The sequence below is a fragment of the Streptomyces sp. NPDC006463 genome (assembly GCF_042870715.1).
GTDB lineage: Bacteria > Actinomycetota > Actinomycetes > Streptomycetales > Streptomycetaceae > Streptomyces.
Map to the genome: position 1 here is coordinate 109656 of NZ_JBIAHP010000003.1, position 57005 is coordinate 166660.

The 57005-nt window shown below is 72.3% G+C and carries 45 protein-coding genes and 2 pseudogenes (2 of these 47 cut by a window edge); 22 read left to right on the top strand and 25 right to left on the bottom strand.

The features are described 5' to 3' along the window. From ACFYOB_RS07545 to ACFYOB_RS07555, 3 genes and pseudogenes are all read left to right on the top strand, one after another. Window positions 1-17, top strand: a pseudogene (locus ACFYOB_RS07545) (hypothetical protein); its annotated part reaches 190 nt to the left of the window's first position; the annotation flags it as partial. Continuing rightward, window positions 11-205, top strand: coding sequence for a hypothetical protein (locus tag ACFYOB_RS07550; RefSeq protein ID WP_388555892.1), 195 nt, complete (start codon window positions 11-13; stop codon window positions 203-205). The pseudogene ACFYOB_RS07545 and the gene ACFYOB_RS07550, both read left to right, overlap by 7 nt. Window positions 206-348: 143 nt before the next feature. Further along, window positions 349-1917 (top strand): hypothetical protein, encoded by a 1569-nt coding sequence (locus ACFYOB_RS07555; RefSeq protein ID WP_388555894.1) that lies wholly within the window; start codon window positions 349-351, stop codon window positions 1915-1917. Window positions 1918-1984: 67 nt separating this feature from the next. On the opposite strand, the gene ACFYOB_RS07560 is transcribed toward ACFYOB_RS07555, so the two are convergent. The 4 genes from ACFYOB_RS07560 to ACFYOB_RS07575 form a co-directional block, all read right to left on the bottom strand. Next, window positions 1985-2602, bottom strand: a complete 618-nt coding sequence (locus ACFYOB_RS07560) for a cytochrome b/b6 domain-containing protein (protein WP_388555897.1) — start codon at window positions 2600-2602, stop codon at window positions 1985-1987. Beyond that, entirely contained in the window at window positions 2586-3239 is a 654-nt protein-coding gene (locus ACFYOB_RS07565) for a molybdopterin-dependent oxidoreductase (RefSeq protein ID WP_388556757.1), read from the bottom strand. The genes ACFYOB_RS07560 and ACFYOB_RS07565 overlap by 17 nt, the downstream gene beginning before the upstream one ends. Window positions 3240-3404: 165 nt before the next feature. After that, window positions 3405-7109 carry a helix-turn-helix domain-containing protein gene (locus ACFYOB_RS07570; protein ID WP_388555899.1) on the bottom strand — a complete coding sequence of 1235 codons (3705 nt, stop codon included), beginning with the start codon at window positions 7107-7109 and terminating at the stop codon, window positions 3405-3407. 166 nt (window positions 7110-7275) lie between these two features. Beyond that, window positions 7276-7641, bottom strand: coding sequence for a hypothetical protein (locus tag ACFYOB_RS07575; protein ID WP_388555901.1), 366 nt, complete (start codon window positions 7639-7641; stop codon window positions 7276-7278). A 317-nt stretch (window positions 7642-7958) separates the two neighbouring features. Between ACFYOB_RS07575 and ACFYOB_RS07580 the strand changes: the two genes are divergently transcribed. Continuing rightward, window positions 7959-9020 carry a nitrous oxide reductase family maturation protein NosD gene (locus ACFYOB_RS07580; RefSeq protein ID WP_388555903.1) on the top strand — a complete coding sequence of 354 codons (1062 nt, stop codon included), beginning with the start codon at window positions 7959-7961 and terminating at the stop codon, window positions 9018-9020. Window positions 9021-9054: 34 nt separating this feature from the next. Beyond that, a complete protein-coding gene (locus ACFYOB_RS07585) occupies window positions 9055-10125 on the top strand; it encodes a methyltransferase (protein ID WP_388555905.1) in 1071 nt (356 codons plus the stop codon). Between the two features lie 86 nt (window positions 10126-10211). Here the strand turns inward: ACFYOB_RS07585 and ACFYOB_RS07590 are convergent, their stop codons facing one another. Both ACFYOB_RS07590 and ACFYOB_RS07595 read right to left on the bottom strand, forming a co-directional pair. Beyond that, the gene (locus ACFYOB_RS07590) at window positions 10212-10469 is read right to left on the bottom strand and encodes an acyl carrier protein (RefSeq protein WP_388555908.1); all 258 of its coding nucleotides are present in this window, start codon (window positions 10467-10469) and stop codon (window positions 10212-10214) included. A 14-nt stretch (window positions 10470-10483) separates the two neighbouring features. Then, entirely contained in the window at window positions 10484-11605 is a 1122-nt protein-coding gene (locus ACFYOB_RS07595) for a SchA/CurD-like domain-containing protein (RefSeq protein ID WP_388555910.1), read from the bottom strand. Between the two features lie 148 nt (window positions 11606-11753). Here ACFYOB_RS07595 and ACFYOB_RS07600 point away from each other — a divergent pair, with 148 nt between their 5' ends. Beyond that, entirely contained in the window at window positions 11754-13394 is a 1641-nt protein-coding gene (locus ACFYOB_RS07600) for an FAD-dependent oxidoreductase (RefSeq protein ID WP_388555913.1), read from the top strand. Between the two features lie 66 nt (window positions 13395-13460). Here the strand turns inward: ACFYOB_RS07600 and ACFYOB_RS07605 are convergent, their stop codons facing one another. Next, window positions 13461-14051, bottom strand: a complete 591-nt coding sequence (locus ACFYOB_RS07605) for a type 1 glutamine amidotransferase domain-containing protein (RefSeq protein ID WP_388555916.1) — start codon at window positions 14049-14051, stop codon at window positions 13461-13463. Between the two features lie 376 nt (window positions 14052-14427). Between ACFYOB_RS07605 and ACFYOB_RS07610 the strand changes: the two genes are divergently transcribed. Together ACFYOB_RS07610 and ACFYOB_RS07615 are read left to right on the top strand one after the other, a co-directional pair. Further along, window positions 14428-15540 carry a glutamate--cysteine ligase gene (locus tag ACFYOB_RS07610; RefSeq protein WP_388555919.1) on the top strand — a complete coding sequence of 371 codons (1113 nt, stop codon included), beginning with the start codon at window positions 14428-14430 and terminating at the stop codon, window positions 15538-15540. A gap of 65 nt (window positions 15541-15605) precedes the next feature. Beyond that, window positions 15606-18014: a SpoIIE family protein phosphatase gene (locus ACFYOB_RS07615; RefSeq protein ID WP_388555922.1), complete on the top strand. Its 2409-nt coding sequence runs from the start codon at window positions 15606-15608 to the stop codon at window positions 18012-18014. On the opposite strand, the gene ACFYOB_RS07620 is transcribed toward ACFYOB_RS07615, so the two are convergent. Beyond that, the gene (locus ACFYOB_RS07620) at window positions 18011-18625 is read right to left on the bottom strand and encodes a TetR/AcrR family transcriptional regulator (protein ID WP_388555925.1); all 615 of its coding nucleotides are present in this window, start codon (window positions 18623-18625) and stop codon (window positions 18011-18013) included. The genes ACFYOB_RS07615 and ACFYOB_RS07620 overlap by 4 nt on opposite strands. Window positions 18626-18649: 24 nt before the next feature. Then, window positions 18650-20638, bottom strand: a complete 1989-nt coding sequence (locus ACFYOB_RS07625) for a discoidin domain-containing protein (RefSeq protein ID WP_388556760.1) — start codon at window positions 20636-20638, stop codon at window positions 18650-18652. A 242-nt stretch (window positions 20639-20880) separates the two neighbouring features. Between ACFYOB_RS07625 and ACFYOB_RS07630 the strand changes: the two genes are divergently transcribed. After that, window positions 20881-21120: a hypothetical protein gene (locus ACFYOB_RS07630; protein WP_388555928.1), complete on the top strand. Its 240-nt coding sequence runs from the start codon at window positions 20881-20883 to the stop codon at window positions 21118-21120. A gap of 99 nt (window positions 21121-21219) precedes the next feature. Then, window positions 21220-22620, top strand: coding sequence for an NADP-dependent succinic semialdehyde dehydrogenase (locus tag ACFYOB_RS07635; protein WP_388555930.1), 1401 nt, complete (start codon window positions 21220-21222; stop codon window positions 22618-22620). A gap of 11 nt (window positions 22621-22631) precedes the next feature. Here the strand turns inward: ACFYOB_RS07635 and ACFYOB_RS07640 are convergent, their stop codons facing one another. The 4 genes from ACFYOB_RS07640 to ACFYOB_RS07655 form a co-directional block, all read right to left on the bottom strand. After that, a complete protein-coding gene (locus ACFYOB_RS07640) occupies window positions 22632-23135 on the bottom strand; it encodes a hypothetical protein (protein WP_388555933.1) in 504 nt (167 codons plus the stop codon). A 1-nt stretch (window position 23136) separates the two neighbouring features. Then, complete coding sequence (locus tag ACFYOB_RS07645; protein WP_388555935.1) at window positions 23137-23676, bottom strand: hypothetical protein; 540 nt, start codon at window positions 23674-23676, stop codon at window positions 23137-23139. A gap of 351 nt (window positions 23677-24027) precedes the next feature. After that, window positions 24028-25284, bottom strand: coding sequence for a Gfo/Idh/MocA family protein (locus ACFYOB_RS07650; protein WP_388555937.1), 1257 nt, complete (start codon window positions 25282-25284; stop codon window positions 24028-24030). A 69-nt stretch (window positions 25285-25353) separates the two neighbouring features. Beyond that, window positions 25354-26283 (bottom strand): LysR family transcriptional regulator, encoded by a 930-nt coding sequence (locus ACFYOB_RS07655; protein WP_388555940.1) that lies wholly within the window; start codon window positions 26281-26283, stop codon window positions 25354-25356. 72 nt (window positions 26284-26355) lie between these two features. Here ACFYOB_RS07655 and ACFYOB_RS07660 point away from each other — a divergent pair, with 72 nt between their 5' ends. Further along, a complete protein-coding gene (locus tag ACFYOB_RS07660; protein ID WP_388555942.1) occupies window positions 26356-27816 on the top strand; it encodes an aminotransferase class I/II-fold pyridoxal phosphate-dependent enzyme in 1461 nt (486 codons plus the stop codon). Here ACFYOB_RS07660 and ACFYOB_RS07665 read toward each other — a convergent pair. Then, entirely contained in the window at window positions 27791-28471 is a 681-nt protein-coding gene (locus ACFYOB_RS07665) for a M15 family metallopeptidase (protein WP_388555944.1), read from the bottom strand. The two genes, ACFYOB_RS07660 and ACFYOB_RS07665, sit on opposite strands and share 26 nt — an antisense overlap. Before the next feature lie 48 nt (window positions 28472-28519). Continuing rightward, window positions 28520-32536, bottom strand: a complete 4017-nt coding sequence (locus tag ACFYOB_RS07670) for a tetratricopeptide repeat protein (RefSeq protein WP_388555946.1) — start codon at window positions 32534-32536, stop codon at window positions 28520-28522. 166 nt (window positions 32537-32702) lie between these two features. Here ACFYOB_RS07670 and ACFYOB_RS07675 point away from each other — a divergent pair, with 166 nt between their 5' ends. The 4 genes from ACFYOB_RS07675 (at window position 32703) to ACFYOB_RS07690 (ending at window position 38700) form a co-directional block, all read left to right on the top strand. Next, window positions 32703-33647 carry a nucleoside hydrolase gene (locus tag ACFYOB_RS07675; RefSeq protein WP_388555948.1) on the top strand — a complete coding sequence of 315 codons (945 nt, stop codon included), beginning with the start codon at window positions 32703-32705 and terminating at the stop codon, window positions 33645-33647. Window positions 33648-33862: 215 nt separating this feature from the next. Then, the gene (locus ACFYOB_RS07680) at window positions 33863-34990 is read left to right on the top strand and encodes a sensor histidine kinase (RefSeq protein WP_388555950.1); all 1128 of its coding nucleotides are present in this window, start codon (window positions 33863-33865) and stop codon (window positions 34988-34990) included. Continuing rightward, window positions 34978-35652 carry a response regulator gene (locus ACFYOB_RS07685; protein WP_388555953.1) on the top strand — a complete coding sequence of 225 codons (675 nt, stop codon included), beginning with the start codon at window positions 34978-34980 and terminating at the stop codon, window positions 35650-35652. The genes ACFYOB_RS07680 and ACFYOB_RS07685 overlap by 13 nt, the downstream gene beginning before the upstream one ends. 111 nt (window positions 35653-35763) lie before the next feature. Further along, the gene (locus tag ACFYOB_RS07690; protein WP_388555956.1) at window positions 35764-38700 is read left to right on the top strand and encodes an AAA family ATPase; all 2937 of its coding nucleotides are present in this window, start codon (window positions 35764-35766) and stop codon (window positions 38698-38700) included. Here the strand turns inward: ACFYOB_RS07690 and ACFYOB_RS07695 are convergent. The 3 genes from ACFYOB_RS07695 to ACFYOB_RS07705 all read right to left on the bottom strand — a co-directional run bounded on the left by ACFYOB_RS07695 (window position 38697) and on the right by ACFYOB_RS07705 (window position 43240). Further along, window positions 38697-40226, bottom strand: coding sequence for an ATP-binding cassette domain-containing protein (locus ACFYOB_RS07695; protein WP_388555958.1), 1530 nt, complete (start codon window positions 40224-40226; stop codon window positions 38697-38699). The genes ACFYOB_RS07690 and ACFYOB_RS07695 overlap by 4 nt on opposite strands. Then, window positions 40223-42913, bottom strand: coding sequence for a class III lanthionine synthetase LanKC (gene lanKC / locus ACFYOB_RS07700; RefSeq protein WP_388555960.1), 2691 nt, complete (start codon window positions 42911-42913; stop codon window positions 40223-40225). The genes ACFYOB_RS07695 and lanKC overlap by 4 nt, the downstream gene beginning before the upstream one ends. Before the next feature lie 216 nt (window positions 42914-43129). Then, complete coding sequence (locus ACFYOB_RS07705; RefSeq protein WP_266539927.1) at window positions 43130-43240, bottom strand: class III lanthipeptide; 111 nt, start codon at window positions 43238-43240, stop codon at window positions 43130-43132. 287 nt (window positions 43241-43527) lie between these two features. On the opposite strand from ACFYOB_RS07705, the gene ACFYOB_RS07710 reads away from it, so the two are divergent. After that, entirely contained in the window at window positions 43528-44394 is an 867-nt protein-coding gene (locus ACFYOB_RS07710) for a YhjD/YihY/BrkB family envelope integrity protein (protein WP_388555964.1), read from the top strand. Between the two features lie 20 nt (window positions 44395-44414). On the opposite strand, the gene ACFYOB_RS07715 is transcribed toward ACFYOB_RS07710, so the two are convergent. Further along, complete coding sequence (locus ACFYOB_RS07715; protein ID WP_388555967.1) at window positions 44415-45689, bottom strand: pyroglutamyl peptidase; 1275 nt, start codon at window positions 45687-45689, stop codon at window positions 44415-44417. A 150-nt stretch (window positions 45690-45839) separates the two neighbouring features. On the opposite strand from ACFYOB_RS07715, the gene ACFYOB_RS07720 reads away from it, so the two are divergent. Genes ACFYOB_RS07720 through ACFYOB_RS07730 form a run of 3 tightly spaced genes read left to right on the top strand, consistent with a single transcriptional unit; the run spans window position 45840 to window position 49341 of the window. After that, window positions 45840-47018: a caspase family protein gene (locus ACFYOB_RS07720; protein WP_388555970.1), complete on the top strand. Its 1179-nt coding sequence runs from the start codon at window positions 45840-45842 to the stop codon at window positions 47016-47018. Next, the gene (locus ACFYOB_RS07725) at window positions 47015-48301 is read left to right on the top strand and encodes a hypothetical protein (RefSeq protein ID WP_388555973.1); all 1287 of its coding nucleotides are present in this window, start codon (window positions 47015-47017) and stop codon (window positions 48299-48301) included. Before ACFYOB_RS07720 ends, ACFYOB_RS07725 begins: the two co-directional genes overlap by 4 nt. Next, on the top strand, window positions 48298-49341 hold the full coding sequence (locus tag ACFYOB_RS07730; protein WP_388555975.1) for a ComEC/Rec2 family competence protein: 1044 nt from the start codon (window positions 48298-48300) through the stop codon (window positions 49339-49341). The genes ACFYOB_RS07725 and ACFYOB_RS07730 overlap by 4 nt, the downstream gene beginning before the upstream one ends. A gap of 6 nt (window positions 49342-49347) precedes the next feature. On the opposite strand, the gene ACFYOB_RS07735 is transcribed toward ACFYOB_RS07730, so the two are convergent. Beyond that, a complete protein-coding gene (locus ACFYOB_RS07735) occupies window positions 49348-49938 on the bottom strand; it encodes an isochorismatase family protein (RefSeq protein ID WP_388555978.1) in 591 nt (196 codons plus the stop codon). Between the two features lie 143 nt (window positions 49939-50081). Here ACFYOB_RS07735 and ACFYOB_RS07740 point away from each other — a divergent pair, with 143 nt between their 5' ends. Both ACFYOB_RS07740 and recQ read left to right on the top strand, forming a co-directional pair. Beyond that, window positions 50082-51071, top strand: a complete 990-nt coding sequence (locus ACFYOB_RS07740) for a GlxA family transcriptional regulator (RefSeq protein ID WP_388555980.1) — start codon at window positions 50082-50084, stop codon at window positions 51069-51071. A gap of 242 nt (window positions 51072-51313) precedes the next feature. Further along, window positions 51314-53344 carry a DNA helicase RecQ gene (gene recQ, locus ACFYOB_RS07745; protein ID WP_388555983.1) on the top strand — a complete coding sequence of 677 codons (2031 nt, stop codon included), beginning with the start codon at window positions 51314-51316 and terminating at the stop codon, window positions 53342-53344. A gap of 39 nt (window positions 53345-53383) precedes the next feature. On the opposite strand, the gene ACFYOB_RS07750 is transcribed toward recQ, so the two are convergent. Further along, window positions 53384-54178 carry a DUF72 domain-containing protein gene (locus ACFYOB_RS07750; protein WP_388555986.1) on the bottom strand — a complete coding sequence of 265 codons (795 nt, stop codon included), beginning with the start codon at window positions 54176-54178 and terminating at the stop codon, window positions 53384-53386. On the opposite strand from ACFYOB_RS07750, the gene ACFYOB_RS07755 reads away from it, so the two are divergent. Continuing rightward, window positions 54177-54710, top strand: coding sequence for a DUF6087 family protein (locus ACFYOB_RS07755; RefSeq protein WP_388556763.1), 534 nt, complete (start codon window positions 54177-54179; stop codon window positions 54708-54710). The two genes, ACFYOB_RS07750 and ACFYOB_RS07755, sit on opposite strands and share 2 nt — an antisense overlap. Before the next feature lie 168 nt (window positions 54711-54878). Here the strand turns inward: ACFYOB_RS07755 and ACFYOB_RS07760 are convergent. The 4 genes and pseudogenes from ACFYOB_RS07760 to ACFYOB_RS07775 form a co-directional block, all read right to left on the bottom strand. Then, window positions 54879-55442, bottom strand: a pseudogene (locus ACFYOB_RS07760) (hypothetical protein); the annotation flags it as partial. After that, window positions 55439-55798 carry a hypothetical protein gene (locus ACFYOB_RS07765; protein WP_388556765.1) on the bottom strand — a complete coding sequence of 120 codons (360 nt, stop codon included), beginning with the start codon at window positions 55796-55798 and terminating at the stop codon, window positions 55439-55441. The gene ACFYOB_RS07765 and the pseudogene ACFYOB_RS07760, both read right to left, overlap by 4 nt. Window positions 55799-56127: 329 nt before the next feature. Further along, window positions 56128-56328 (bottom strand): hypothetical protein, encoded by a 201-nt coding sequence (locus ACFYOB_RS07770; RefSeq protein ID WP_388555989.1) that lies wholly within the window; start codon window positions 56326-56328, stop codon window positions 56128-56130. A 301-nt stretch (window positions 56329-56629) separates the two neighbouring features. Further along, window positions 56630-57005, bottom strand: the 3' portion of a protein-coding gene (locus ACFYOB_RS07775; RefSeq protein WP_388555992.1) for a potassium-transporting ATPase subunit C. It continues 341 nt past the right edge of the window; 376 of the gene's 717 nt are visible here — the last part of the coding sequence; its start codon lies off the right edge, out of view — the gene reads right to left on this strand; it ends in the stop codon at window positions 56630-56632.

Here is a 57005-nt window from a genome sequence, read left to right on the forward strand (position 1 = left end):
GGAGGTTTCGATGGTGATTTCCCTCTCCGTGGTCGTCCTGCTCCTCATCCTCGCCTGGATCTTCGTGCGCAGCGGCGGGCTCAAGTTCTCGCACGCCGTCGTGTGCGTACTGCTCGGCTTCTACCTCGCGAGCAGCAGCATGGCCGCGACCATCCACGACGGTCTGACGGCCACCGCGAACGCGGTTTCCAGTCTCAACCCCTAGTGGATCGTTGATCGACTGTTGCGCCCTCGTGAATCATCCGGCTCTTCCATGGACTCCTCGGGCAGTGCGATCTAGCGTCTGGCGGCGGTGCGATGTCAGACGTGGTGTCAATAGAACTGCAGAGAAGACGGAGGAGGTCCCGGATGTTCCGAAGAGCGCTGAACTGCGCCGTGGTCCCGGTCGTCGCCGCGCTGACGGTGATGTACGGCGTCTCGGCGGCCCAGGCCGACGAGATACCCAAGGCCCCCGGCCACCGCCTGGTCAGCCACTACGACGGCAGCCCCGCGGCAGCGGCACCGCTGCCCGGCGAGGCGCCGCCGCAGCACCCCTTCCTCGCGCCCAACGGCCGCAGCGGCATGCACTCCGACGCGGCCGGCAGCGCCACGTCCCCCTGGAGCGGGCCGCTCGGCAAGAACCCACAGGTGACCAGCGAGAAGATCGCCGCTCTCGGCGGGGAATGCGCCACCGCCACCTTCGACGCGGGCGGCCGGCTCGTCACGGTGTGCGGCACCTTCTCGGGCTTCAAGGTCAAGCTCCTGGAGCCCCGTACGCTCGCCACGCTCGCGGAGTACCAGCTCCCGCAGCGTTCTTCCACTGTCGAGGCGATCACCTCGCTCGATTTCGCGAAGATCTTCAAGGACACCTCGGGCGGCGCCTACTTCTACCTGGACGACCAGGACCGGGCGGTGCTGGCCGACTCCCGACAGCACATCCTGCGCCTCGCCCACGTCCAGAACGCGGACGGCAGCTGGAAGTTCACCGTCGACGACGACTGGGACCTCACCGGCCAGGTCCCGCACGACTGCGTCAGCTGGACCAACCTGTGGCCCAGCGGCACCTGTGACCCCGTCACCTCCGTCATGCCCGACTGGAACGGCCGCATCTGGTGGGTCACCCGCCAGGGGCGGGTCGGCACCGTGGACCCGGCGACCTCGCGGATCCGCTCCGTCCGGCTCGACGGCGAGGAGATCCAGAACTCCTTCTCGGTCGCCGAGGACGGCGTCTCCATCGTCACCGACCACGCGCTCTACAGCTTCCGCGCCGCCGCCGACGGCACCCCCGAGGCACAGTGGCGCCAGACGTACGACCGCGGTACCGGGACCAAGCCGGGCTCCGTGAACCAGGGTTCGGGCACCACCCCGGACCTCTTCGGCAACGGCTACGTCGCGATCACGGACAACGCCGACGACCGGATGAACGTCCTGGTCTACAAGCGGGGCGTGGACGTGCCCGCGGACCGGCGGCTGGTCTGCAAGGTGCCGGTGTTCGGTCCCGGCGCCTCGACCACCGACAACTCCCTGATCACCTGGGGCAACAGCATCGTCGTCGAGAACAACTACGGCTACGAGAACCCCACCACCCTGCTGCTGGGCAAGTCCGTCGTCGGCGGCGTGGCTCGCATCGACGTCCGCGCCGACGGCAGCGGCTGCGACACGGTGTGGGAGAGCGCGATCCGCTCGCCCTCCGTCGTTCCGAAGCTCTCCACCGGGAACGGGCTGCTCTACTTCTACGAGAAGGAGCCCAGCTTCTGGGGCATCGACGCCTGGTACCTCACCGCGGTGGACTTCCGTACCGGTGAGCGCCGCTGGCGGCAGCTGACGGGCACCGGCGCGCTGTACGACAACAACTGGGCCCCGATCACCCTCGGGCCCGACGGCACCGCGTACGTCGGCGTCTTCAACGGCATCGTCGCGGTCCGCGACGGCGGCTGATCCCGCCGGCCGATCGTCTCGGCCCGGGCCCTCAGGGGAGCCGAGCCCCCGTCGTCACCGCGGGGGCTCACTCCTCGGGCCGCCACAGCGGGTGCTCGCGCGCGGCCCACGACCGCCCGACCGAGCCCGTGCGCATGCCGCGCCGAGCCTCCGGGTCGGCCAGGGCCTTGCCGATGTGCCCGGCGAGCACGATGCCGAGGGCCAGCGCCAGCCAGTCGTGGACGAAGGTGGCGGCGGTCCGCCAGACCAGCGGGGCGAGGCCGGTGAACCACATCAGGAGCCCGGTGCCGAGCATCACCAGGACCGCCCCGGCCAGCCAGCCCGCGTACACCTTCTGCCCGGCGTTGAACTTCCCGGCGGGCCGTGGCCCCGTGCGGTCCCGGCGCAGCGCGGCCCGCAGCCACTGGCGGTCGTGCGGCCCGAAGCGGTTCAGCCGCCGCAGGTCGGCGCGGAACGCGGGGGAGGCGAGGCCCAGCAGGAAGGGCAGCGGGAGCAGCAGCCCGGACCACTCGTGCACGGTGACGACCAGGTGGCGGCGGCCCACGAGTTCGGCGAGCGGCGGCAGGTAGAGGCAGGCGGCGCCCGCCACGCACACCAGGGCGAGCGCGGCCGTGGACCGGTGGACCAGGCGCTCGGCGCGGCTGAAACGGCTCACGCGCGCGGCCCGTTCAGACGGTGGGGGCATCGTCACGTCCGTTCGAGCGGCCGACCCACGCGTCGACGTCGTAGCCCAGCAGCTCCCAGTAGCCCGGCTCGACCTTCTCGGTGAGGGTGATCCCGGAGAGCCACTTGGCCGACTTGTAGAAGTACATCGGGGCGACGTACAGCCGCACCGGTCCGCCGTGGCTGTGGCCCAGCGGCCGGTCCTGCATCCGCAGGGCGACCAGGACGTCGTCACGGCGGGCCTGCGGGAGGGTGAGGCTCTCGGTGTAGGTGCCGTCGAAGCAGTCGAAGCGGATGGCGCCGGCCTCGGGCCGCACCCCGGCGGCGTCGAGCAGCCGCGACAGCGGTACCCCCTCGAAGGGGGTGCCCGGGACCCGCCAGCCGGTCACACACTGCACGTCCCGGACCACCCGGGTCTGCGGGAGCGCCCGCAGCGCGTCGAGGGTGTACTCCGCCGGGCGGTCGACGAGCCCGCCGACGGTGAGGCGGTAGTTCTCCGGGCCCCGCTCGGGAACGGACGAGGCGACCGAGTAGTAGCGGAACCCGCCGCCGTTCGGCAGCAGTCCGCTGATCCCGGTGGGGTCCTTGTCGGCGACGGCCTCGAAGCCGTGCTGGAGGTAGGGGGCGGTGACCAGCCCGGCCGCGCCGAGGCCGAGCATCCCCAGGACCAGCCGGCGCCCGACCGGGGTGCCCCGGCCGTCGGGGTCTGCGTGCTCTTCTGTGCTCACCCGCCGATTCGACCAGCGCCGGGCCCCGGAAGCCAGGGGTCGCGCAGGCACGTCAGACTTTCGTCACACCTGGCGGCCGGCGCCGCCGCCGGGACCTCAGCCGTGGCGGCAGCAGCGGTCGATCTCCGCGAGCCGGGCCCCGACGTCCAGGCTCCACAACCGCACGGTCCCGTCGGTGCTGCTGCTGGCCACCGTCCGCCCGTCGGGCGAGAAGGAGACCCCCCACACCGCGCTGGCATGGCCGGCCAGCGCGGCCACGAGGCGGCGCCCGGCCACGTCCCACAGCCGCACCGTACGGTCGTTGCCGCTGCTGGCCAGGGTCCGGCCGTCGGGGGAGAAGGCGACGCCCCGCGCGGAGCCGGTGTGCCCGGTGAGCGCCGCCTCGAAGCTCCGGCGGCGGGCGTCCCACAGGCGGACCGTCCCGTCGTTGCCGCTGCTGGCGAGGGTCCGCCCGTCCGGACTGAAGGCCAGACCCCGTACCGCACCCGTATGGCCGGTGAGCACGGCCGGCCGGGGGACTTCACCCGCAGCGTGCGCCGAGAGGTCCCACAGCCGTACGGTCAGATCGTCACCGGCGCTCGCCAGGGTGCGCCCGTCGGGGCTGAACACCACGTCGTTGACGAAGTCCGTGTGACCGGTGAGCACCGCGAGCGGGCGGCGTGCCGGGACGTCCCACAGCCGCACCGTGCCGTCCGCGCCGCCGGCGGCGAGCGTGCGCCCGTCGGGGGCGAAGGCCACCGCGAACACGGTCCCGCTCCGGCCGGAGAGGGTTGCCGCCGACGCGCGGGCCGCCACGTCCCACAGCCGGATGGTGCCGTCGGAGCCCGCCGAGGCCAGCGTCCGTCCGTCGGGGGCGAAGGCCACCGAGAACACCGTCTCGGTGTGCCCCGCGAACGCGGCCACCACCCGTCGCTCCGCCACGTCCCACACGCGCACCGTGTGGTCCGCTTCAGCGGTGGCCAGCAGTCTGCCGTCGGGGCTGTACACGGCGTGCCAGACCTCCGTGAACGGACGCGACGCCAGCACCGGGCCGCGCAGGTCCCACAGCACCACCGACTGGTCGAACCCGGCGGTGGCCAGCACGGCGCCCGCGGAGTCCACCGCCACACCGAGCACGTAGTCGGTGTGCCCGGCGAGCGTCGCCGTCAGCCGGCCGCCGCGCACGTCCCACAGCCGGGTCGTCCCGTCGCCGCCCGCGCTGACGACCGTCGTCCCGTCCGGCGTGTAGGCCACGCCGTTGACGTCGTCGCTGTGCCCGGTCAGCGTCGCGGTGATCCGGCGTCCCGCCACGTCCCACAGCCGTACGGTCCGGTCGACGCCCCCGGTGGCGACGGACTGCCCGTCCGGAGCGAACGCCGCCCCCAGCACCTCGTCCGTGTGCCCGGCGAAGACGGCCAGCGGGCGGGCCTCCACCGGGTCCCACAGCCGTACGGTCCGGTCCGAGCCGGCCGAGACCAGCGTCCGGCCGTCCGGCGCGTACGCCAGGGCGTTGACCCTGCCGGTATGGCCGTCGAGGGCGGCCACGGCCCGGTGCTCCCCGGCGGCCTCCCACAGCTGGACGGTCCCGTCGGGGGACCCGATGGCCAGCGTCCGCCCGTCGGGGGCGAAGGCCACCGCCCGGGCGCCGGTGGTGCTCGCCGGGAGGACCGCCGCCGTACGGCCGCCCGCGATGTCCCAGAGCCGCGCGGGGCCGTCCGTCGAGGCGGCGGCGAGTGTCCGGCCGTCGGGGCTGAAGGCGACGGCGCGTACCCGGCCGGCCATGGTGAAGGCCGCGGTCGTACGGCGGTCGGCCATCCGCCGCAGCGTCACCGTCCCGTCCGAACCGGCCGTCGCCAGCGTGCCGTTCCCCGGGGCGAAGGCCACGGCGTTCACGGGCCCGCCGTGCCCGCCCAGCCGGGCGATGAACGGCTGAGCCTGGGTGCTCAGCAGGGCTCCGCGCGCCTCGGTGGTCGCCGCCGTCCGGTACGCCTCCCCGGCGAGCCGCATCGACGCCTCCGGCTGGCCCGCGGCCAGCGACGCGGACTGCAGGGCGAGCGCCCTGGACCGGGCGACGCGCTCCTGGCCGAGCGCACCCGCGCGCTGCTCGTACGCCAGCCCGCCGGCGCCCACGGCGAGGACCAGCAGGACCACGAGCGTGGCCAGCATCCGCTGCCGCAGCCGCACCTGACGCCGGGCCTGCCGCTCGCGGCCGTCCTCCGCGGCCCGGCTCGCCCGCAGGAAGGCCTCCTCCAGCGGCCCGAGCCCGCTGCGGCCGTCGAGCTCGTCGGCCCACGCGCGGGCGGTGTCCAGCCGGGTCCCGCGGTAGAGGGCCGACGGATCGCGGTCCTCGCGCTCCCATTCGGCGGCCGCCTGGGCCAGCTGCTGGTGGATCAGCAGGCCCGCCCGGTCGGCCTGGATCCAGCCGCGCAGCCGCGGCCAGGCGTGCAGCAGGGCCTCGTGGGTGATCTCGACGGTGTCGCTGTCCATGGTGATCAGCCGGGCCCGGACGAAGGTGTCGAGCGCCGCCGCGGCCCGGCCGGCGTCGTCCAGCTGTTCCATCAGGGCGGTGCGGTTCAGTCGGCGGCGGGTCGCGCCCGTGCCGTCGGCGACGTGGACCAGGCGCACCAGGACGCGGCGGATCGTCCGCTGCTCGTCCGGGTACAGACGTGCGAAGACGGTCTCGGCGGTCCGCGCGATCGCGCCCTGGATGCCGCCGGTCCGCTCGTACCCGGCGACGGTCAGGGTGGCGCCCCGGCGTTGCTGCCAGGTGGCCATCAGCGCGTGGGAGACCAGCGGCAGTGCGCCGGAGGGGGTGTGGCCGGGGGTGTGCTCGCGCAGACCGGCGTCGCGCAGCAGCAGGGGGACCAGGCCCGGTTCGAGGGTGACCCCGGCGAGCTCCGCCGGACGCGTGATCGATTCCCGCAGCTCCGCCAGGGTCATCGGGGGCAGTACGAACAGTCCCGCCGTGAAGACCGTGGCCAGCTCCGGCACGTCCAGACAGCTGCCGGAGAAGTCCGCCCGTACGCCGAGCACCACCACGGCGGGATCCGGGCCGGCCCCCGCGGGCCCCGAGGTGGACAGGGCCGACAGCACCCGTACGAAGGCGTGCCGCTCCTCCTCGCCGGAGCAGAGGGTGAACAGCTCCTCGAACTGATCGATGATCAGCACGAGCCGGACGGGCGGAAGGCCGCGGCCCGGGTCCGACAGCGGGCGGACGGCTTCGAGCAGCACCTGAGGCCGGTCCCGCAGTTCCTGGGCGGTGATGCCGGGATCGCTGCCCAGGACCTTCGCGGTCCTGTCCAGCAGCTCCTCCAGCGGATGCGCGGTGGGAGTGAACCGCACCACCGGCCATTCGGCGGCGCCGGGCATCGGGAACCCGCCCGGGCGCCGCAGAGCCGGTACGAGACCGGCATTGAGCAGGGAGGACTTGCCGGCGCCCGACGGGGCGACCAGCATCAGCGGCCCACTGCCGACGCGTTCGAAGACCCGCTCGACCAGCTCGGCCGTCGCCCGCTCCCGGCCGAAGAACCACCCCGCGTCCCGCGCGGTGAAGGCCGACAGACCGCGGTAGGGGCACTCGCCGTCCGACTGCTGCCCGGTCCCCGTTTCCGTGCCCGTCCCCGTCCTGGCGCCGTCGCCGACGCCGGGCGGTCCCGTCTCCCGTACCATCCGCAGCAGTTCGCCCCCCGCCCCCAGTACCTCGTCGCAGCGGCGCGCCACGTCGGCGGTCACCCGCTTCGAGCCGGTCTCGATCTTGCTCAGATAGCCCTTGCTGTAATGCGTCCGGCGGGCCATGTCGGCGAGTGACAGACCGCGTTGCATCCGCAGACGTCGCAGCTGCGCGGGAAAGGGCGGTGTGGTGTCGTCGTCGGACGATTCGTGCTGGTGATCGGATTTGCTTCGGCGGTCCGGATCCCCCAAGACATCCCCCATGGCGCGCCCGGGCAGTGAGATGGCACTGCCCAGGCTACAGCCGGGGTCGGACCGATTACCCCCGGTTGAGGCGGATCGAGTTGATGGGCGTCAGGTCGGCGTAGACACCGGTCCCCGCGGCGATCGGGCTGCCGCAGCCGCCGCCGTTGCTGCCGGTGCACAGGTTTGCGGTCGCAGCGCCGTACTGGTTGTTGAGCACCCAGTGGTTCCCGTACTGGTTGCTCAGCTTGTGCGCCCCGTAGCTGTAGAAGACGTGGGTCGGCTTGACGGCGGGGTTCTGGTTCTGAGGGTAGATGCAGACCGCCCCGTCCGGGCAGCCGGCCCACGCGTCGGCCGGCTGGGCCACGGAGGTACCGCTGAGCGCGATCACGGCGGCGGCTGCGGTGGCGAGCGCGGCGGCTCCGCGGAACATCTTGCGCATGATTTCCCCTTGGGGTCGTGCCTGGTGCGGACGGTTCCAGCCTGCGGGCGCCGGGCACCGGGGTCGACGGGTTTCCCGTTGCCCGTCGGGGGAGCGCCCGGGAAACCCCCGGCGACCAGCCCGGCCGCGCGCCGGAGGTCAACGCCCGCGTCCCGGGTGGCCCGGGCGGCGCGTTCCGCGGGCTGGTCGCAGGCCGCCAAGGCGACGCGCGGACGGCCACTCGTCCGGACCTCAAATTGAGGCCGTTTGCCCACGGGTTGTGTTCTTCCGCTTGTCCATTGTGGCGATTTGCCCGGATCGCCCATAACTTCGGAATTGTGACGAATCGACAGCTCACGGTCCTCGCATGCATCTCAGTGGTCATGGCCGCAGGCCTCGGCGTGGCGGCGCCGCCCGCCGAGGCGGCCACGCACACGGTGCATCCGGGCGAATCGATCCAGCAAGCGGTGGACGCCGCACTGCCGGGAGACCGCATCCGCGTGCTCCCCGGCACCTACCACGAGAGCGTGAACATCACGAAGCCCCTGAGCCTGCGCGGGTCGGGGCCGGAGACCGTGATCATGCCCCCGGCCGCGCCCGCGCGCGCCGAGAACCCCTGCGCGCAGAGCGGCAACGGTATCTGCGTCATAGGAGCCGCGGAGAAGACCGTGGACCGGGTGAGCATCCGGTCGCTGACGCTGAGGGGCTTCAGGAAGAGCGGTATCTGGGCGACCCGTACCGACCGGATGAAGGTCGAAGGGGTGATCGCCGAGAGGAACGGCACCTGGGGCATCGCCCAGGAGCGGTCCACCCGGGGGGTGTTCCGGCACAACACCGCGCGTGACAACGCGGAGTCCGGCATCTTCGTCGCCAACACCATCGACCGCGAGGGCGGCGCCACCGACACCGGCGGTGCCGTGATCCGCGACAACATGCTGACCGGGAACCGCATCGGGGTCACGGTCAGGCGGGTGCGGAACCTCTCCGTCAGCGACAACATCCTCACGGGCAACTGCGGCGGGATCTTCGTCGTCGGCGACGAGGGCGAGCCGGGCGCCGGCGCCATGGTCATCCGGGGCAACTGGATCTACGAGAACAACAAGTTCTGCAAGGGCAACACCCGCCTCCCGGCCATCCAGGGCGTGGGCATCGTCCTGACCGGAGCCGAGGAGACGGTCGTCCGTTCGAACTCCATCCGCGGCAACGTGGGCTCCTCGCCGCTGTCCGGCGGAATCCTGCTGTTCAAGAGCTTCGTGGGCGCCCAGAACACCGACAACGTCATCAAGGACAACGACGTACGGGGCAACCAGCCGGCGGACCTGGCCAACCAGGGGACGGGGTCCGGCAACACGTTCGTCGGCAACCGGTGCGGGACCTCCCAGCCCGCGGGGATGTGCTGACCGTGATCCCCCTCATCAGTGGAATCGAGGCCGTATGACCACGGTAAGCACCACCCCCACCACCACCACCACCGCCGCTCCCGCGGCCGCCCCCGCCCCCCAGCCGGCGATGAGGCTGCGCGAGCTCGTCTTCGGCGCGGCGATCGCCGCCGCCGTGCGCGCGGCGGCCCGTCTCGGAGTCGCCGACGCGCTCGGGGAGTCGCCCGCCACCGCCGCCGAGCTCGCCTCGGCGCTGGACTGCGAACCCAAGCCGCTGAACCGGCTGCTCCGGGCCCTTTCCTGCTACGGGGTCTTCGCGGAGACGCCGGACGGGAAGTTCGTCCACACGGAGATGTCACGCCTGCTGCGCGAGGACGATCCGCACAGCCTGCGCTACATCTCCCTGTGGTGCACGGAGCCCTGGACCTGGCAGGCCTGGCCCCGGCTCGACGACGCGGTGCGCTCCGGGGGGAGCGTCTTCCACGACCTGTTCGGCAAGGGCTTCTTCGACTACCTGCACCAGGACGCGCACGAGTCCGCCCACGTGTTCAACCGGGCCATGACCACCTCCAGCATGCAGTCGGCGCTGGACGTCGCGGAACTCCTCGACCTCACCGGGGTCTCGGTGGTCGCGGACATCGGCGGCGGCCAGGGCCACGTGCTGGCGAGCCTGCTGGAGAAGCACCCGTCCGTACGAGGGGTCCTGCTCGACCTGCCGGGAGTGGCGGCGAAGGCGGATCCCCGGCTGCGCGAGGGCGGTCCGCTCGCCGAGCGGACCGAGATCCTCCCCGGGGACTGCCGTGAGGCGATCCCGGTGGACGCCGACCTGTACATCATCAAGAACATCCTGGAGTGGGACGACGACAGCACCCGCAGGACCCTGCACAACGTCATCGCGGCGGCCCGCCCCGGAGCCAGGGTCGTCATCATCGAGAACCTGGTGGACGACACCCCGTCGATGAAGTTCACCACCGCCATGGACCTGATGCTGCTGCTCAACGTGGGCGGTGCGAAGCACACCAAGAACAGCCTCGTCACGCGGATGGCGGACGCCGGCCTGGAGGTCGGCGAGATCCGGCCGGTCAACCCGTACCTGCACGCCTTCGAGTGCACCGTCCCCGGGTGACGGCGGCCCTCACGCCCGCGCCCCCGGGACCGGCACGGAGCCGGTCCCGGGGGCGCGGGTTCTTCTGATCGCGGCGGACTCCCGCGTCACGCGCCCGTCATCAACGCGTTGTTGACGAGGTCCAGGAACTCGCGCGGCGACCTGCACCGGTCCGCATCGGGGGGCAGGGGCCGTCCGTGCCGGTTCTCCAGCTCCCCGACGATGCCGAGCAGCCCCAGGGAATCGAGCCCCCACTCGTCGAAGCCCGCCTCGGGCCGGCTCGCCATCTCGGCGGCATCGACGGTGACGCCCGCGCCCTTGTGCATCAGAGCGGCCAGTTCTTCCATCGTCAGTCGAGCGGTCATGACGGACAATCTCCTCAGGCTCTCGCCGGCGGACGCCGGTCGGTGATCAGATGCATTTCGGAACGTTCCAGGAAGCGGGAGATCTCCTCGTCTGTCGTGGGGACACCGTCCGTGGCGCTGTCGAGCAGCCGGGCGAGCACGGCCGCCTTGTGGTCGCCCTCGACGCCGGCCGCCAGAGCGGGCCGGGCGTCGAGCTTGCCGTGCATGTCGAGGAGCCGGACGACGAAGTCGTCGCGCTGGAAGACGGTGCTGGCCACGATGGGGCTCGCGGGATCGCCCACGGCAGCCTCGTCCTGTCCGGCCAGCAGCCGCGCGAGCGCCATGCCGCACCCGTCCTTGGCGGGATAGAACAGCGCACGCCGCCGCACGTCTTCGGGCTCGGGCCCACCGGACGACACGTGGTGCACGGCGGGGAGCGCCGCCCGGGTGAAGAACATCCGGGCGGATCCGGGGTCACTGAGGTCCCGGTCCTGCTCCAGGTACGGATTGAGGGCTGCCTCCACGGCCCTGACCTCGGGCTGTCCGGCCACATGGCGCAAGGCTGCCAGGAGGTCGCCCTCCACCTCGACGGCCCGTACGACCCGGTTCCCGTGCATGAAGACGGACGTACGGCGCAGCCGGGTCTTCTCGTCCACCTGGGTCTGCGGGGAGCAGTACCCCGCCAGCAGCTCCGCGACGACGGCCTCGCTGCCCGGCTTCACGGTGAAGGTGAGGGCGTGGCGCACGACGCCGTCCCCCCGCCGGGGAGCGGAGGCGATCGGGCGCGGTTCGGCCGATCTCTCCGTTACGGAGGACCTGCCGGTCTCCCGCAGCACGTTGAACCGCAGCGAGCGGGTGTCCCGCACGCAGTCGTGCAGGGGTTTGACCGCCGCGACGTGCTCCTCGCTGTTCAGCCAGGACAGGAAGCGCGGTGCGCTCTCCCATTCGCTGGTGATGAGCCACTGCGACGGGTTCTCGATGGACTGGCACAACTCGTCGCTGATGTGTCCGGGGACGGACGACACCTGCCGACGCATGTGCTCGTAGACCTCGAGGAACTGATTCTGAGCCCCGTCGTACAGGTCCAGCAGCAGCACGACGCGAAGCCTCGCGCCGTCGAAGGCGGACTGGGATATCCGTTCCGACAAGGTCGTCATCGTTCACACTCCTTCGAGACATCGCGGTCGCCACGGGGCGGCGCCACCCGAACCGATCGTGGTCCGTTACTGCCATCGGCGCGAGAGGAGAGATCCAAGCGGGTGAACGGGCGAGGGAACGCCCCTCGGGCAGGGCATGAGAAGTGCCATGAAGGAAAACGTCGACCACCGCGTCCCGGTCCTCATCGTGGGCGGCTCGCTGGTGGGCCTGTGCACCTCGCTATTTCTGGGCCGGCACGGCATCAGGCACATGCTGGTCGAGAAGCATGCGGGCACCTCGATGCACCCGCGCGGACGCGGGATCAACGTACGGACCATGGAGCTGTTCCGAGTCGCCGGCGTGGAGGGCCGGATCCGTGAGGCCGCCTCGGTCCTGGCGGACAATCACGGCATCATGCAGGGCGGCTCGCTGACCGGTGACGACCTGGAGTGGCTGTTCGAGGAGATCGACCCGGGGGGTGGGCTCGCCCGTTTCAGCCCGGCGGCGTGGTGCCTGTGCAGCCAGAACGACATCGAGCCGGTGCTGATGTCCGTGACCCCCGAGCTCGGGGCGGACCTGCGGTTCTCCACCGAACTCCTCTCCTTCGACCCCGACGACACCGGTGTGACGGCGATCGTGAAGAACCGGGAAACCGGGGAGCACAGCACCGTCCGCGCCGACTACCTCGTCGCCGCGGACGGGCCGCGCAGCCCCGTCCGGGAGCAGCTCGGCATCGGCCAGAGCGGCCACGGCGACCTGTTCCACAACGTGAGCGTCACCTTCCGGTCCCGCGGACTCGCGGAAGTGGTCGGAGACCGGCGTTTCATCGTGTGCTACCTGACCAAGCCCGGCGCGGACGGGGCCCTGCTCCCCGTCGACAACCGCGAGCGGTGGGTCTTCCACGCGCCGTGGCACCCCGACCGGGGGGAGACGATCGACGACTTCACCGACCAGCGCTGCGCCGAGCACATCCGGCGGGCCGTCGGCGCGCCCGACCTTGACATCGAGATCACCGGGAAGGCCCCGTGGCACGCCGCCGAGCGCGTCGCCGAAAGGTACGGGACCGGGCGGGTCTTCCTCGCGGGCGACTCCGCCCACGAGATGTCCCCCACCGGGGCGTTCGGCTCGAACACCGGAATCCAGGACGCGCACAACCTCGCCTGGAAGCTCGCCGCCGTGCTGAACGGCTCGGCGGGTCCGCGACTGCTGCAGACCTACGAGGCCGAGCGGCTGCCCGTCGCCAGGGCGACGAGCGAGCGCGCCTCGGCCCGCTCGGCGGAGCACAGCCACCCGGGGTACGAGCCCGAGTCCGCGCCCGCACCGCGCGGTGGCGGCCGGCCGGGCGGGGTCCTCTCCGTCGCCATGGGCTACCGCTACAACCTGGGCGCCGTCCTCGGCACCGACCCGGAACTGCCCGTCGTGCCCGAACGGATGCGGCTGACCGGCGAGCCGGGCACCCGCGCGCCGCACATGTGGCTGCGGGGGCCCGGCGGGCGGACCTCCACGGTGGACCTCTACGAGCGGTCGTTCGTGCTGCTCAGCTCCGAGGGCACCCCTTGGCGGGCGGCGGCGCGGTCCGCCGCCGGGCAGCTGGGCGTGGGCCTGGACGCGTACGCGATCGGCACCAGCCCCGAGGCCGACCTGGCTACCGAGGAGGGCGCCGACTGGGCCGAGGTCCACGGCACGACGAAGACCGGGGCGGTCGTCGTACGCCCGGACGGCTTCGTGGCCTGGCGCTCGGCGGAAGCCGTGGCCGATCCCGAAGCCGTCCTGCACGAGGTCCTGAGCGCGCTGCTGTACCTGTCCTGACCGACCGGCATCCGGCCCTGCGTACCGCCCCTGCGGCGTGGCGCAGGGCCGGCCTCTTTTCGCCGGTCAGTCGTCGTGAACCGAGGCCGGCTCGGTGTCCGCCGGTCGCACGAAGACCGGCCAGCCGGCGCCGAACTCCTTGACGAACGTGCGGCAGAAGGCGTCCAGGTCACCCGGCTTGCGGCTGGTGATCAGCGTGCCCGGAGCCTCGCGGCAGACGTGCACCTCCTCGTCCACCCAGGTGCCGCCCGCGTTGCGGATGTCGGTCGCCAGGCTCGGCCACGAGGTGAGCGTGCGGCCCCGTACGACGTCCGCCTCCACCAGGGTCCAGGGGGCGTGGCAGATCGCGGCGACGGGTTTGCCGGCCTCGAAGAAGCTCCGCGTGAAGGCGACGGCCCGCGCGTTCAGTCGCAGGGCGTCCGGGTTGGCGACCCCGCCGGGCAGGACGAGCGCGTCGAAGGCGTCCGCCGTGTCCCCGGCGAGGACGTGGTCGACGGGGTAGGTGCCCGCCTTTTCGAGATGGTGGTAGGCGCGGATCCGGCCGGCTCGCGTGGACACCAGCTGAGGGTTCCAGCCCGCCGCCAGTGCGGCTTTCCAGGGCTCGGTGAGTTCGATCTCCTCGACGCCTTCGGGCGCCATGAGAAAGGCGATGCGCACCGGGTTCATCTCCTTCAGTCAGGGGGTTCCGGGACCATCGGCGGCTCGTGGGGAGGCGGCTCGCCCGGAGACGGGCGAGACGGCTCGCCCGGCTCCGGGCGGCCGGGAGCCGGGTGCGGCTGCGGATCGCGGGGTACCGGATCGGGGCTCTCGGGGGTGGGACCGGGGCCCTCGGGCTCCGGTTCGCTCGACCAGTCCATACGGCTCACCTCGGGTTTCGGCCGTACTCGCTGCCCGTACGGCTTCGGCGCTGCCCCCTGCCCCTGCCCTGCCCAGGGCGGCTCATGTGCGGGCGGGCCGATCGGAAGGTGTACTGGGACGGTGTAGCGAGGGGACGCACGGGTAGGCGCCGGGCACTTTCTGAACAGGAGAGCCGATGGACGTTCTGACCATGGGTGTCGAGGAGGAGTACCTGCTGGTCGACCGGGTCAGCAGGGCGCCGGTGAACCGCGCGCCCAAGGTGATCAGCGCCCTGGAGGGCCTGCTGGGCGACCAGGTCCAGGCGGAGTTCTACAACGCGCAGGTGGAGGTCTGCACCGTGCCCACCGCCGACCGCGCCGACCTGCGCGAGCAGCTGGTACGGCTTCGGGGGACCGTCGCACCGATCGCGAGCGAGGTGGGCTGCCTGGTGGTGGCCTCGGGGGTCCCGGTGATCGCTCCGCAGGAGCCGCTGACGGTCACCGACAACGAACGCTACCGCCGCATGGCCCGCCGATTCGCCTCCCTCGTCGGCCCCTCCCGCATGGTCTGCGGATGCCACGTGCACGTCGGCGCCCTGGACCGGCGCCGCGCGCTGGCCCTCTCGAACCACATGCGCCCCTGGCTGCCGGTGTTCCAGTCGCTGACGGGGAACTCCCCCGTCGAGTGCGGTCGTGACACGGGCTTCGACAGCTGGCGGTCGGTCGCCTTCTCCGCCTGGCCCACCGTGGGACCGCCCCCGCTGCTGGACGAGCCCCGGTACCTGGAGTACGTCGACGGCATGGTCGGCTCAGGAGTGCTGCTCGACCGCCGCATGCTCTATTGGTACGCCCGGCCCTCCGAGCACGTGCCGACGCTGGAGTTCCGGGTCGCCGACGTCAACGCCGACGTGGACACCGTCGTCCTGCTGGCCGCACTCGTACGCGGTCTCGCCGGGACGCTCCTCGCCGAAGCGGACGCCGACGTGCCGCCGCCCCAACCGGCGACGGCCACGCTGCGCAGGGCCCACGAGATGGCCGCGGAGCACGGCATCGACGGACTGGGCCTCGACCCGGTGAGCGGCCTGGAACGGCCCGCCGCCCTGCTCGTCGAGCGGCTGCTGGAGCGCGCCGCACCCGGGCTCGCGGCGGCCGGCGACCTGTACGCCGTGGAATCCCTGTGGGACGAGCTGCGCCGCCAGGGCACGGGCGCGAGCCGTCAGCGGGCGGCCCTGAGGCGCACGGGCAGCCTGCGGGGGGTCGTCGACAGCCTCGCGGTGGGCACGGCAGCCGCCGCTCCCCTCGCCGGCTGACCCTTCCGCCCCGAGCCGTGGGTTCCGACCCGTGATGCACCCCCGAGCCGTGCCATGCTCGGAGCATGACGAGCGATACCGCGCCTCCGGGTGACGGCGCCCTGCCCGAGGTGCTCGCACTGGCCAGGGTCGTGGCCAAGCTCCGCGCGGAGGTCGTGGGTCTGGAGGGTCTCGCTTCGACCACGGCCGTGCTGGAGCGCGCCAAGGGCGTGCTGATGGCCCAGGAATGCCTGTCGGAGGACGTGGCCTACGAGACCCTGCTGCGGCGCGCCGCCCAGGAGCAGCGGACGCTCATGGAGGAGTGCTGGATCACGCTGGGCCGGGTCCCCGCCGGTCCCCCGTCACCTCCCGGCCCCGCCGCGCAGGACGGCCCGCCCCCCGAGCCCGGCCCGCCGGCTTCCTGTACCGACCGCCATCCCGCCGCAGGTCACGGCGGCGCCGGACACCGGGCGGTCCTGGCCCGGCTGGCCGACGGCCTGGCCGGCGCGCACGGCCCCGACGACGTCGCCGAGCTGCTGCGGTCCGCACTCGGCGATCCTGCGGGCGTGGACGGGGTGATGATCTACGCCGTGGCGCCCGCCGGGAGCCTGGAACTGGCCGGATACGCCGGCGTCGGCGAGGAACTGGCGGCACAGTGGCACCATGTCCCGCCGCTGAGCGGATTGGCCGCCCTGGAAGCCATCGACGGCGGAGTGCCGCTCTGGCTGGAGGATCCGGTGCGGGACGGCATCCGCTACCACCTCATCGGCGATCCGCCCGAGCTGTGGCCGACGCGCGCCTGGCTCCCGGTACCCGGCCACCGGCCGGTGACGGCCGCCGTCGGCTTCTTCCGGGCCCGCAAGGCCCCCTTCGACGCCGACACCCGGACCCTGCTGCTGCGTGCCGTACGGCTGTGCGCGGCCCCCCTGAGCCACATCGGGCGCCCGCCGGACCCCGACGAACCGGGCGAGGTGGAAACCGTCCAGCGGATCCTGGACGCGATCTCCGCGGCCGCGGTGCTGCTCACCCCACTGCGCTCCGAGACGGGAGAGGTGGAGGACTACCGGATCGACGCGGCGGCGCCGGAATCGGTCGACGTGGCCGGACGGCGGGGCAAGGAGCTCGTGGGCCGGCGCATCCTGGAGACCTACCCCACGGTGGCCGGAACGGCCCTGTGGGAGGGCTACCTGGACACGCTGAGCACCGGAACCGTCTACGAGGGCGAGCCCTTCACCTACGAGGAGGTCACCGCCGGAGTTCCCCGGCAGTCCACCTACTCCGTCCGGGCCACCCGGCTGGGAGCCCGCCTGGTCGTGTCCTGGGTCCGCCACGACTCCAGCGAGCGCGAGGCCCGCCGGCTGGACGACATGCAGCGCCTGGGCAACCTCGGATGGGCCGTCTGGCACCTGGCGACGAACACCATCACCTGGTCCGAGCAGCTCTACGCGATCTTCGGCCGAGACCCCGCGCTGGGTCCGATCGGGCTGAAGGAACTGCCCCGGCACGTCGTACCCGACGACCTCGCGCGGCTGGGCGTTGCCGTCAAGCGGCTGCTGCGCGACGGGGCCCCGATAGACCTGCCGTTCCGCGTCACCACCGCCGACGGGGTACGGCACCTGCGGATCTTCGCCGAGGCGCAGACCGACGCGGACGGCACCCCGGTCGAGGTGCACGGCTTCTTCCAGGACGTCACGGTGCTGCGGGACGCCGAAGTCGCCCTGCGCGAGAGCGAGCGCGCCGTCCTCGTGGAGCGGGGCATGCTCCAGGCCGAGCGCACCCTCGCCGCCCGGCTCCAGCACGCGCTGCTGCCCATCCCCGAGCAGTCCCTGGAACTCGCCGGCCTCTGCATCGACGTCGCCTACGTACCCTCCGACAGCGGAATCAACGTCGGCGGTGACTGGTACAGCGCCATCGAACTCCCCGACAAGAGCGCGCTCTTCGTCGTCGGCGACGTCGCCGGCCACGGCCTCGACGCCGTCGCCACCATGGCCCAGCTCCGGTTCACCGCCAAGGGCATGGCCATAACCGGCTCGGCGCTGCCCGACGTACTGCGCAGGCTAGACACCCTCCTGCGGCACACCGCCAGGGACGCCTACGGGAACACCGCCACCATGATCATGGGCCGCTACCGGCCCTGGGACCGCCGCCTGACCTGGGTACGGGCCGGACACCTGCCGCCCCTGCTGATCCGCGGCGGCGAGGCGAGGTACCTCCCCCTGCCCACGGGCAGCCTCCTCGGGGTCGGCATCGACTCCGACTACGCGCAGAGCACCCTCGGCCTGGAACCCGGCGACCACCTCGTGCTCTACACCGACGGGCTCGTCGAGGAACCGGGGGAGGACCTCGACGAGGCACTCGCCCGGCTGGCCGCTACCGCCCGGCGGCTCCTGGAGGAGGGCCGGGGCGAATCCCTCGCCCGCACGCTGGCAGCCCGGCGCCAGGGGCACCGGGACGACATCTGCGCCCTGGACATCCACGTTCCGGACGCGTGCTAGAAGGTGTCCTGCGGGGCGTGGTCGCCGACGAGGCCGGCGACGTGGTCGGTGAGCGTGTCGAGGATGTCCGCCGAGGCCTCGTCCTGGCCGAGGACCAGCAGGCTCAGCGTCAGCCCGTCGGTCATGGCCGCCAGGTAGCGGGCCAGTGCGGGGACCGGTATGCGCAGTTCGAAGCCCATGGTGTGGCGCAGCTGCTCGACGAGTCCGGTGAAGGTCTCGGCGTACAGCTCGTACTGCCGCCGGGCCAGGTGCTCGAAGCCCGGCTGGCGCAGCGCGTACTGGGTGAGCTCGTAGGTGAGCATGTGCTCGCCCGGGTTGGCTGCCACGTGGTCCCAGTACGCCTGGAACCCGGCCCGGACGGTCTCCCGGAGGGTGGCCTTCGGCTGGATCGCCTCCTTCACCACGGTGATGTAGTGGGCGGTGATCGTCTCGATGACCGATTCGAGCAGGACCTGCTTGGAGTCGAAGCAGTAGTGGAAGACGCTCAGGGACACGCCGGCCTCGGCGGCGATGGACCGGGTCGTCGTCCGGGCGACGCCGTCCCGGGTCATGGCACGGATGGCCGCTTCGGTCAGCTGTCGGCGCCGCTCCGCCGAGGCCATCCGTGCCATGGGGTTCCTTCCGGTTCCGTGCGGTCAGCTGCTGTACACGCCGACCTCGTACAGGGAGTAGCCCCATTGGGTGCCGCGCCCCAGCCCGTGGACCCGTACGTAGCGGGCGGGGGTGCCGGCGAACAGCGCCGTGTCCAGGCCGCCGTCACCGGTGGTCGTGGACCACGCCGTCTGCCAGTTCGTGCCGTCGGCCGAGAGCTCGATGCGGTACGACTTCCCGTACGCGCGCTCCCAGTCGAGGGTGACGCGCTTTACCAGGCTCGCCGCCCCGAGGTCGACCTGGAGCCACTGGTCGTCGCTCCAGTCGCTGGCCCAGCGGGTGCCCGTACTGCCGTCCACGGCCCGGCCGGGTGCGTAGCTGGTGAACGGGTTCCACTCGGCGGACGAGGCCGAGGTGGGGGAGCCGGCGGCGAGGTTCACCCCGGCCTTGTGCTTCTCGGACGCGCCCCAGGTGGTCAGGTAGGACTCGGCGCCCTTGAACAGGTCGTCCACCACGTCCTGGCCGCCGACGTTGCGGATGTCCTCGATCCAGTCGGGGACCAGGCCGTAGTGCGCGGCGCCGTCGGTGTTGAGGTCCCAGGTGCGCTCGCCGGTGGTCTGCCGGTCGATGACGGAGCCGCCGTCGGTGCTGCGGAAGGGGTAGCGCACCGGGTTCGGGGTGTCGGCACCGCGCGGGCCGGGCCAGCCGCCGACGCCGTTCATGTCGGTTCCGTAGCCGTAGCCGACGTTGTACTTGTCGCGCAGCGCGTCCGTCCGCTTGGCCTCCGCGCTGAATCCCTCGGCGCCGCCCATGTACTGGGCGACGAACCCGCCGAGGCGGTACACCCGCTCGGTCCAGTCCATGTCCATCCAGCTGTGCGAGGAGATCACGCCGGGGTACGACTCGGACTCCAGGATGTCGAAGGCCTGGCCCGCCGCCTTGACGCTCATGTGGTCGATCTCCAGCATCATCTTGCGCTTCATCATGCCGCGCACCGCGTAGTCGCCGAGCTCGGTGAGACCGCGGGTGTTGCACTGCGCGTCGGCCGCGTACGAGGGGACCGCGACGCCCGCCGGGAGCTGCTTCTCCGCCGAGGCGGCCGGTGCGAGGCCGATGGGGTTGTCGTGCTGCGGGCCGGCGCACTTCTCCGTCTTCCAGAAGGTGCCGGTCGACAGGAACTGGCCCACGTTGATCGCCGTGCCGAGGGCGCCCTGGTCGAAGCGGACCCCGCACAGGGCGTTGTCGAACTTGTGGCACAGGAACATGCTGCGCACGCCCAGCTTGTGCAGCTCGTCGAGGCCGCGGTCGATGTCGGCCTTGCTGCACTGCGCGATGTCCAGGATCTGCTTGCAGCCGAACGGCTCGGAGGTCTCGACGCCGAGGACGACGGCCAGCTTGCCCTGCTTGATGACCTCGCGGGCCTGCGCGGAGTCGGTGACGATCCGGAACCAGCCCTTGCCCGGACCGCCGTACATCTTGTCGATGTAGGCCTGCATGTCGTACGACTTCTGCGCCTCCAGGCGGATGGCGGTCATCTCGTCGCAGCCGCGGTCCTTGAAGAAGTAGACCGAGCAGATCACCCCGTTGGTGACGAGGTCGTTGACGAGCACCCGCTGGCCGCCGCGCCAGGCCCGCTCGACCCAGGCGTAGTAGTTCTGCTGGTGGGTCAGCGAGTCGTGGGCGGGCCAGTCCTTGAAGGTCGGCCAGCCGTTCGGGTCGTGCTTGCCGTCGCCGCCCTTGGTGATGAAGTCGAAGATCGCGAGCGTGCCGTCGGGGTAGTGCTCGGGGCAGTCCTTGAGCGCGTCGGCGATGCCCTGCTCGGAGAACGGCTTGCCGCAGATGAGCCGGCCGCCGAAGCCCTCGTTGGACATCAGGTGGTCGTGCGCGTCGACGAAGCCGCGCACCCGGCCCTGGGCGTCGGTACCTTTGAAGGGCTCGCCCGTCACGTTGATCCCGGAGTCGGGCGCGGGGCGTGCGACCGGGTTCCACCATCCCGGGTCGGCCGAGGAGCTGGCCGCGGGGCCGAGCACCATGGCCACCACGGCGAGGAGCAAAGACAGCACCGCGAGGGGCCTGTGCCTGTGGTGCGACTGTGCAGTCATGGTCATCACTCACGTCTTCGAGGTCGGTGGAAACGACGCGCGACTTGTCATGGCCCGCGCAAGCATGGGGACGAGAATCCCGACTGCCCACCGCAGAGTCAAGAGTCCGGGACAACTGACCTGATGAATCGTCAGAACGCGCGGGCCGCACTCCAGCCGCCTACCGTCGAGGTATGAGCGGGAATGTGGTCGTGTACGAGGTCGACCAGGCGGACGGGTCCGTCCTGCGCGTGCACGCGGCGCCGGCCGCCCCGGGAAGCACATCGGTCCCCGGCCCTAGGACCTTCTGCGGCAAGGACACGTTCGCCATGGAAACGGCCTCGTGGACGCCCTCCGCGGACCCCGGCGCCGCCTGGTACCCCGCGCAGTACGGGGACCGGGTCTGCGCCGCCTGCGAGGACGTGATGGCCTAGGTGTGTTGTCCCGGGACCCCGGTGGGCCGCTCGCGTTGCGCGGCTCCGGCGCGCGGGGCAGAGTCGATGGGAGGCGGCACCCTGCAGGAAGGTCCGACCGTGCCCATCGCCACCGTGAACCCCACGACCGGCCAGACGCTGCGCACCTTCGACGAGCTCGACGCCGCGGGCATCGAGCGCTGCCTGGCGGACGCCGCCCGGGCGGCGACCACGTACCGCCGCACCGCGTTCGCCGAACGGAGCGAGCTGCTGACCCGCGCGGCCGCACTCCTGGAGGCGGAGACGGAGGACATCGCGCGGACGATGACCACGGAAATGGGCAAGCCGCTGGCGGCGGCCCGGGCCGAGGCCGCCAAATGTGCGAAGTCCATGCGCTGGTACGCCGACCGCGCGGAGTCCCTCCTCGCCGACGAGCATCCCGCCGCCGCGGACGTGCGCGACGCGGGCGCGTCGGCCGTCCGGGTGACCTACCGCCCGCTCGGGGTGATCCTCGCCGTCATGCCGTGGAACTTCCCCCTCTGGCAGGTCGTACGGTTCGCCGCGCCGGCGCTCATGGCCGGCAACGTCGGCCTGCTCAAGCACGCCTCGAACGTCCCCCAGACCGCGCTCTACCTCGGCGAACTCTTCCACCGGGCCGGGTTCCCGCGAGGGTGCTTCCAGACCCTGCTCATCGGCTCGGGCGCCGTGGAGGACGTACTGCGCGACCCGAGGGTGGCCGCGGCCACCCTGACGGGCAGCGAGCCCGCCGGGCGCGCGGTGGCGTCCGCCGCCGGGGACGAGGTCAAGAAGACGGTCCTGGAACTCGGCGGCAGCGATCCGTACATCGTGATGCCCTCGGCCGACATCGACAAGGCCGCCCGTACCGCAGTGACCGCACGCGTGCAGAACAACGGGCAGTCCTGCATCGCCGCCAAGCGCTTCATCGTCCACACCGACGTCCACGACGAGTTCGCGGAGCGCTTCACGGCCGGCATGGAGGCGCTCACGGTGGGCGACCCGATGGAGGAGTCCACCGACGTCGGCCCGCTGGCCACCGAAGCAGGCCGGGAGGACCTGGAGCAGCTGGTGGACGACGCCGTACGGCACGGCGCCACGGTCCTGTGCGGCGGGCGGCGTCCGTCCCGGCACCCGAACGGCTGGTTCTACGAGCCGACGGTCCTCACCGACGTCACCCCGGCCATGCGCATCGACCAGGAGGAGGCGTTCGGGCCCGTCGCCACCCTGTACCGGGTCGGGAGTCTGGAGGAGGCCGTCGAGCGGGCCAACGACACCCCCTTCGGGCTCAGCTCGAACGTCTGGACGCGCAGCGAGGAGGACATCGCGCACGTCGCGCGAGACCTCGAAGCGGGCGGCATCTTCGTCAACGGAATGACCGCCTCGCACCCGGCCCTGCCCTTCGGCGGGGTCAAGCGCTCCGGATTCGGGCGCGAGCTGTCCGGGCACGGAATCCGGGAGTTCTGCAACATCACCACGATCTGGCAGGCGGCCGACACGGCCTGAGACCGCGCCGCTCAGGTCTTGAGCAGCCGGTTGAAGAACGAGCGGTAGTGCTGCAGCGCCAGCCGCAGGTCCTCGGTGGCCACCTGTTCACCGCGGTCCCATTGGCCCTCCAGGTCCTGCTTGTGCGTGGCGAAGGTGCCCGCGAGGGTCTGCATGACTTCTGCCACCAGCGAGTCGGCCGACTTGACCGCGTCCTGCGGGTCGTCGACGAACCTGCCCTGGATCTCGCTCCACTTCTTGCGGTAGTCCTCCGCCTCCCCGCTGCCGAGGAGCGGTTCCGTGCCGCCTTCGTCTTCTGCCGTGCCGCCTTCGACGGCGTCGGCTTCAGCCGTGCTGCCTTCGACGGCGTCGGCTTCAGCCGGGCCGCCCCGGGCCGCGTCGTCGTCCGTGGCGGTGGCCTCGCCCGGGTAGACCGCTGCGTCGCGGCCGCCGGCGGTCGCGCCCGGGTGGGCGATGTCCTCCGTGGTCAGGCCGGGCTCGCGGGCCGGGTCCTCCCGTTCCTGGTTGGTCTCCATCTCACCGGCTCCTTTGATCGGTGAGCAGCTCCTCGAACAGGGTGCGGTAGTGCACCATCGCTCCTCGGAGCTCCTCTGTCGTCGCCTGTCCGGCGCCGCTGCGTTCCTGGACGTCATGGGCGGCGCGGTAGTGCTCCAGCGTGCGTCCGTGCTCGACCGACAGGTCGCGGAGCTGCCCGCCGTAGCCGTCTGTGGGGTAGCCGCGCTCGTGCATCAGCCGGGTCACCAGTCGGTCGGCCTCGGTGACGGCACCCTCCGGGCGGTCCACGAAGTGCTCCTGGACGCCGTTCCACTCCTCGGTGTATCGCCGCCGGCGTTCGGGCGGCAGTTCCTTGATGTCGAGCTGGTCGTGCCGTTCCTCGCGGGCTCGCAGGTCGCGTTCGGCGGCCAGCTTCCCGCCCTTCTCCTCGACCGTGCGTTCGTATTCGGGCCCGAATTGACTGCGCAGGTGCCGTCGCCGCGCCATCATCCAGAGCATCAGGCTGAGCGCGAGCACCACGACCACCGCCACGACGATCACGGTTATGAGGGTTGTCGACATGTCCGGCCTCCGTTCCGGGGCCTTTTCGTGTGTGTCACGCGGCTGCCCGCGCTGCCGCCGGACAAACCCGCACTCCCGCGAACGGCGGGCCGTACCGCGCCGGCGAGGGCGGAGCCGGGGGTGGCCGTACCGTCGCCGTACTCCCGGACCAGGACGCGGGCGGAGTGTGCCGGCAGCGAGGCCGCCGACCGCCCCCGCGAACCAGAAGTTCACGGCTGTGCTCCGATCCCGTCCGTGGCGCCGCCGACCCGGTTGACGTCCGTGCGCCGGGTCGAATCCGGCGCCACTCGCCGCGCAGGGTGCGGCGGGATCAGGGAGCGGACACGGGGCCTCCTCGGTCGAGCCGGACGCTCACGGCCGGATGGTCTCGACGGTGCCGTAGCGTCGGGCGCGTTCGGCGGCGAGCACGGTCAGGTGACTGGTGAGCGACGCGCGCGGGCCGGACTTCACCAGGCCGGGGTTCCCCGTGGCCACGGCCCCGACGAAGGCGTCCATCAGGCCGGCGTCGCCGCCCCCGTGGCCCCCCGCCACGTCCATCGGGCCCTGGGCGCCGAGGCCGATGACCTCCTCCGTACGGGTCAGGAAATCGTAGACCCGCAACTGCTTGCCGTCCCCGCGCAGTTCGCCGCGCGTGCCGAAGATCCGGGTCTGGCGGTCCGCCTGCTCGGTGAACGCGGTCATGGTGAAGGTGGCGGTGGCCCCGGAGGCGAACTCCATGGCCACCACCTGGTGGTCGACCACGTCGTTGTCGCACGCGTACACGCAGCGCCCGTACGGGCCCTCCCGCAGCGCGGTCTCCAGGGCCCTCGGGGTGAAGTCGTCGATCAGCACGCTCAGCGGCCAGCCGTGCCTGCCCTGCGCGAGCCGGTCTCCGTAGTCGCGCTTGGCCGAGTAGGGGCAGGTGTCCTCCACCGCGCAGTCCAGGCAGCGGTCGGCGGCGCCGACGGGCCTGTTGGCGGGCCGGAAGTGCGAGAGCCGCCCGAAGCTGGAGACGCGTACCGGCGGACGGCCGAGCACGTACTGCAGCCAGTCCAGGTCGTGGCAGGACTTCGCCATCAGCATGGAGGTGGCCTCGTCCTCGCGCCGCCAGTTGCCGCGAACGAACGAGTGGGCCTGGTGCCAGAAGCCGACCGGCTCCAGATGCTGGACGCTCACGACGTCGCCGATCCTGCCGGAGTCGACCACGTGCTTCAGGGCCCGCGTGTAGGGGGTGTAGCGCAGGACGTGGCCCACGGAGAGGATCACTCCGGCCGCCTCCACCGCGGCCACGATGCGCCGGCACTCGTCCTCCGTCAGCGCCATCGGCTTCTCCAGCATGATGTGGTAGCCGAGTGCGGCGAACGCCAGGACCGGATCCAGGTGTGCACGGTCCAGCGTGCAGATCAGCACCGCGTCCGCGACGCGGCCGCGGGCCGCCAGCACCCGCCAGTCGTCCACCGCGGTCCCGGCCTCCAGAGCGTGGTCGGCGGCGAACCGCTCCCGCCGGGCCTTCCGCGGCTCGGCCACCGCGACGACCGTGGCCCGCTCCGGATGGGCCAGCGCCCAGCGGGCGTGCCCGGTCCCGCGTTCCCCGGCGCCGACGACGGCAAGCGTGATTCCAGAAGGCATCGGTCCCGCTTTCCCTGCCTCGGGGAGCGCTCGGAAAGCGCTTTCCGGCGCGAGGCTAGCGATGCCCGATCACCGGGACAAGACCGACCGGGCCCACTGCGCCGTGATGCGGGAGGCCTGCCGTGTCAGGGCGGTGACCAGATCGTGGGCGCTGCGGGACGCGGTCGGGCGCAGTACGGCGACGCTGATCTCCCGGGCCAGCGGCGGACCCTCCAACGGGCGTACGACGAGGTCCTCGCGTGGCGCTCCGAGCGCGAGCCGGGGCACCAGCGCCACGCCGGTGCCCGCGGCGACGAACCCCTGGACCACGGCGTAGTCGTCGCTGCGCAGCACGTGCACCGGTTCGAAACCGTGCTGTGCGCAGGCCCACGACAGCAGCCGGTCGCACGGATCGCGGGCATCGGCCGCGCCCACCCAGTCGTCGTCGCGCAACTCCTCCAGCGGTACCCGCTCCAGCCGCGCGCAGCGGTGCTCTTCCGGTATGACGAGCAGCAGCGGGTCGGTGAGCAGCGGATACAGCTCGAACTCGTCCTCCAGGTCGAGCCGGTCGCCCGGCTGGGAGAACACGAGTGCGGCCTGGAGCTCCCGCGACCGCAGACCGTGCAGCAGCGCGGGCAGTTCCCCTTCGGTCAGTGAGACGTGGACCCCCTGCTGGTGCAGGGCTTTCACGGCGGGCGGCAGCAGCAGTGCCCCGGCGGTGGGGAAGGTGCCGATGTGCAGGGTGCGGGAGCCGCGCTCCGCCAGGCCGCGCACCTCGCGCTCGGCGAGCTGCAGGCGGGACAGGACGGCTTCCGCGTGCGGCAGCAGCGCCTCGCCCAGCTCCGTCAGCGCGGCGCCGCGCGGCCCGCGCTGGACCAGCCGGGCGTCGAAGTGCGCTTCGAGGACCGTCAGGTGGTGGGTGATCGTCGGCTGCGCGTAGTGCAGGGCGCGGGCGGCGCCCGCCAGGGAACCCTCCTGCGCGATGGCCCGCAGGACGAGGAGGTGGCGGAGTTCGAGCATATAGACACAGTATGGAGGGACCCAGAGAACTGCAGCATTCCTCGATGGGCCGGGCGCTGCCACGCTGACGTGGTGAACAGCACCGCACAGCTCCGCGCCCCGTACGCCGACGCCCTGCGCTCCCACGCCGGGCGGGGCTGGCTTCGGCTGGGTGTTCCCGGGCACGCCGCCGACATCTCCGCCGACTCACCCCTCGTACGGGCCTTCGGAGCCGGCGTACCGCTCCTGGACTTCCCGCCGCTGCTCGACGGGATCGACCTCGGTACGGACACGCCGATGGACGAGGCGCTGGCCCTGGCCGCGGCGGCATGGGGCGCCCGGCGTACCTGGTTCCTCACCAACGGGGCCTCGCAGGGCAACCAGATCGCCTCGCTCGTCGCCCCGGCGCTCGGGCGCACCCTCGTCGTCCAGCGCAGCGTCCACTCCAGCGTGATCGACGGCCTGGTGCTGTCCGGTCTGGAAGCGGCCTTCGTCCACCCCTCCGTCGACACGGAGCAGGGCATCGCCCACGGGGTGACGGCGGCGGATCTGGCCGGCACCCTCGCCCGGCACCCCGACGCGGCCGCGGCCTACGTCGTCTCACCGAGCTATTTCGGAGCCGTCGCCGACATCCGCGCCCTCGCCGGCGTTGCTCACGCCGCGGGCGTTGCGCTGATCGTGGACGAGGCCTGGGGCGCGCACTTCGGATTCCACCCGGACCTGCCCGGCGGCGCACTGTCGCAGGGCGCGGACCTGGTGACCTCCAGCACGCACAAGCTGGCCGGCAGCCTCACCCAGTCCGCGATGCTGCACCTGGGGCACGGCCCCTTCGCCGAGGTGCTCGAACCCCTCGTGGAGCGTGCCCACCGCCTCGTGCAGTCCACGAGCGCGAGCGCCCTGCTCACAGCCTCCCTGGACCTCGCGCGGATGGCCCTGGTGACCGGCCGTGACGCCATCGGGGCCTCCGTCGAGGCCGCCGACAAGATCCGCGGAATGATCCGCGCCCTCGGCCGGTTCCGCGTCGTCAGCGACGGCTTCGGCCGGTTCCCCGACATCGCCGCGGCCGATCCGCTGCGGATCGCCATCGACACCCGCGCGGGCGGGATCCCGGGCCACGAGGCCCGGCGCCGGCTGTCGCGCGACCACCGGATCATGGTCGAGGTGGCCACCGATTCGGCGGTCGTCGCCGTGGTCGGGGCGGGCTCCTTCCCCGACGCCGACCGGTTCGTCGAGGCGCTGCACAGCCTGCCGTGCCCGCTCGGCGGCGGCGCCGACGAACCGCTGCGGCTCTCCCTGCCCGAGCCCGGCCCCACGCGCCTCACCGCCCGGGAGGCGTTCATGGGTCCCACCCGGCTGGTGCCGGCGGCCGAGGCGGTCGGCCTGATCTCCGCCGACACCCTGGCCGCCTACCCGCCGGGCATCCCCAACGTGCTGCCGGGCGAGACCGTCACCGAGGAGACGGTGCGCTTCCTCCAGCGCACCGCGGCGGCGCCGGGCGGGCACGTCCGCGGCGCTGTCGACCCGGGCGTCACGCGCCTGCGGGTCGTCGGCTGAGGGGCGGCGGGGAGGCCGGGCCGTAGAGGGCGGTGGGTGAACCGGTGGCGAGGGCCCAGTAGCGGTCCCCGTAGGACCAATGCCACCACTCCGTGGGGTAGTTGACCAAGCCGGCGGCGCCGAGGGCCGCGCCGAGGGTCTCCCGGTTCGCGCGGGCGGCGGGGCCCATGTGCGGCGCGTCGGTGTAGCAGGCGCCCGCGCTCTCCTCCGGGTCGGCGTTCACGCGGGTGCCGAGGTCGAGTTCTGTTCCGTCCTCCTCGGCGAGGGTCAGGTCCACCGCCGCTCCCGCGCTGTGCGGGGCTATCTCCGGCGGGGACACGTAGCGGCTCGCGAGGGCGTACAGCTCCGCCTCCGGGAGGCCGGGGCGCTCGGCACGCAGCCCGGCGAGGTACTCGTCGAAGTGCCTGCGCTGCAGAGCGGGCGGCCGGTATCCCTCGACGAACAGCAGGCGCAGGCCGTCGGGGAGCAATTCCTGGGCGTGCAGAAGCCGTTGGAGCACGCCTTCCCGCAGTAAGGCGTAGGAGCCCGCGTCGTCGGCCTTTCGCGGGTCGACCAGCAGGAGCCCGGCTTCCCGTACGTCGACGAGCGGCTCGCCGCGCTCGTGGACGGCTATCGCGGACACCTTGGGATCCGCCATCAGGATGATCTCGTTCATGGCCCGATCGTCTCACCGCCCGGCGCGCGCACGGTGAGGGTGCGGCGGTCAGTCGGGTCGACGGATCCCCCAACGCCGCCGGGGCTTGGGTTCGGCGGCCCGGCCGGCCTTGAACAGCGGGCCGCGGAGCGCCTTGGCGGCGTCCTCGTCGCCCGCGGCCGCGGCGCGCCGGTACCACTCCTCGGCCTCTGCCTGCCGGCCGGTGTGGAGCAGCACGAAGCCCATGTTCATCATGGAGTTGACGTCGCCCGCGTCGCCCGCGCGCCGCAGCCACGGCTCGGCCTCCCGCAGCCGGCCGGCCTCGCAGAGCAAGCTGCCGAGCGGGCCCGCGGCTTGGACCTCCCCGGCCTCGACCGCGCGCCGCAGCCACGGTTCGGCCTCCCCGGACCGGCCCGTTCTGTCCAGCAGGAGCCCCAGGTTGATCATCGAGCCCGCGTTCCCGGCCTCGGCCGCGCGCCGCAGCCAGGGCTCGGCCTCCTGCAGCCTGCCGCTCTCGCACAGCCGGGTGGCCAGGGCGGCGGTGGCCGCCACGTGACCGGTCTCGGCGGCGCGCCGGTACCACTGCTCGGCCTCGTCCGTCCGCCGGGTCTTCTCCAGCAGGACGGCGATGTCGTACATGGCACGGTCGAATCCCGCGTCGACGGCACGCCGGTACCACTGCTCGGCCTCCGACAGCCGCCCTGCCCCGTACAGCAGGGTGCCCAGGTTGCTCATCGAGGCCGCGTCACCGGCTTCGGCCGCGCGGCGCAGGAACCGCTCCGCTTCCTCCGCCCGGCCGGCCTCGTACAGGAGGACGCCCAGGAGACGGGCGGCCCGGAGGTGGCCCGCCTCGGCGGCGCGCCGGTAGTACCGCTCGGCCTCGTCCGTCCGCCGGGTGTACTCCAGCAGGACCCCGAGGCCGCACATCGCGTCGGTCTCGCCCGCGTCCGCGGCCTGCCGCAGCCACGGCTCGGCCTCCTCTCCCCGGCCGGTCCTCGCCAACTGCTCGCCGAGCAGGCCCATGGCCGTGACGTCGCCGGCCCGGGCGGACCGCTCCAGCCACGGTTCGGCCTCGGCGCTGCGCCCCGTCATGCCCAGCAGCCCGGCCAGCAGGGCGATGGCCGTGCGGTGGCCGGTGTCGGCGGCGCGCCGGTACCACGGCTCGGCCTCCTGCGTCCGGCCGGCTTTCGCCAGCAGGTAGCCGAGGTCGATCATCGCGGGTACGTGGCCGGCCTCGGCCTCGGCCCGGAAGACCCGTTCGAGCTCGGCCGTTTCGTCCGGGCCTCCGCCTGCCGCCTTCGCCCGCAGCTTGGCGGCACGGAGGCGGAACTCACTGGCTTCGCCGGTGAGGCCGAGCCGCGCCAGCAGGTCGGCGAAGAGGGCGTAGCCGCCGAGCAGGTCGTCGGTGAACTCGTCCGGTTCGTGCTCGGCGAGGTCCCGGTAGATCCGCGCCGCCCGGGCGGCCGCCACGAGTGCGTCGTGGAGGTCGGTGTCCAGTGTGGCCCTGGCGAGCGCGAACGCCCACAACCCACGGGCCAGATCGGGGAGGTGGGCTTCGCGGTCGACCTCGACGAGTTCCTCGCACAGGCTGACGGCCCATCGGGAACAGTCCAGTGACTGCTCCTGCAGGCCGAACTCTGCGAGGTACACGGCGTGGTTGCGCAGGGCCGCCGCCAGGTCGGGCAGGTGGGCGCGGCGGTCCTCGTCCGCCAGCTCGTCCCAGGCGTTGATGGCGCGTTGGGAGTGCACCAGGGCCTCTTCGCGCAGCCCGAACCTCCACAGGTGGCCGGTATGGGTGGTCAGCGCACCGGCCAGCGCCGGCAGGTGGGCGCTCCGATTGATCTCGGCCAGCTCGCTCAGGTTCTGGACGGCCAGCGCGGAGTCGGCCACGGCCTCCGGCAGGTCCCCGGCCGACGCGTGCCGGACCGAGTCGTTGTGTGACAACCTGGCCAGCAGGGGCCAGGAGACCGCGGGATCGCGCTCGCCCAGCCTCCGGTAGTGGTCCTTGGCACGGCGGGAGCAGTCCAGCGCCTCCTCGTGCCGCCCGGCCTCCGACAGCAGGTTGGCGTGGTTGTCCAGCGCCATCGCCAGGGAGCCCCGGTACGGCTCCGGGTCCGTGGCGGCCTCGTACAGCGACTCCATGAGGCCGAGTGCGCGCTCGGAGACGTCCAGGGCCTCCGCCCGCCGCCTGGCGTCGGCCAGCCGGTTCGCATGGTTGCCCAACGCCTCCGACAGCAGCGGCAGGTGGGTTTCCGGGTCCGCCCGGGCCAGTTCGCCGTAGAGGTCGACGGCCTGCTGGGAACGCTCCAGGGCCTGTGCGCGCTGTCCGGCGTGCGCGAGATCGATGGCAAGGGCGGACAGCGCCCCTGCCAGCTCGCGGGAGTGGGCGTCCGGGGCGGCCCGGGCCAGTTCGCCGTAGAGGTCCACGGCCCGCTGGGCGTGGTCCAGGGCCTCCGCCCGCCGCCCGGCGTTGCGGAGCTTCCTGTTGAGGTGGGCGTACAGCCGGGCCCGTTCGGCGTCGGTGGCGCCGGGCTCGGTGAGGGTGGCGAGGCGCACGGCGATCGCGGCGAGGCCGGTGTCCAGGTTGACGTGCGGCATCACGCCCACCTTGGCGAACGCGGCGTGTTCGATGGCGCTGAGACTCGCTCTGTCCGTGCCCGGTATGGCGGCGATGGCCACCAGCGCGGCGCTGCCGGCGTCGATGGCGAGGTCCGCTCTCTCCCGCAGCAGGGGATACAGGACCTTCTCGGCGAGGTGCGGCCACCGGTCGGCCGCCGAAGCCAGCAACGTGAGGGCGCGAGGGGCGCGGGCGGCGCCGCCGTGTGCGGTCAGCAGCGCTTTCGGGACCCCCGTCGCCCAGGCGTCCGCGCGGTAGCCGGTGACCGCGTGGCCCGGCACGGTCAAGGCCAGGAAGTCCTCGGCCAGCCGGTCGGGATACAGCGGTTCGAGCACCGTCTGCGGGTCGAGGGGCGGGTAACAGCGCGCGTGGTCCCGCAGCAGGGACCGTACGGCCTCGGGCACGGTGGCCAGGGACGCCCGTTCCAGCGCCGCCGCACCGTCCTCCCAGGTCGAGGCCCCGGTCAGGGCGGCGACGAACGACACGCTCGCCATCTCGTCCGGTGAGGTACGGAAGTCCAGCCCGGCCGCGCCGTTCTCGTACAGCCGCCTCCAGTGCTCGTGTTCCCGTTCCAGCAGGTAGGCCGACAGACCGGCCGCGTCATGAGGGGGCCTGCGGCCGTGGACGTGGGCGTCGACCGCGACCAGGGCGGCCATGTGCACGGTGAGCGTGAGTCCGAAGGCGGGGTGTTCCAGAGGGAGGGACGAGGGGGCCGTGGCGGCGTCGGTCCGCCGGTACAGCTCGGCGAACCTGGTGCGGGCGGCGGCGAACACGTACTCCCGACCGCCGGGGTCCGCGGGCAGGGCCTCCAGCTCCTGGTCCGAGGTCGCGGCCCGGTCGCCGATCATGGACTTCACGGCGGGCCACGCGTGGGCGGAGCGGGCCAGCATCAGCACGCGCACCGGTGTCCGCCGGCCGGGGCTGCCGCCGAGCACGCTGTTCGCGAACAGCCAGGCCAGGTCCCGCAGGGGCCAGCGGTCGGCGTAGTCCACCAGGACCAGGAGCCCGCGGCGGTCCCCGACGCGGGCGTCGACGCTGCCCCCGGACTCCGGTACGACCGCGCCTCCGTGCCGGGCGACGATCGTCTTCCAGCCGTACCGGGCGGAGGTCGCGGCCAGCTCATCGGCCAGCCGGGTCTTGCCCCGCCCGCCGGCACCGTGCAGCCAGCGGACCGCCAGGCCGCCGTCGCCGCCGTCGCACCAGTCCTCCAGCTCGCGCAGTTCGGCCTCGCGGCCGGTGAAGGGCACGACCGCGTTGCCCGCGTCGAGCAGCCGACTGGGCTGCCCGGCCCACGCGGGGTCGGGGGCCCCGGCGGGCGGCCGGTGCTCCGCCAGGAGGTACACCGGCCGGCCGTCGCCGTACACGTGCACGTCCGCGTGGATCGCGCCGTAGGCGAACCCTCCGAAGGCGTAGACGTTCTGGACGATCCTGGCCTGGCCCTCACCGTCCGGTAAGCCGGGAGCGGTCACCTTTGCCCTCCGTGTCCTGTCGGGGGAGGCGCCTCGGCGTCGCCACCTCCCGTCCCGACGCTACGAGGCGGCCCCACCCCGACGCAGCCGGATCCGAAAACGCCCGCGAAGATCGTCCGAAGAGGCAGACTGGTGTGTCGAACGCCCGAGATGTCGAGGAGTGAGCGTGCCCGTTCCGATCATCATCGACTGCGACCCCGGCCACGACGACGCCCTCGCGATCATGCTGGCGGCGGGCGATCCCGCCGTCGACCTGCTCGCGATCACCACGGTCGCCGGTAACCAGACACTCGCCAAGACGACCTTGAACGCGCGCCGCGTCTGCACGGTCGCGGGCATCACCGGCGTACCCATCGCAGCCGGCTGCGACCGTCCGCTGCTCCAGCCGCTGATGGTCGCGGACGACGTCCACGGCGAATCGGGCATGGACGGGCCGGGGTTCCCCGAACCCACCGTGGACGCGGTCCCCGAGCACGCCGTGGAACTCATCCACCGCGTCCTGACCACGCATCCGGAGCCCGTCACCCTCGTACCGACCGCGCCCCTGACCAACATCGCCCTGCTGCTGACCCGTTATCCCGAGGTGGTCCCGCACATCCGCGAGATCGTCCTCATGGGCGGTTCCACCGAGCGCGGGAACCGGACCCCGGCCGCCGAGTTCAACATCCAGACCGATCCGGAGGCCGCGGACATCGTCTTCCGCAGCGGTGTGCCGGTCACCATGTGCGGCCTCAACGCGACCCACCAGGCGCTCGCCACCCCCGAGGTGCTGGCCCGCTTCGAAGGGCTCGGCACGGATCTCGGGCGCATCTGCGTCGAGTTGATGACCTTCTTCGCCTCCACCTACCGCCGGCTGTGGGGCTTCGCGAGTCCGCCGCTGCACGACCCGGTCGCGGTCGCCCGCGTCATCGATCCGGACATCGTGCGCTGCGCCCCTGCGGCCGTGGTCGTGGAGCTGCACGGGCAGTACACGAGAGGAGCGACGGTCGTCGATCTGCACCGGTACACGGACCTCCCGGTCAACGCGCAGGTCGCGGTGACGGTCGACGCCGACCTGTTCTGGGACCGGCTGCTCGCCGCCGTGGCGACGCTCGGCTCGCGTACGACTTGACCGGAACGAGCGGGTTTCCGGATACCACTCTCGGCATACCATGCTGGGGCAAAATACGTGACGTCAGTGACGATTGCGGGCAGCGTGGCCCCAACCCCCGTTCCGCACGGGATGACGTCTGGGAACCCGCGGTGCCTCTGGTTCGGAGAGGCATGGTTTTGTCGGTGGGCTCCTTACCGATACGGCGATTACGGGCACTGCGGGGGACGACGGAAGTGGGGTCGGGGCTGCAGCGCGCGCGGTCCTTCATGATCGTGGCCACCCTGCTCTACCGGGCGAGCCATCTGACGGTCGGCGGCCTCGCCGTGGCCCAGCGCCAACGGGACCTTCCCCTGCAGTACGCGGGGCTCGCGGCGGCGCTCGGCCTGAGCCTGCTGGGCTACGGCACAGCCCGGCGGCGCGGCTGGTTCGACCCCCGGCACGTCTGGGCGGACGTCCTGGTCATCGGGTGCGTACTGCCGTTCGTCCTGATCGCGTGGGGCAACGTACGGGAGCCCGCCCTGATCGCCTGGGCGATGCTGCTCGGCGGATCGGCGAGCGCCGCCGCGGCCATCGCCCTCGAACGGTCCCAGGCCCTCGCAGCGCTCGCCCTCCTGGTGATCACCCACTTCATCGGCTACCGGGCGGTGGGCGCGAACTCCGCGATACTCGTCGGCCACATCAACTCGCTGCTGTCGTCGGCCGTGTTGGTCTGGGTCTTCTGGTGGTACCTGCGCCGCCAAGGACGCCTCCTCGACGAGGCCAACGCCCGTGCGCTGGCCGCCGAGGCCCACAAGGCGCGCTACGCCGAGCGGCTGGAGCACCACCGCGCACTGCACGACACCGTCCTCGCCACGCTCACCACCCTCGCGGCCGGCGGGGTCGACGCCAACGCCCCCGAGGTGAGGGAACGGTGCGCCCGCGAGGCCGCGTACCTGCGCCGGCTCATCCAGCAGACCGCCGACGAGGTCCACCACCGGGAGATCGGCGCCGCCCTGGAGGAGGCGGTCGGCTCGGTGGAGGGCCTGCAACTGCGGGTCACCGCCCAGTACCACGACCTGCCGAAAGTGCCGCCCGAGGTAGCGGCCGCGTTCGCGGACGCCGCGCGGGAGGCGCTCAACAACGTGCGGCGGCACGCGGGCACCGGACACGCCTACCTCACCGCCACGGGGGACAGCGACGGCGGCGGGGGAGCGGTCGTCACCGTGGTCGACCGGGGACCCGGATTCGATCCCGAGCGGTGCGTGCCCGGCCTCGGACTGCGCGGCTCGGTCCGCGGCCGGATGGCCGAGGTGGGCGGCCGGGCGACCGTGGACACCGCGCCCGGCGAGGGCGTACGGGTGGAGCTGCGGTGGCCCCGGTGATCACCGTCGCGGTGGTCGACGACGACCGTATGCTCCTCGACGGCATGCGCGCCTGGCTGGGCGGGGTCGCCGAGCTGCGGCTGGTGGCGACCGCCGCCACCGTCGGGGAGCTGCTCGGCCCACCGGAAGCGGAACTCCCGTACGGGCCCGGCGAGTCGGCGTACGTCCCGCCCGACGTGGTCCTCCTCGACCTCGCGCTGCGGGACGGATCCGCCCCCGCCGACAACATCCGGCGGCTGTCGGGTTCCGGAAGCCGGGTCCTGATGATCAGCACCGTCCCGGACCGCTCGCGGATCATCGAATCGGTCCGGGCCGGCGCCGACGGTTACCTGACCAAGGACAACGACCTGCCGACGCTGGTCGCCGCGATCAAGGACGTGGCGGCGGGCCGCGGGGCCCACTCCGTGGAACTCGCCTTCGCCTGCGCGCACGACACCGGTCCCGCCCGTCCCCGGCTCTCGCCCCGGGAGCGGCAGATCCTGCTCGACTACGCCTCCGGGCTGACCCTGAAGTCCGCCGCCCGGCGCGCGGGCATCACGGTCTACACGGCCAAGGACTACCTGGACCGGGTCAAGGCCAAGTACCAGCAGGCGGGGCGTCCCGCGTACACGAAGCTCGACCTGGCCCGCCGGGTGAGCGAGGACAGCCTCGACGGGAGCTGACCACCCGGCGCAAGCCCCCCAAACGGACGGCTACAGGCGAGTGCCGCCCCTCTCATATCGTCGTTCCCGGCGGCGCCGAGCAAGGCCCGCCGGGGGTAGGGGGATGAGCCGGTGACCGACTTCTGGCCGACCTTGACGGACGACGCGTTCCGCGCCGCGACGGGCCCCGACGGCCGCCATCCGAGGCGGGGGGAACTCATCGGCCGGGAAGCCGAGATGGGGCAGGTGGCGGCAGCGCTGGCCGCCGCCCGGTCGGGGCGGGGCGGAGCCGTCTTCGTCACAGGCGAGCCGGGGGTCGGCAAGACCCGGCTCGCCGCCGAGGCCGTCGTCGACGCTGCCCGGGCGGACATAGTCACCGCTCTGGGGCGGGCGAGCACAGTGGGCTCGCCCGTCCCGTACCGGCCCCTGGTCGAAGCGCTGCTCTCGCTGGCCCGCGCCGGGCTGCTGCCGGAGCCGGACGAACTGGGCCGTTACGGGCCGGTCGTCGCGCACCTGTTGGCCGACACCGGGGACCCTGAAGCCCCCGTGTCACACCTCATCGTCGCCGAAGCGGTGCTGCGCCTGGTCGGCGTGGTCGGACGCCGGCGGGGCTGTCTGCTCGTCCTCGACGACCTGCACGACGCCGACGCCGGGACCCTCGCGGTCGTCGAGTACCTGCTGGACAACATCGGACAGCAGCCCGTCGTGCTCCTGCTCACCGCGGGGCGTGAATCGTGCGTGGCGACCCAGCTGGCCACGCGGGCCCGCCAGCGCGGGGCAGCGGCCATCCTCGACCTGCGCCCCCTCGACGGCCCCGGCGTGCACGACCTGGTCGCGGCCGAACTGGGACTCGCCCCGGCCGAGGTCGGCCCCGAGCTCGTCCACCGCGTGCTGAGCGGCAGCGCCGGAATCCCGTTCGTGGTCAAGGAGCTCGCCCAGGACCTCGTCGGCGGCGGCCGGACGCCGTCCGTCCCTTCCGCCGTCGCGGACAGCGTCAGGCGACGGGCCGAGCAGCTGGGCCCGCCCGGCAGGGAATTCCTTGGCATGGCGGCCCTGTTCGGACAGCGCTTCCCGCTGCCGGTGCTGCAGCACGCGCTCGGCTGTGACCACCAGGACCTGTCCGCGATCCTGCGCGCGGGGGTCGCGTCGTACCTGATCGTGCCGGACGGGTCGAGAGCGCAGTGGTACGCGTTCCGGTACCGGCTGGCGGCGCAGGCCCTGCTGGACGACCTCGGACCGGGTGAGCGCGCCGGGTACGCGACAAGGGCGGCGCGCGCACTGGCCGACCTGCACCCGGGGCTGCCCGGAGCGTGGTGCGCGCACGCCGCCGGGCTGTACGGGCACGCGGGCGACACACCCGAGGCGATCCGCCTGTACTGCGAGGCGGCGGGGCGGGCGATGACCGAGGGCACGGTGGAACGCGCGGTGGCGCTGCTGACCCGGGCACACGGTCTCGTCGAGCCCGGTACCGCACCCGAACTGCACGCCACGGTGCTGGAGCAGCTGCTGGAGGCCGTGACCTGCTCGGCCCGGTTCGACCTGGTACCCGCGCTGGCCGTCGGCCTCGAAGCCCTGGGCGGCGACCACGGCGTACCGGCCCAGCGCCGGGCCGGGCTCCATGCACGGCTGGCCGACGTCGCCACCCTGATGGGGCGGCCGGCCGAGGCCCACCGGCACGTCGACATCGCCCGCTGGCTGCTCGGCGGCCGCCCGGCCCCCGCCCACGCCGCCCTCGTGGACCTGGCCGCCGCGCACGTGGAGCTGAGCCGGTTCGCGCCCGACCGGCTGTCCACCGCCGCCGGGTTCGCCCGCCGGGCGGCGGACGCGGCCGAGCGCGCAGGTCTGCCGGCCGTGGCCTGCAGAGCTCTGCTGGTGCTCGGGGAGCTGGCCTGGGAACGGGACGAGGCGACGGCGACCGCACACTTCACGCGTGCCTGCACGATCGCGCACGCGCGCCGGCTCCCCGTACTGCGCGTGTCCGCCGAGACGTATCTGGCCAGGATCGCGGCGCGGCGCGACGGCCGGCCGGACCGGATCGAGGAGGCCCGGCAGGAGGCCCTGCGGATGGGCGTACCGCCCCTGGCGCAGGAGACCGGCTTCGTCCTCGCGCTGGACCAGATCCAGCGGTGCGAGTTCGAGGCGGCCGGGGAGCGGATCCGTGAGGGCGTGGCCGAGGCGACGCGGCTGAGACTGGGCCGGGCCCTGTCCGCGCTGCGGCTGGCCGACGCGGTGCGCTGCGCGCACCAGGGCCGGCGCGCCGAGATGCAGGAGGCGCTGGACCGGCTGGCCCCGCTCATCGACGCCGCGCCGGGCCTGCGGTCCATGTCGTACGGGCTGGCGCGGGCGTTCTGTTCGTTGCTCGAGGAGAGACCCGACGCCGCCGAGCAGGAGTTCGCGCAGGCCCTCGCGTACGACGCGGAGAATCCGTCGACCGGCGAGTTCGGCAAGCACGGGGTCATCCTGTTGCTGGGCGTGCTGGCCGGTCGCATGGGGCGGCGGCACTACGCGGGCGTCGCGCAGGCCGACGTCGGCGCCACCCGTTGGAACCGCCAGTTCGTCGGCCTGGCCAACGCCGTACTGCTGGGCCGCGAGGGCCGCGCCGGCGAGGCGACGGCCGCCGCGAGCGAGGCGCTGGAGGCGGCCGGGCTCTACCCCATGTCGCGCCACCTGTGTCTGCGCCTGGTCGCGAGGTCTGCGTACGAGGACGGCTGGGGCGCGCCGGTGGACTGGTTGCGCGAGGCGGAGGAGTACTTCCACGGCGCCGGCCTCCAAGCGGTCGTCGGCGCCTGCCGGGCGCTGCTGCGCGGGATGGGCGCGCCGGTCCGGCAACGGCGTACGGGCACGGAGCAGGTGCCGCCGGACCTGCGCCGGTGCGGCATCACCGTCCGTGAGTTCGAGGTGGCCCGGCTGCTCGCCGAGCGGATCGGCAACAAGGACATCGCCGGCCGATTGCACATTTCACCGCGCACCGTCGAGAAGCACGTGGCGAGCCTCCTCCAGAAGACCGGCCATCCCAACCGGACGGCCTTCGCCTCCGCCGCCCGCGACCTGGTCATGCGTCCGGTCTAGGACCTGTCGGAGAGCGCGGGCGTCCCCGCCAAGGCCGCCACCCGGTCGAAGAGGCCGTCGAGTTCCTCGTCGCCGTGGTGCACGACGAGGAGCGCCTTTCCCCCGGTCCGCTCACGCAGGCTGCGGAGCACCAGGTCCCTGCCCTTCTCGTCGAGGTTCGAGAACGGTTCGTCGGCGAGGTACACGTCCGCGTCCTCGCTCAGGAGCGCCGCGACCCCGACCCGCTGGCGCTGGCCGGACGACAGCTCCGAGGGCAGCTGGTCGGCCAGGGCGTCCAGGCCCATCGAAGTGCGCAGCCGCTCGTCGGCGACCAGTTCGCGCACCGGCAGCGGGGGCAGGTTCACGGGAGTGGTCAGGCTCGCCACCCGGGGCGGAAGGACGACCGCACCGGTGTCGGGCGCGAGCGTCCCGGAGATGATGTGCAGGAGCGTGGTCTTTCCGCAGCCGTTGGGACCGCGGAGCAGCACGTGTTCGCCGGCGCGCAGCTCGAAATCGTCGATCGACACCTCGGCGCCGTCGCCGTACGCGACCCGGGCCCCGCGGACCAGCACCAGGGATCCTTCGTCGTGGTACGGCGTCTCCCGCGAGCCGCGCAGGGTCTCGATCCGCTTGAGGACGGCCGAGCTGCGGCGGACCTGCGGGATCATGTTGACGAGGTCGAAGATCCCGGTGACGGCCCGCCACAGCGAGTTCACGAACGCGAGGAAGCTGCCGAAGGACATCCTGCCCGAGAAGACGAAGAAGGCTCCGATGACCATCGACGCCGTGTCCGACAGGTTCATGACCAGGTCGCTGAGGGTTCGCTGCTTCTGCGACAGCCGGTAGTTGACGAAGGTGATGCCGAGGAAACCGCGCAGCGCCTCCCGGTTCGCCGCACGGGTGCCGGGCCGCAGCGACGGCAGACCGCGGAGCGCGTGGAAGGACTCCAGCGTCCGGGTCAGCTTGTTGATGTACCGTGCCTCCGCCTCGCGTTCGGACTCGGTGTTGTCCTCGATCCGCTTGGCCAGCCGGTTGCTCACGAGCACCAGCGGCGGCACGATGACCAGCAGGATGAGGCTGGCCTGCCAGGACAGGTACAGCAGCACGCCGAGGAAGACGACCGAGGCGACCGCCTGCCGGGCGGTGCGGATGCAGACGTCCACGGCCGGCAGGACGCCCTCGGAGACGTCGTTGTGGATGCGGCTGACGTAGGAGGCGTTTCCCGCCTCCGACACCCTTCGGCCGTCCAGGCCGAGCGTGCGGCCCAACAGCTCCGTCTCCAGCACCAGCGTGAACGCGTTCTCGTACCGCTTGCGCCACCAGGACACCCAGTAGCCGGCGAGGTTGAGGGTCAGGCCGAGCATCAGGTAGCAGCCGCCGAGGACGAGGAACCTGCGGAAGTCCGCGGTCAGGATCGCCTGGTCGAACAGGGCCTTGAGGAGCAGCGGGTGCAGCAGGGCTTCGAGCCCGCCCGTGATCGCCTCGGCGGCCACGATCACGACGAACTGGGTCCGGTGACCCCGCAGGGTGCGCCACAGCCGGTTCACCGCGTCGCCTCGTCCAGCAGGAAGTCGGCCGGGCCCCCGTGGTTCACGCGGTGGAGTACCCGCAGCACGCCCGCGGAGCCGGTCAGGTAGTCGGTGGAGCAGCGCAGCAGCCCCTCGCCGGGGACGCCCAGCAGGCTCTGCCCGTCGCGGCGCTCCACCCCGAAGTGTTCGGCGGGTTCGAACAGGAACACCTTCCGGACGAAGTCGAGCTGGCGCAGCGCGGTGTCGCGGTACGAACGGTCGCCGGTGAACCGGGCGGCGTCCAGCAGCGCGTCGGCGACCCCGCTCATGCCGAAGGCGTACCCCGGCAGCACCGAGTGTCCGACGTCCAGCCCGCGCAGGACCGTTCGCGCGGAGTCGATGTCGCCGTAGCGCAGCAGCACCTGCACCACACCGGCGGACCCCACCTCGATGTACGGCTCCATGGTCCCTTCGTGCTCGAACATGACCGGGCTGCCCTCGACAGCGGCGTCCAGCGGCTTGGCATGGGCCATCTCCCAGGCGAGCGCCTCCCGCCCGACCCGCAGGAAGCCTTCCTCCCCCGTGACCTGGTGCGCCCGCAACAGGAACATCGCCACACCGGCCTGTCCGAAGCCGAGGCCCGTCAGGGGTTCCGCCGTAGCGAATTCGTTCAGCCAGTAGGCCCGCCCGCCGTCACGCTGCGCGGAGTCGCACAGCGTACGCGCGCAGTCCCACGCGGCGGCCAGATCGCGCGGGTCCTGGCTGCGCAGGAAGAAGCGCAGATTGGTCATCCCCAGCCCGGCGAGGCCGTAGTAGAAGGTGTAGTCACCGGTCTCGGGCGCGCGCCGGTTGGCGTGTGCCAGCAGTTCCCGGGCCTCGGTGCGCAGCCCGAGCGAGTCGGCCGCCCAGGCGATGCCGGCCAGCCCGCTCATGAGACCGTCCGGGTACCCCGCCACGTCGATGCCGGCCAGCTTCTCGCGCAGCCAGCTCCGCCATTCGGGCCGGATCGGGACACCGGAGGCGTTCAACGACCACAGGACGCCGCTCGCCCCGAATCCGAGGCTCAGCGGGTTGGTGACGTGCGCGAAGGGGTCCACGGGGAAGAGCGTGTCCCGGCCGGTGTCGGCGACGGCGTCGACGAACGCGGCCACCCCGGCCTCGGCCTCCGCCAGCCCGAGCCGCTCCTCCACGACCGGTCGCAGCGGCGGCGCCGCCACCTGCCCGAGCAGCTCCGCCTCGTCGTCCAGGGCTTCGAGCACCTCGTCGAGGGTGATCCGCGCCCCGGCCAGATCGGTGAGCAACCGGTGGATCCGCTCCGGCCAGCCCAGGCCGTCGATGAAGATCCGGTACGTGTCGAGCACGTCCTCGCGCAGGTAGGACATCGCGGCGATCGGGAAGATGAAGTACGCCATGGTGTTCGCCAGGCCGTACAGGTCGCCTTCCGTTCCGAACGCCTTGAAGCGGCTGCGGGACAGGCTGAAACCCGGGGTGAAGAGCTCGACCGGCTTCTCCAGCGGCGCCTCGCCGTCCCCGGCCTCGGCCAGCCGGCACGCCTCCAGGTCGACGATGGTCACCGCGTAGGTGTCGGGGTCGATGAGGAGGTTCGCGGGGGTGAAGTCGCCGAGGATCACCTGGCGCTCGTGGGCGGCCCGGATCGCACGCGCCAGTCCGCGGAAGACCGCGATGAAGATCTTCAGGAACTCCCGGGACTGCTCGATGTCGGTCCCCGGCCGCGCGAGCGGGTTGCGTTCGAGCAGGACCGAGCGGATGTCGGAGCCGTCGATGAACTCCTCGGCTATGTAGTGGTGCTCCCAGTGCTGGAACATGGCGATCGGAGCCGGATACGAGCCGACGCCGGCCAGCCGGTTCAGGAACATCCACTCCCGGGCGAGGATGTCCACGGCGTCGTGGTCCTGGCGCGGGTTGATGTTGGTGTGCGGACGGGCCTCCTTGAGCACCACCGGCCGGTCCTCGTCCGTCGTGTCCTCGGCCTTGTACACCCCGCCGCTGTTGGAGAACTGGAGCGCGCCGGTCACCCGGAAACGACCGCCGAGCAGGCCGTCCTCCTCGGCGTCGTCGGCGGGCTTCCAGTCGGTGAACGGCCACGGAACCCACCAGGGTTGGGCGTACCCGGGGCGCCGGTCGTCTGGGACGGTTCCGTCCGGTCCGAGGATGTGCGGCACCTGCCGGCCCAGGACGTCGACGGTGTGGGTGGGGAGGAACTGGCCGTACCGGAAGTAGAGAGCCTTGTTGTCGCGGTACCGCAGGTCCGACAGGACGTAGGCGCCCTCGGCGCCCTCCAGGACGCGGGCCAGGTCGGCCAGGCACGACCGGAACTCGTCGTCGTCACGCGGGTAGACGGTGACGAGCTTGCCGCCGCTGCCCCGGGACATGGCCTTGGAGTTGAGCATCTCGAAGACGTTGAGGTCGAGTGCGATCTTGAAGTCGATACCGCGCGGCACGAGGTACCCGATCACCGAGGCGGCGACCTCGTGCACGTTGCGCTGACTCGCCGATACGTGGATCTTCCAGCCCTGGGCCGGCAGGTCCGGGTTGTGCCGATGGCTCCACCAGATGCCGCTGCGGACGAATCGCGCCCGCACCCCCTCGTCGAGTCCGGCGAGGAAGTGGTCGGCCCTCGGCTCGTAGGAGACGTCGAGCGGGTCGAAGAACAGCGTGTCGTTCCAGGCGAAGAGGAATCGGTAGACCCATCGTTCGTTGCGCATCTCAGCCTCTGTGTTCGTACGGGGGCCGCGGGCGGCAGCGGCTGGTGGAAACGGCGGGATCCGTGGGGGGGGGGGGGGGGGCCCCGCCCCCGGCACCCCCCCCCGCGGGCCCCGCGGGGGGGGGGGGGCGGGGGGGGCGGGGGGGGGGGGGGGGGGGCGCCGGGGGGGGCCCGGGGGGGGGGGGCGGCCCCCCCCCCCCACGGATCGCCGTCGGGGTTACACCGGCTTGGTGGAGCAGCAGCTGCTGCTGCTGCTCGTCAGGCTGATGACGGCAGCGCTGTTGTTCGTCGCCACGGGCTGCAGGTTCTGGAGCTTGAGAACGCTCATCTGGGTCACCTCCTCGGAGGGCAAGTGGAGTCGGGATCCGTACCGGCCGATCGGCATGCCCGAGTCAACGCCATGCACCTGACACGCACATGAGAGTTCGTCCCCCATAATTCGCGCGTGCCGCCCCCAGGCGAGGGCCGGCCCGGGCGGGCGCGAATGGTGGTGGTCGCCGTGGGGGTCCGCTGTCGCGCATCCTGCGGAAATGCCGGATATTGTCCGCTCCCTCATCCTTCTCATGGAGAGGCAGCCGCAGCCGGCGGGCGCCGCTCCCGGAAGGAGCCGCCACCGTGCCCGGACCGCATGCCCCCCGGCGCCGGTTCGTCGTGCCGGGCTGGATGCGCAGGTACACACCGCTCCTGGGCCGGACCCTCGAACAGCTCACGGCCGTCAACGTGCTGGACTGCGCCACCCGGATGGCGGCACAGGCCTTCCTCGGCGCGATCCCCGCCATCTTCGTCATCGGCGCGATCGCGCCCGACTGGGTGCAGCAGCAGCTGGTCTCGACGATCAGTACGACCTTGGGCCTGACGGACCCTGCGCTGGACGAGGTGCGCAAGGTGTACGACGCCGGCAGCACCACGGCCGTCGCGAGCACCGGAGCCGTGGGCGTCGTGGTGACGCTGCTGTCCGCCACCGCGTGCAGCCGCGCCCTGCAGAAGACGTGCGAGCGGTGCTGGCACCTGCCCAAGGCCGGAGCCCGGCTCGCCGCCTGGCGGTGGGTGGCCTGGCTCGTCGTCTGGCTGACGGCCCTGATCTTCCAGGGACCGGTCCAGGACGCCTTCGGCGCCGGCCGTACCCTCGGCGCCGCCATCGCGCTGGTCAGCGGCACGCTGCTGTGGTGGTGGACCCAGCACCTGCTGCTCGGTGCCAGGGTGCCGTGGCTGCCGCTGCTGCCCGGCGCGATCCTCGTCGCCGTCGGAGGGCAGGTGATCACCTGGGGTTCGCGGTACTACATCCCCCGTGCCGTGGACCACAGCCTGGAGCAGTTCGGCGGCCTCGGGCTGGTCTTCGTCCTGCTGTCGTGGCTGATCGGGTTCTTCGTCGTCGTCACGGTCGCCATGGCCGTGGGATACGTACTGGCCCACGAGCCGCTCCCGGCGCGCTGGCTGGGAGCTCCCGCCACCGGGCCCGAGGGGGCGGGCGACCGACGGTGACCCGGCGGGGGAGCGTGCCTTCAGGGGCGGACGGCGGCGTGTTCGAGGACCTCGCGGACCTCCGAGACGATGGCGCTCTCGTTGTGTTCGAACTCGGGGCCGGTCAAGGCCTGCGGATCCGCAGGCAGGCCGGTGAGCACGGGGGTGTGCAGATGGCCGCCCGGCAGCAGCGGGGCGAGCTCACCGCGTAGCCGGTTGGAGCGGTAGGCGACCTCGTTGGACAGGTAGCCGCCTCCGCCGCCCGCCACGGCCCGCGAACCGGGGGTCGGGCCGTCCTCCCGGTCGACCGGCGCCGTCCCGTCGGCCGGTATCTCGGTGACGGCGGAGTTCAGCAGCACCGGGTACGGCGTCTGGACGGCGCCCGTCACCGCGTCCGCGGGGAGGGTGGTGCGGATGAACTCAGGTCCCGCGCCGAGGCCCGGGGCGGTCACCGGATGCGTACGGGTGCCACCGGAGAGGGCGCCGGTGTTGTCGGGGTAGGGATCCGCGGACCGGGACCGGCCCGCCCACGCCTCCAGGGTGAAGATGCCCGGATAGCCCTGGCTGACGGTGGTGATGAGGTCCGCCGATCCAGGGGCGCCGGGCGTCAGGCGCGGGGTGAACGCCCGCTCCACGATGCCCGCGTCGAAGTCGGCGTACCGCACGGGGAGGACCACCGCGCGGATCTCGGCCGTACTGCCGTCGGCGAGGGTCACACGCCTGCCGTTGAGCTGGAGGGCGGCCGAGCCGGACGGGTTGGCGCGGCGGATCTCGGCGTCGAGCCCGAACGGGTCGAAGCCGCTGATGAAGACGCGCCGCACGCCGGACGGGCTGGTGAAGCCGTTGTCCGCGAGGCCGCGGGAGGCGTCCTCGAAGCGGGCGCGCAGCGCGGGGCGGTCGACGGCGAATCCCGGTTCCCAGCGGGCGAGCGAGGCGGTCATGGCCAGCCGCGCCCAGTACAGCGGCCGGTCGTCGCCGGTCGCGAGATCGCCCCCCGGCCGCCGGCCCTGGGCCCGCCGTACGGAGGCCTGCCACAGGGCCTCGCCCCACTCGTCGAGCAGCCGGGCGGCCTCGGCGGGCCCCCGGGCGGAGCACAGCGCGGCGGGGAAGCGCCGCACGAAGCTCGCGAGCCCGGCACGCTCGACGAGCGCCGAGGTCCGGGGATCGGCGAGCCGTGCCTGTTCGGGGTCGAGGGGGGTGGCGGCGGAGGTGGAGCAGGAGACGTCGTCAGCCGCCTGCGCGGGGGCGGCGATTGCGGGTGGAAGGAACGTGGCGATGAGGACCGCGGCCGTCGCGGCACGGCGTAAGAGGATCATGCGATGTGACATTACATAGGCTCTGTCCGCCCCACCAGGCGCCTTTTGCCCATGCGGCTTCCGAGGGACATGCGTCTTATTTCTTCCTATAATGGGATCAAAGCCTCCTCATCTCCTCATCGTTCTGCCGGTGCGTCACGCGGAGGTTCCATGGCCGGTTTCACCGTCCACCTGGACGAGCACGCGGGGCCCGCGTCCACGCACGCGCTGGTCATCGGGGTCGGGGCGTACGAGCACCTGGACGGCGGCCCGTCTCCGACGGACCACCCGGGCGCGGTCGGGATGCGGCAGCTGTCCTCGCCACCCCGGTCGGCGCGCGCCTTCGCCACCTGGATGATCGACGAGTACCACGACAAGGGCAGACCGCTGGGGAGCCTGGCACTCCTGCTGAGCGAAGCGGCTCCCGCCCCCTTCGTCCACCCGAAGACACAGGGCGAGCACGGCGTGGAAGCGGCGACCATCGACAACATCGTGGCCGCCGTCACGGAGTGGAAGGACCGGGGCGACCAGGACGAGGCCCGGCTGGTCTTCTACTTCTGCGGCCACGGTGTCTCGCTGGGGGTCGACACGTCCCTTCTGGCGGCGGACGTGTTCGCCGACCGCAACAGCCCGCTGAACGGTGCACTGCACTTCGAGGCCCTGACGAGAGGACTCAACAACTGCCGGGCCGGCCAGCAGGTCTTCTTCGTCGACGCCTGCCGGGAGGGCTCCGACGCGCTCGTCCGCCAGGTGGGCACCGATTCCCTCGGGCGGGTCCCGGTCGCCGGAAACGTACGCCCCGACGGGTTCGTGCCACGGGAGCACGCCGTCATCTACGCGACGCTGCACGGTGCGGAGGCCGTCGCACGCGCCGGCGGCGTCAGCCTGTTCACCGACGCGCTGCTGCGGAGCTTCGACGGCGCGGGAAGCGAGAACACCGAGGACAGTGTGTGGCGGGTGACCACCGCCACCCTGCTGCACGCGACCGTCCGTTTCATGAGGGAGCCCTCGTTCGCGGGGTCCCTCGTGGGGGCCTCCGTACCGGTCGGCAAGGAGTCGTTCGACTTCGACTTCCACGAACTACGCGGCGACCCGGTCGTCCCGGTGTACATCGGCTGCAAGGACCCCACGGACAACGCGCGCGCCGAATTCATCTGCCGCCACCCCGAGCAGGCGGAACGGCGGCGCCCGCCGCCCGCGCCCGGCGAAGAACCCGACCTCGGGGAGTGGGCCCTGTTCCTGCCGTTCGGGCGGTACGAGGTCGAGGCCGTCCTCGGTCCCGAGGACGTACGCAGCGAGGAACTCGACGCCCGCCCACCGCTGTTCCGCATCGGACTGGCCAGGCCATGAGCACCGCCCTCGCCGTCAGGCTCTTCCTCTCGTCCGCGGGGGAGTCCAACGAGGCGGTGATCGTCGGTGACATCCACTCCGCCGATCTCACGGGCGAGTCCCGGCGCAACATCCTGATCCCCTGCGGGAGTTCGCCCCGGCCCGCGTCGTACCCGGTCACGCCCGGGCGCTACGTCGTGTCTGCGGCCCTGCCGTCCGGGCTGGTGCTGACGGAGAACGCCGAGGCGGTGGAGGGCCAGGAGACACCGGTGGACTTCGTCATGACGGACTCGCCGTACGAGACGCACTCCTGGCAGTACCTCATGGGCAACATCGAGCCGGACAGCGTTTACCACAGCCCGGCCGAGGTCCCGCTCGCCGAGTCGGTCGCCTCACGGTCCATCGTCGCCGCCGCCGGGCCGGACGGCGGCGCCCCCGAGGCGGCCGTCGACCTGACCGCGCTCGTCACCTGGATCGCCGACGCCGCGCCGACGAGCTGTTCCTTCGCGTCGATGCTCGCGCTGGGGCGGGGCGGGCCAGGGCCGTCGGCTGCCCGGCTGATCGCCCGCGGCGAGCCCCGCGTCCTGCCGGCGCCCGACATCCGCGGGGAAGCGGTGTCACCGCTCTACCGCTTCGGTCCGGACGGGCCCGTCGGCGAACCCGGCGAACCCGTCGGTGAGCGGCAGTTCCTGGTCGTGGAGACCGCCGGATCCGTACGGCTGGTCACCCTCCCCCTGCCCTGGGGCACCACCGAGGTCGAGGTCCTGGTCAATCTGCGGCAGAGTCCGACCGGCAGCGCCGTCGCCGTGGCCGTCCGCGACCCGGCGGTCGGCGCGGGGCTCGCGTACATGGCCCAGGGCGCCCTGGACATGGCGGCCCGGCTCTTCACCGATGTCGAGGCGATGCTGTACTCCAAGTCCCAGAACCCGCTCGGTGCGGCAGCCGGGGTCTACGTCCTCATCGGCACCGACCACTCGACGGGCGCGACGTACTGGGACCCGTGGCTGGACCGGCTGGCCGACTCCTTCCCCTGGATCAGCGACGGGGCGATCCTGCGGGCGGTCCGGCTGCTGCGCCGGGGCTCGCCGGACAGGGAGCGGGCGCGGAACGGGCTGATCGAGGCCTTCGACCGCGGCATCCCCTTCTACACGCTCGGGCTCGCGTGGCTCGTCGAGGGGCTCTCCGCCTTCCCCGAGGACCCCGAGTGCGTACGCCGCCTCGACGAGGCGCGCCGGCTGTCCTGGCTGGCCGACATGCGCGAGCCGTTCCTGATTCTCGACCTGAGGCAAGGGAGTACTCGATGATCCGGCTCAGGATGCTGCCCGCGGAGGACGGCGACTGCCTGCTCCTCGAATACGGCAATGACGAGTTCGCCCGGCGGATCCTCTTCGACGGCGGACGGCACGGCACCTACGGGCGGATCAAACCACTGCTCGCCGGGCTGGACGGCGGCAGGATCGACGTACTCGTGGTGACACACGTCGACCAGGACCACATCCTCGGTGTGCTGGCGATGCTCGACGACCTCGAACGGCCGGTGGAGCTCGGCGACGTGTGGTTCAACGGCTTCGATCATCTCCACGACCGCGAGGTGCTCGGCGCGGTGGACGGAGAACAGCTCACCACTGCGCTCATGACCCAGCACCTGCCCTGGAACAAGGCCTTCGAGGGCCGCAGCATCGAGGTGGGCCATCCGCTGTCCTGGTTCGACGACGGATCCACGATGGAGGTGCTGGCGCCGGACCGCCGGCTGCTGGAGTCGCTCATCACGACGTGGAAGACCAAGTGCGAGGAGGCCGGTCTGATCCCGGGGGTGGACCCCAAGGAGAGGGAGCCGGTGGCCGGCGTCGAACACTTCGGCCCGATCGACGTCGACAAGCTGGCCGCCACACCGTTCAACCGGGACGGCTCCCCGACGAACCCCACCAGCATCGGCCTGCTGTTCGAGTTCGAGGGCACCCGCATCGTCTTCACCGGCGACGCGGACGACCCCCGCCTGGTGGCCTCGCTCCGGCCGCGCGCCGAGGCCGAGGGCGGGCGGCTGCGGATCGACGCCCTGAAGGTCGCCCACCACGGCAGCGCCAGGAACCTCTCGAACGACCTCCTCGGCCTCCTCGACTGCGGCCGCTACCTGATCTCCACCAACGGAAAGGTCCACGGCCACCCGGACGACGTCGCCATCGCCCGGATCCTCAAGCACGGCGGGGAGACGAAGGACCTCTTCTTCAACTACCGCGAGCGGGCCGCGAACTGGGACCTCGCCGGTCTGAAGGAGGAGTTCGGATACCGCGTGCTGGCCCCCGCGCCGGCCGACGAGGACGGTTTCCTCACCGTGGACTTCTGACCGTGCTCAGCTCAGGGAGGACGCGGACGGGACGATGACCCCGTAGAGATCGGCGATCGTCGCGAGCGCACCGTGGTGGATCTGTTCGGCGGACAGGTCGGCAAGTGCCGTCTGCAGGGGCCGGGTCGCACAGGCGTCGGCGACCACCGTGGGCCGGTTGCCGCGCAGGAACGCGCCTTCCACCGTGAAGGTCACGCACATGTTGGTCATGAACCCGGCGACAATGACGTTCTCGTTGCCGGCGGCGTCGACGTGCTCACCCAGGTCGGTGTCGACGAAGGCGTTGGGAACCGCCTTGACGACGACGGGTTCGCCCTCGACGGGAGCCACGTCGGAGTGGATCCGGCCGATCTCGCTCCGGATGTCGTACGGCGTTCCGGCGCCGCCGTCGTTCACGACGTGGATGACCTTCGTGCCGGCCTCCCGGGCCCTGGCCAGCAACGCGGCGGCGGAGTCCAGGGCCGGCCGCCACCCCGTCAACTCCATCACCCCGCGGGTGTAGGTGTTCTGGTAGTCGACCAGGATCAGCGTCGCATCGGTGAGCGATGCCGGAGTCTGGTCGAAGCCGCTGAGCTCACGCAGGGTTGTCGTAGCCATGTGAAATACCCCTCCACGGGCGTCGTATCGAAAGGCCGCGCCATCACGCGGTGGCTGCGTATGGAACGCTACGACCCGCCAGATGTGTCGGCAATGTCATCCAACTTGCAGATACGGACATACGGACATCGCCCGGAGGACACTTGAGCACCGTCAAACGACTCGTCGTCGTCATCCTCTTCGATGGTGTCGACCTGCTGGACGTCACCGGCCCACCGGAGGTCTTCGCCCTGCTGCAACGCGAGGTGGACGACGCCACGGGCTACGAGGTCGTCCTCGCGGCCGAGACCCTGGACCCCGTCACCACCTCGGCCGGGGTGCGCGTGCTCCCCGACATCACCTTCGAGGAGGTGTCCCGCAGGAGCATCGACACCCTCCTGGTGCCCGGCGCGGTGGAGGTCGACGACCGTCGGCGCGTACACGCCGTCACCGATGCCGCAGTGGTCGACCGGGTGAGGACGCTCGCCGGCACAGCACGGCGCGTCGCATCCGTCTGCGTCGGAGCGCACATTCTCGCCGCCGCCGGGTTGCTGGACGGCAGGCGCGCCACGACCCACTGGTCGACGGCGCAGCAACTCGCCGCCGACCACCCCGAGGTCGAGGTCGACGCCGATCCGATCTTCATCCGCGACCACGACGTGTGGACCGGCGCGGGCATCAGCGCCTGCCTCGACCTGTCCCTCGCGCTCGTCGCCGAGGACTTCGGCGAGGCCATCGCCCTTCGCGTCGCCCGGCAGCTCGTGATGTACCTCAAGCGGCCCAGCGGGCAGAGCCAGTTCAGCGTCCCGCTCGAACCCGTCTCGACGACGCGACGCATCGAGGACCTCCGCCACCACATCACGCGGAACATCGCCGAGCCGCTCACCGTCGCCGATCTCGCAGGGCAAGCCCATGTGAGCGAACGGCAGCTCACGCGGATCTTCAAGACCGAACTCGGCATGACCCCGGCCGCCTACATCGAATCGGCCCGCGTCGAAGTGGCGCGCAACCAACTCGAATCCACCGATGCCACCCTGGACCGCATCGCGTCCGCCTGCGGCTTCAACACGACCGACACCCTCATCCGCGCGTTCCGCCGGAAGCTCGACACGACACCGACCGAATACCGCAACCGCTTCCGGACTCCCGTCTAGCTCAGGGGGGCGGGGCGAGGAGGGAGCCGAAGGCGGCGGGAAGGGATCGCCACGTCTGCGGGAAGGATCTCCACGTCTGCGGGAGGGATCTCCGCGCCTCCGGTCCCGACGTGTCCCGCGCGTGCGACGCCAGTGCCGCCCGGGTGCGCGGCCGGGACGGCGGCCCCGGTAGGACGTGGGCCTTGTCCACAGGTTCTGGCGGCCGGGACGGAGGTGTCGGCGGGTGCCGTTAGGCTTCGTGAATGGCCCTTCCGGACGCTTCCCCCGAGATCTCCGACGCTTTGCAGACGCTCCACCGCGTCTTCGGCTACAGCTCCTTCCGCGGCGAGCAGCAGGAGATCATCGAGCAGGTCGTCGGTGGCGGCGACGCCCTCGTGCTGATGCCGACCGGCGGTGGCAAGTCGCTCTGCTACCAGATCCCGGCGCTCGTCAGAGAAGGCACGGGCGTCGTGATCTCGCCGCTCATCGCGCTGATGCAGGACCAGGTGGACGCGCTCACCGCTCTCGGGGTGCGGGCCGGATTCCTCAATTCGACGCAGGACCCGTACGAGCGGCAGGCCGTCGAGCAGGCATTCCTCGCCGACGAGCTGGACCTGCTCTACCTGGCTCCCGAGCGGCTGCGCACCGAGGGCACACAGCGGCTGCTCGACCGGGGCAAGGTGGCGCTCTTCGCGATCGACGAGGCGCACTGTGTCGCCCAGTGGGGTCACGACTTCCGGCCCGACTACCTCGCGCTGTCCATGCTGCACGAGCGCTGGCCGAAGGTGCCGCGGATCGCGCTGACCGCGACGGCCACCGAGGCCACCCACGCCGAGATCGCGGCGCGGCTCGGTCTGGAGGACGCCCGGCACTTCGTCGCCGGCTTCGACCGGCCGAACATCCAGTACCGCATCGTCGCGAAGGACAACCCGCTCAAGCAGCTGCTGGAGCTGCTCCGGACCGAGCACGACGGGGACGCCGGAGTCGTCTACTGCCTCTCGCGGTCCTCGGTGGAGAAGACGGCGGCCTTCCTGGTGGAGCAGGGCATCGACGCCGTGCCGTACCACGCGGGGATGGACGCCCGCGTGCGTGCGGCGAACCAGGCGCGCTTCCTGCGGGAGGACGGGGTCGTGGTGGTGGCCACGATCGCCTTCGGCATGGGCATCGACAAGCCGGACGTACGCTTCGTGGCCCACCTCGACCTGCCGAAGTCGGTCGAGGGCTACTACCAGGAGACCGGTCGGGCCGGCCGCGACGGCGAGCCCGCCACGGCGTGGCTGGCGTACGGCCTGCAGGACGTGGTCCAGCAGCGCAAGCTCATCGACGGTTCCGAGGGCGACGAGGCGCACCGCCGCTCACTGGCCGCGCACCTGGACGCCATGCTGGCGCTGTGCGAGACGGTCAACTGCCGCCGGATGCGGCTGCTGGAGTACTTCGGCCAGTCGGGCGCGCCGTGCGGCAACTGCGACACCTGTCTGACCCCGGCCGAGACCTGGGACGGCACGGTCGCGGCACAGAAGCTGCTGTCGACGGTGTGGCGGCTGGCGAAGGAGCGGCGCCAGAAGTTCGGCGCCGGCCAGATCATCGACATCCTGCAGGGCAAGAAGACGGCCAAGGTCATCCAGTTCGACCACGACGCGCTCTCGGTGTTCGGCGTCGGATCGGATCTGGGCACTGCGGAGTGGCGGGGAGTCGTCCGGCAGCTGCTGGCGCTGGGGCTGCTGGCGGTGGAGGGCGACTACGGGACGCTCGTGCTGACGGACAGCAGCGGCGAGGTGCTGGGCGGGCGCCGCAGCGTCCCGATGCGGAAGGAGAGGGCGGCCGTCGCCCCGCCGCGTAAGGCGTCCGGGTCGCGCTCCGGGAAGGGCGCCCGCGTGCCCGTCGACCTGCCGGCGGCTGCCGTACCGGTCTTCGAGGCCCTCCGCGCCTGGCGGGCGGCCACGGCGCGCGAGCAGGGCGTACCGGCGTACGTCGTCTTCCACGACGCGACGCTGCGGGAGATCGCGACGCGGCTCCCGGCCACGGTCGAGGAGCTGGGCACGATCGGCGGCGTCGGCGAGGCGAAGCTCACCAAGTACGCCGAGGGCGTGCTCGACACCCTGGCGGAGCGCGACGCCTCCGGGGCCGACCCCGCTGCCACCGCCCCCGCGGTCCCGGCCGAGTCCGTCCCGCCGCCCTCCGCCGGCCCGGCCCTCGCGGCGCCCGTCCCGGTGGCGCAGCCCGCGGCGCCGTATGCCGAGGAGCCGCCGTTCGACCTGGACGAGATGGACCCGCCCTGGGACGACTGGCAGTAGCCGGTCGAGCGCGGCCGGCCCGGCGGCCGCGGGTCTCGGCTACGTCGGGCGCGCCGTCGGGGACGGAGGTGGGGACGGCGGCGTACGGCTCACCGTCCTGCCCATCGCGGCCGCCGTCCGGGCGAACTTCACGGCATCGACGACGGCCGCACCACCGAGGTCGTTGTTGAAGTACACGTACACATCCGCCTCGTCCGGCCATGCCTCGGAGATACGCACGGCCCAGGACTTCAAGGCCTGCCGGCCGTAGTGCGGCGGCGGCTCGGCGATGCCGCCGTGGAACCGGACGTACCCCCATGACGTGGTCCGCCACAGCGGCGTCACCGGGCGGGACCACCTGTCCGCCCAGCACAGCGCGCTGCCGTGCCGCTCCAGCACCGCCCGCAGCTCCCGCTCCGCCTCCCACCACGAGGCGTGGCGCAGTTCGACGGCCACCCGAACCGTGCCGGGAAAGTAGCTGAGGCACGCGTCCAGCGCCCCGACGTCCTCCCGGAAATTGGGTGGCAGCTGCAGCAGGACGGGCCCCAACCGGTCGCCGAGGCCTGCGGCGTGTTCCATCAGCCGGTGCACCGGCTCCTCGGGGTCGTGCAGCCGCTTCAGATGGGTCAGGTAGCGGCTGGCCTTGACCGCCATGACGAACCCCTCCGGTGTCCGCTCCCGCCAGGACCCGAAGACCTCCGTCGTGGGAAGCCGGTAGAAGGCGTTGTTGTTCTCGACGGTGGCGAAGTGCCGGGCGTACTCTTCCAGCCACAGTCGCTGCGGCTGCTCGGGCGGGTAGAGGACGCCGCGCCAGTCCTTGTACTGCCACCCCGAGGTTCCGACGAGCATGGGCATGCTCCGATCCCTGCCCGCAGGGCCCACGCTCCTCGCCGACCCGTCGGCGGATTCCCCCGTCCAGTTGCAGCGCGCCGCCGATCCGGCGATCAGTTTGCCCTTGGACGGTCACTGTTTCTTACGATCCGCGCGTCGCCAGGGCCGCAGTGATCCGGGCTCACAGCACGGGTCCCCGTGGCAGCGCCGACGGCCGCCGCCGGGCGCGCGGCCGCGAGATGCCTTCGCCCGGAACGGCCTGAGAACATCGCGCCACGGCCAAGCACCGCCGAGCCGGACCACCCGACCAACCCTCCCGCGCATCGACGCCGCCGACCCGCTCGCGCGGTACGACAAGCGACGCCGGCCGCCGAGGGACATCTACCGGCGCCACCGCCCCGTGCACGGCGGCGCCAACCACCTCCGCCCCGACGAGCCTCGCGTCCTGGAGCAGTGGGACGGCTTCACCTACGAAGTGATCGGTACTACTCCCGATCTCGTGGCGGCGCGGGAATGGGTGAACGAGATAGCGCTCGGCGACGACCTCGCCGCGTAGCTTCGCCGCGGCTCATCGGGGGAGCGGGCTCGTGGCGAGAAGACGGCGGAGCTGAGGTCAGAGCTGCGCTGCCGCCGGTGATCTTGTGGCACGATCATGCCCCTTACGGCTCGCCCAGCGCGTCGGGCCTCTTCGTCCTGGCCTCGTTTTTCGTGCAGGCGCTGGGTCGAGGTCGCCCGCCCAGTGCCGGGCCCAGTCGCGCAGCTCGGCCGTTCCGTCCTCGGTGAGGCCGTAGGCGGCGAATTCGTCGTCGGCCCAGTCCGCGCCGACGAGGCGGTCGCGGAGATCGTGGAGACGGAACTCGTCGCGACCGTGCCGCCTGCCGAGGCGCTCCAGCTCGGTGATGGTGCGGTGGTGAGAGGCCGCGCGCACGTCGATGAGGCCGCGGACGGCGCCGCGGTCGGCCAGGGCGCGGACGAGGACGGGCCCGTACTCGGTTTGCGCAGTCGTCGTCCAGAAGTGTTCCTTGAGGACGTCCACCTCGCACTCCTCGCCGGTGTCGGGGTCGGCGGCCATCAGGCGGGCCGACAGGGCGTCCACGTCGATCACGCGCACTCGCCAGCCCCGCGCAGCCAGGCCCGCCTCCCGGGTGGCGACGTAGAGGTCCTGGCTCAGGCGCTCGACGAGGCCGTGGGCCTGGACGGCGTACCCGCCGGTGATCACGAGGGGGTACGGGGTGCCGACGTCGATGACGGCGGCCAGGAGCCGCCGGTGCCGGTCGCTCAGCCTCACGCCGCGGCGGACCCCGCGGTCGCCAGCTCGGGGAAGGCTTCCTCCCACACCTGACGGACGTGCCTACTGACCATGGTGCGCAGGACGGGCCACTGTGCCAGGAGGAGGTCGCGGTTCCGTAGGGTCACAAGGTCTTCGTGCTGCCCCTCTGCCAGGACGGTGCGGTACAGGCCCATGCGCAAGCGCGGGCGGTCCAGGTCGTAGGCGCGCAGGCCGGGCCACGCCACGTGCAGCGGCAGCTCGACCACACCCTGCGCCGGACCTGCGAGTTTCTCCAGCGAGGCGGGCAGCCGGCCCGCGTACCGGGCGTGCGGCACCTCGGCCGCCGAAGGCTCCGCGCTGCTGGAGGAGAACATGACCACGGACCCGATTTTCCCGCGTCCCGCCCGTCCCCGGTACCGCAGACGCGGCACACCGCCCCGTCGGTTACAACGCGAGTCCCGTCCGTGGCTTATCCGGCCTACGCCCGGCAGCGACATCTCCGGACGCCCGTCTGACATCGTGGGGCTTTGGTGTGGACACCGACCCTGTCCGCGAGAACAGCGCGAAGCAAAACGCTCTCCCAGCCGCCGCGGTCCGGGCTGTCGAAGTCCGGATCCGCGCTCTCCAGCAGCCGGCCGACACCTTGGCCCACCTGCCAAGGCCTTGGGGGACATCGGTACCGAGATACGGAACTCCTCTTCGGTCACCGACAGGTAGTAGTCCTCCAGGGCAGGGGGATGCCTCGTTCGGCGGCGAGGTCGCCGCTCTGGAACCGGGTGACGCCCCGGATCTCGGCTCTGCCCTGGTCCAGAACCTGGAGCGTGCCGCCCAGGAGTTTCACGGGCTCTGTTAGTTCACCGACGCGCTGGCTCTGAACGGTGACCTCGGCTCCGAGACGGGCCAAGTCGTCGATCGGGTCTCCGCCACCGCAGCACCTTCTTCGCGACCAGATCGACGGGGAACTCTTCGGTCGTGACCACGGTGACCTCGTCGGCCTGGGTGTCGGCAGCCCGTCGTCCAGCATCAGCACGTCAGGCTTGCGGGCGGCCGTGAGCCGCGGGGCGGAGCCGCCGTCCGAGGCGTCCTCGGCCTCGATTTTCCCGCGCCTGGAGATTGATCACCCCTTCGTTACGGGCACGGTAGGGAGCCGTCAGGGCGCGAGCATTCCGTGCCCTGACGGCTCCCGGTCCGCGCGGTGCGGAACATCAGCTCTTGGGCAGTGCCTTGAGGGCCGTGTTGAGTTCGAGGACGTTGACGCGGGGTTCGCCCATGAAGCCGAGGAACCGGCCGGTGGTGTGGTCCGAGACGAGTTTCTCGACCTGCTTGACGTCGAGCTTATTCCGCTCGGCGACGCGGTGGATCTGGAGCTCGGCGTACGCGGGGGAGATGTCCGGGTCGAGGCCGGAGCCGGATGAGGTGACGGCGTCCGCCGGTACGTCCTCGGGCTTGACCTGGTAGCCGGCGGTGGAGTTGTCCGCGATCACGGCGTCCTTGGCGGCGACGACCTGGGCGCAGAGCGTGCCTTCCGCCGCGTCCTCGGTGCACCGGCCGCCCACGGCGCCGTTGTCCGCGGAGCGGTTG

What these genes read in the sequence shown, in the direction of transcription:
- ACFYOB_RS07620 (WP_388555925.1), bottom strand. Translation starts at nt 18,625, where the DNA reads ATGGCACGGATGGCCTCGGCGGAGCGGCGCCGACAGCTGACCGAAGCG.
- ACFYOB_RS07730 (WP_388555975.1), top strand. Translation starts at nt 48,298, where the DNA reads ATGATCCGGCTCAGGATGCTGCCCGCGGAGGACGGCGACTGCCTGCTC.
- ACFYOB_RS07765 (WP_388556765.1), bottom strand. Translation starts at nt 55,798, where the DNA reads ATGTTCTCCTCCAGCAGCGCGGAGCCTTCGGCGGCCGAGGTGCCGCAC.
- ACFYOB_RS07645 (WP_388555935.1), bottom strand. Translation starts at nt 23,676, where the DNA reads ATGTCGACAACCCTCATAACCGTGATCGTCGTGGCGGTGGTCGTGGTG.
- ACFYOB_RS07630 (WP_388555928.1), top strand. Translation starts at nt 20,881, where the DNA reads ATGAGCGGGAATGTGGTCGTGTACGAGGTCGACCAGGCGGACGGGTCC.
- ACFYOB_RS07585 (WP_388555905.1), top strand. Translation starts at nt 9,055, where the DNA reads ATGACCACGGTAAGCACCACCCCCACCACCACCACCACCGCCGCTCCC.
- ACFYOB_RS07615 (WP_388555922.1), top strand. Translation starts at nt 15,606, where the DNA reads ATGACGAGCGATACCGCGCCTCCGGGTGACGGCGCCCTGCCCGAGGTG.
- ACFYOB_RS07600 (WP_388555913.1), top strand. Translation starts at nt 11,754, where the DNA reads ATGAAGGAAAACGTCGACCACCGCGTCCCGGTCCTCATCGTGGGCGGC.
- ACFYOB_RS07595 (WP_388555910.1), bottom strand. Translation starts at nt 11,605, where the DNA reads ATGACGACCTTGTCGGAACGGATATCCCAGTCCGCCTTCGACGGCGCG.
- ACFYOB_RS07655 (WP_388555940.1), bottom strand. Translation starts at nt 26,283, where the DNA reads ATGCTCGAACTCCGCCACCTCCTCGTCCTGCGGGCCATCGCGCAGGAG.
- ACFYOB_RS07650 (WP_388555937.1), bottom strand. Translation starts at nt 25,284, where the DNA reads ATGCCTTCTGGAATCACGCTTGCCGTCGTCGGCGCCGGGGAACGCGGG.
- ACFYOB_RS07705 (WP_266539927.1), bottom strand. Translation starts at nt 43,240, where the DNA reads ATGAGCGTTCTCAAGCTCCAGAACCTGCAGCCCGTGGCGACGAACAAC.
- ACFYOB_RS07725 (WP_388555973.1), top strand. Translation starts at nt 47,015, where the DNA reads ATGAGCACCGCCCTCGCCGTCAGGCTCTTCCTCTCGTCCGCGGGGGAG.
- ACFYOB_RS07665 (WP_388555944.1), bottom strand. Translation starts at nt 28,471, where the DNA reads ATGAACGAGATCATCCTGATGGCGGATCCCAAGGTGTCCGCGATAGCC.
- ACFYOB_RS07560 (WP_388555897.1), bottom strand. Translation starts at nt 2,602, where the DNA reads ATGCCCCCACCGTCTGAACGGGCCGCGCGCGTGAGCCGTTTCAGCCGC.
- ACFYOB_RS07715 (WP_388555967.1), bottom strand. Translation starts at nt 45,689, where the DNA reads ATGATCCTCTTACGCCGTGCCGCGACGGCCGCGGTCCTCATCGCCACG.
- lanKC (WP_388555960.1), bottom strand. Translation starts at nt 42,913, where the DNA reads ATGCGCAACGAACGATGGGTCTACCGATTCCTCTTCGCCTGGAACGAC.
- recQ (WP_388555983.1), top strand. Translation starts at nt 51,314, where the DNA reads ATGGCCCTTCCGGACGCTTCCCCCGAGATCTCCGACGCTTTGCAGACG.
- ACFYOB_RS07610 (WP_388555919.1), top strand. Translation starts at nt 14,428, where the DNA reads ATGGACGTTCTGACCATGGGTGTCGAGGAGGAGTACCTGCTGGTCGAC.
- ACFYOB_RS07625 (WP_388556760.1), bottom strand. Translation starts at nt 20,638, where the DNA reads ATGGTGCTCGGCCCCGCGGCCAGCTCCTCGGCCGACCCGGGATGGTGG.
- ACFYOB_RS07555 (WP_388555894.1), top strand. Translation starts at nt 349, where the DNA reads ATGTTCCGAAGAGCGCTGAACTGCGCCGTGGTCCCGGTCGTCGCCGCG.
- ACFYOB_RS07735 (WP_388555978.1), bottom strand. Translation starts at nt 49,938, where the DNA reads ATGGCTACGACAACCCTGCGTGAGCTCAGCGGCTTCGACCAGACTCCG.
- ACFYOB_RS07590 (WP_388555908.1), bottom strand. Translation starts at nt 10,469, where the DNA reads ATGACCGCTCGACTGACGATGGAAGAACTGGCCGCTCTGATGCACAAG.
- ACFYOB_RS07750 (WP_388555986.1), bottom strand. Translation starts at nt 54,178, where the DNA reads ATGCCCATGCTCGTCGGAACCTCGGGGTGGCAGTACAAGGACTGGCGC.
- ACFYOB_RS07575 (WP_388555901.1), bottom strand. Translation starts at nt 7,641, where the DNA reads ATGCGCAAGATGTTCCGCGGAGCCGCCGCGCTCGCCACCGCAGCCGCC.
- ACFYOB_RS07565 (WP_388556757.1), bottom strand. Translation starts at nt 3,239, where the DNA reads ATGCTCGGCCTCGGCGCGGCCGGGCTGGTCACCGCCCCCTACCTCCAG.
- ACFYOB_RS07755 (WP_388556763.1), top strand. Translation starts at nt 54,177, where the DNA reads ATGCTCCGATCCCTGCCCGCAGGGCCCACGCTCCTCGCCGACCCGTCG.
- ACFYOB_RS07570 (WP_388555899.1), bottom strand. Translation starts at nt 7,109, where the DNA reads ATGCAACGCGGTCTGTCACTCGCCGACATGGCCCGCCGGACGCATTAC.
- ACFYOB_RS07550 (WP_388555892.1), top strand. Translation starts at nt 11, where the DNA reads ATGGTGATTTCCCTCTCCGTGGTCGTCCTGCTCCTCATCCTCGCCTGG.
- ACFYOB_RS07720 (WP_388555970.1), top strand. Translation starts at nt 45,840, where the DNA reads ATGGCCGGTTTCACCGTCCACCTGGACGAGCACGCGGGGCCCGCGTCC.
- ACFYOB_RS07640 (WP_388555933.1), bottom strand. Translation starts at nt 23,135, where the DNA reads ATGGAGACCAACCAGGAACGGGAGGACCCGGCCCGCGAGCCCGGCCTG.